This window comes from Rhizobium sp. BK619 (assembly GCF_014195245.1).
GTDB classification, from domain to species: domain Bacteria; phylum Pseudomonadota; class Alphaproteobacteria; order Rhizobiales; family Rhizobiaceae; genus Rhizobium; species Rhizobium acidisoli.
On the sequence record NZ_JACIBH010000016.1, the window covers coordinates 167,769 to 218,649 of the forward strand.

The following is a 50,881-nucleotide window of genomic DNA, read 5'->3' on the forward strand; positions in this document are numbered from 1 at the left end:
CAACGGCGTGCTGCGCGTCCTCAGGCTGGGCAGCAAATGGGATCTCGCTTTCCACCAGGCGCTGAAGCGCGACGCCAAGGGCGAGGTGATCGAATTCGACATCGATCCGCGCAACCTGGAAGAATTCAGCGAACAGGCCACCAAAGTTATCCGTGAGTTCATGGATCGCGGCATGCCATTCGCACTTGTCACCTCGCCGGAAACACGCTCCTATGTGCGCATGATCATCGAACGGCTGTTCGCCACGCTGCCGGTCCTGTCGCATGTCGAACTGGCCAAGGGCATCGAGATAAAGATTTTGGGCTCTATTTCATGATAACAGACCCGCAAGGGACCGTTCTCGCGCTGTTTCTGGTTTTCTGCCGGATCGGTGGCTGTGTGCTGGCTCTTCCGGGTTTTTCCTCGGCGCGCGTGCCCGAACAGCTGCGTGTCTTCATCGCCCTAGCGCTGTCGATCGCCGTCATGCCGCTGCTCTGGGACACGGTCTATCCGGCCGTCCACACCGGTTCCGGAACCTATATCGGCCTGATCGTCAGCGAATCGCTGATCGGCGTGATGTACGGCATGCTGGCGCGCATCTACACGCTCGGCATGCAGTTCGCCGCGACGATCATCGCCACCATGGTCGGTTATACCCAGCCGGGCTCGGCCGATATCATCGAAGACACGCCGGAGAGCAGCCTTTCCGGCTTCATCACCTTTGCCGGCATCATGATCCTCTTCATCATGGACTTCCATCATATCGTCTTTCGGGCGCTGATCGATTCCTACACGACCATGCCCTTCGGCGGCCTGATGCAGATGCGCGCGACGCTGATCTCCTTTAGCGACACGCTGGAACAGACCACCTACATCATGCTGCGTCTGTCGAGCCCGTTTTTGATCTACGGCCTGATCTTCAACGTCTCGATCGGCTTCATCAACAAGCTGGCGCCGCAGATCCCGGTCTACTTCATCTCGACGCCCTATCTGCTGATGGGCGGGCTCTTCCTCGTCTACTTCTCGATTGCGGCCCTGGTCAGCCAGTTCGGCCAGTCCTTCGGCTCGATCTATATCGGGCGATGAGGCGATGATCGACAAGAACCGCTCCCAGAAGCTCAAGCGACTGCTCTCGGTGCAACGGCATATCGAAAGGATGGCCGAGAACGATCTGGCCGAAACCAGCCGCCAGCGCGTCGAGGTCAATGCGGCGATGGATGACGTCATCCTCGCACTCGGCTCGATGGACCCGGTCCACCACGCCTTTTCGCAGAATTACGCCGACCGATTCGGCAGGCTTTCGATCAAGGATCTGCAGCTGACCGGCATGCAGGAGGTCCACGAAATGCGGCTGGCGCGTGAGCGCGCCAAGGGCGACCGGTTCGAAGAAGGCATGAAAGAAGCCCTTGAGGCCGAGCGCCGCGAGGCCGACGACAATGCCGTCTACGATGTCATCGATCAGCAATTCGCAACGCCAGCCTCCAGCAAGCTTCGAAACCCATAGTCGTTACGATCTTAAATTAGAGGATTGTAACGTGGCTATTTCGCCCCCCAGTGATCTGGTCCTGGACGTTGTCAAAGCTGCCGACCCCATGGAGGTTCAGGCGGCCCAGGAAAAATTGAAGGCAAATCGTGCGGCCTTTGCCGCAACGAGCCTCGCCGAAAACGGCAAGGGCTTCTCCAATACGGTCGACGTTCTCGACCATATCAGCCAGAAGAGCGGCCTCAACAACATCCAGAACCGCACCAAGGCTGAGGAAGTGCCGGAAAGCTACCGGAAATTCGAGGCCATGGTCCTGCAGAATTTCGTTAAGTCCATGCTGCCGAACGAAAGCGAAGACGTCTACGGCAAGGGCGCGACCGGCGATATCTGGAAAGGCATGATGGCCGAACAGCTCGGCAACACCATGGCCAAGGGTGACGGCATCGGCATCGCCAAACAGATGTACGCCGAGCAGTTGCGCCGGCAGGAAGGCAAGATCGTCAATGCCTCGACCGATAACGATGACCGCAACACTGCGCTCAGCATGATCGACGACTTCCAGCGCAAGACATTCGGCACACCGACCGCCGAAGCCAAGACCGACAGAACAGGATGATTTTAGGCCGGTTGGCCTGAAACCTGAATCCTGTTCTCAATGAAATAGTTAGAGCGTGATGTCGCGCGAAATCCGCGCAGACTTTTCGGCATGGTGCTCTAAGCGACGCATAACCGAGGGTAAAATGGAAATAGTTTCGAACGAATACAGAATCAAATCCGTTCTCGGACGCCTCGAAATGATCATCGACAATGAGAACACCCGGATCGGCAGCGATCCGCAGTTCGATCTCAAGGTCTCCAATGCGCATAAAAGCCGCTGCCTCTATGAGCTGTCGATGCTTTTCCGCGACACTGATCCGGCCGAGCTTGCCGCGGCCCATCTCGATCAGCTGCACGGCCTGAAGAAGAAGCTGGTTCTCAACGCCCGTCGAGTCGAGGCGCATCTCGAAGCGGTTCGCGCTGTCGCCGATCTGCTGAAGAACGCCGTTCAGGACGCCGATGCCGACGGGACCTATTCCCAGGAACAATTCGCCGCGCGTGGAAACTGATGATCAAGCTCGTCCTCACCGGTGTCTGGGTTTGCGCCATCACCTTGGCATCGGTCTATTTCTCGGTGTACCTGGCGACCGCGCCGGCGCCCGCGGCAACGGATTCCAAACAGAGCGCGCTTGAACTGGTGAAGGGTGAAACCATCACGGTCCCCATCATCGGCAACGGCGCGATCACCGGCTACTTCCTCGGCCGTGTTTCCTTCATGATGAACAAAGAGATGCTGAAGGGCGTGACGCTGCCGCTGGCCGAGATGACCACCGACGAGCTTTTCAGCCTGCTCGTCGGCAACAAGATGGTCGATATCGCCCACATCAAATCCTTCGATCCGAAGGCCTTCCGCGAAGAGATCAAGAAGGGCATGAACGAGCGCCTCGGCGGCGAATATGTCGCCGACGTGATGCTGGAGCAGCTCGACTATCTCTCCAAGGAAGATGTCAAGGAAAGCTCGGCCGGGGCGCCGAAGAAGGTGGGCACACCCGTCAAGATCGTCGAGACCGCACCGGCCGGCGAAGCGCCGGCGCCGGCCGCCCACTAAGCACGACAACTGTATCGACGAACAACGGCGCCGCAGGGCGCCGTTTTTCGTTGGCGCTCGTGGTTAATAAACCACTTATGCGAGCATGGAAATTCAAGGAATTTTCCTAAGGGTTGTTTGAAACCGTCCTGTTATACCAGCTGTCACAGCTTGACATGTGCCGCTTCCAAAATCGGGGCGACGCCGTCACGGCGGGACGCGACCGGTGCTTTCGAGGCCCGGTGCGGAGGTGTGGGCTTGTTTTCCGGGATGTCGGGCGCATGAAGCATCCTCGGCAGGAGGTAGGAATGAATCTGATTGCAAACTTCGCGGTGCTCGCATCGCGGCGGACGATCTTCGATCTGCCGGTCTGCGATCTCGGCTGGGACGACGCCCTCGTTTTCATCAACGAGCTGGCCTCCATCCCCGTCGGCCAGACCGTGGTTTGCTTCGTCAACGCCCACAACATGCTGACCGCGCTTCACGATGACGAATATTACCGGATCATGTCGCACAATCTGGTGCTGCCCGATGGCATCGGTCTCAACATCGCATCGCAGATCGCCCATGGTTCGCCCTTTCCCGCCAATCTGAACGGTACCGATTTTGTGCCGGCCTTCCTCACCTTCATGGAAGCCCCGCGCCGCATCGGTCTGATCGGCGGCACGCGTTCGGTCGTCGAGGCGGCGGCGGAGAATTTCCGCAGGCATACGCCCTGGCATGAATTCGTCGTCGTTTCCGACGGTTATTTCGACAAGGTCGATTCCACAGAGGTTACTGAGGAGATCGAGCGCCAGAAGCTCGATATCCTGATCGTCGGCATGGGAACGCCGCTGCAGGAAAAATGGGTCCACGATCATATCCGTGCCGATCATGCGCGCCTGGTGCTGACGGTGGGTGCTCTCTTCGACTTCGTCTCCGGCGCCGTCCCGCGCGCGCCGAGGACGGTGCGGATGATGCGGCTGGAATGGGCCTATCGCCTGCTGCAGGAACCGACGCGCCTCTGGCGCCGCTATGTCATCGGCATCCCGGTCTTCCTTTTCCATGTCCTGCGCTACCGCTTCCGCCGGCGCGAACGAATCCTCAGCCATCCGGAAGAACACAGCACCGCGCTGCAGCCGCGGTCGGAGCACAAGAAGGCAAGCTGATGCCGCGCGTCTTTCCGGGGACGCTATGCATAGTTCTTACACGCTGCGGTTAACCATTTCTTTGCCATGAATATTTAGACTGGCTTAATCATCTGCATCCGCGCGGATGAGTGAGTTCGGCCATCATGTGCATGAGATGTGGCGCAAATGTACGATATCAGGGCCAGAAGCAGCTTTCACGATCGCCCGGCCGCCCCGCCGGCGGCGGCCGCACCGGCGCGCGCCCACGACGACCGCTATGGACTGCCTGGGGGCATGCCCCGGTCGAACCGGCCCGATATCGCGCCGCCCGAAGCCGAACTGCTGCGCGCCATCGGCCGCGCGCTGGAAGAGCAGCGCGCCAAAGCGGCGCGCACGGCGCCGCTGGTCGATCGCATCGAAACCATCCTCGGCAATCACCTGCGGGCGGCCAACGACATTGGCTATCCGCTTCCTCAGGAACTGCCGCGCGGTGAAGAACCGGTTGCTCCGACCGACGCGCCGCTGATCTCATCCGAACCGCTGGCCGCGCTCGTTAAGGAACCGGCCGAGCCTCGCCCGGCAGCGCCGCGGCGGCGTGTCGGCGGCAGCGCACTTGTGATGACTGTCGCCGCTGCGACGATGATCGGAGCCGGTCTGCCGGTGCTGATGCCGGCTTCGCCGGCCCTCTACCGTGCCGAAGCAACGCTTGCGGTAAAGACCGATGCCGCAAGCCGGGCCGCCTTCACCGAGGCTGCGGCAAAAGGGCTGATGTCGGCACGGGTGGTTGCTTCGACGGTCGCCGCCCTGAAACTCGACCACGATCCAGAATTTGCCGGCCAGAGGGCCAATGCGCTCGGCGTTGCGCTCGATCTGCTCTCGGCGACCGGTGCTGCCGCCGACCCGGCCTCGCGCGCCGAGGCGACCTTGAAACATTCGGTCGAGATCCTGCCCGATGCCGCCGCCGGCACGATCCTCGTGCGGGTGACGACCGGCGACAGCGGCAAATCCATGCGCATCGCCGCAAGGCTTGCCGAAGCGGTTTCCCCGGCGAACGGAACCGGCGGCAACACCGAAAGCGACGCCGCCTTGCGCAGGGCCTATGACGAGGCGAAAGCAGAACTTGCAGCCTTCACGGCAAAGAGCGGCGAGGGCAACGTCAAGGTGGCCGTCGATCTTCGCCGCCAGATCGACCGGCTCGATGCCGATCTGAAACAGGCCGACCAAGCGATCCTGGAGGCCAAAGCGCAGGCCGACCGGTTGAAAGCCGCAAAACTCGTCGGCGTGCTCGACGGTTCTCTCCCCTCCGATATGCTCTCGCCGGCGCTGCAGGACTGGCGCGACAAATATGCGGTTGCCAGGACAGCGCTTGCGCAGCTTTCGGCCGAACTCGGCCCGCGCCATCCGCGGCTGTTGCAGCAGCAGGCCGAAACCGATGGTATCAAGGAGAATATGGGCAAGGAGCTTGCCCGTGTTGTCCAGGCCGCCAGCGCCGCCGCCAAGACCGCCGTCGATGCGCGCAAGGGCCTGAACGACCGGCGCAACACGCTGATTGCGCAAAGCCGGGATACCGGCGTCGATCTTGCCCGGCTGACCGAACTCAGCGAGAAGGCGGCCGCCGCGCGTTCGCGCCTCGACGATACGGCCTCCGCCTCGGCGGGAACGGCCGGCGACGGCCATATCACTCTGATGAAGCCGGCGCTGGCAACGGCGGTATCGGCGCCCGACGGCCTGACCGGCCGCTCGCTGGCCGGTGCTGCCGCGGGTCTCGCCGCCGGTCTTGCTGCGGCTTTCCTGCTGCGCCTGCGTAAACCCGTGGCCGCAGCCGAAGAGGAAATGCTGTTGTCCCAAGCGCTGTCCCAACCGATATCTTCGGCGCCGCCGGCACCGCAACCGGTCGCAGCCGAGGTCGACGAGATGGAGGCGCTGCGCTCCGAAATCTCCGGCCTGCGCGACCGGCTTCTTGTTCATGGCCTCGAGGCGCGGCAGCCGCTGCGCTGAACGGTCATTTCCTTGCATTTTTGATATTGCCTTGCTGCTTTCCGACAGGATAGGGCGTTAGCGGGCATTTGACGCTCGCCGACTATCCATAGATTGGCGCGAAACAGGGCGGAGAGACGCGTGACGACAGTAATCGACGGCAAGAACGTAGCTGCATCGGTCATTCAGACGGTCAAGAGTGCGACGGCAGCGCTGGAAAAGAGCAGCGGCGTCACCACCGGCCTTGCGGTCGTCATCGTCGGTGACGATCCGGCAAGTCACGCCTATGTCGGCTCCAAAGGCCGCATGGCCAAGGAATGCGGCTTCAAATCGGTCCAGCACACGCTGCCGGCCGAGACCAGCCAGGAGGAGTTGGCAGCCCTCGTCGCCACCCTCAACGCCGATCCGTCGATCCACGGTATCCTGGTGCAACTACCGCTGCCGAAGCCGCTCGACAGCGAGCCGATCATCCAGTCGATCCTGCCGGAAAAGGATGTCGACGGCTTGAGCATTGCCAATGCCGGCAAGCTTGCCATCGGCGACCTGAAGACCGGACTGGTCTCCTGCACGCCGGCCGGCGCCATGGTCTTCGTCCGCCGCACCCATGGCGAGGATCTCTCCGGCCTCAACGCCGTCGTCATCGGCCGTTCCAACCTGTTCGGTAAGCCGATGGCGCAATTGCTGCTCAATGCCAATGCGACGGTGACGATCGCGCATTCGAGAACCAAGAACCTCGCCGAGGTCTGCCGCAATGCCGATATTCTGGTCGCCGCCGTCGGCCGGCCGGAGATGGTCAAGGCCGATTGGGTCAAGCCGGGTGCGACGGTCATCGACGTCGGCATCAACCGCGTGCCAGCCCCCGAAAGAGGCGAGGGCAAGACCCGGCTCGTCGGCGACGTCGCCTTCGACGAGGTCTTTGCGGTCGCCAGCACCATCACCCCGGTTCCCGGTGGTGTCGGGCCGATGACCATCGCCATGCTGATGGCCAATACGGTCATCGCCGCCCATCGCGCCGCAGGGCAGACCCCGCCGCAGTTCTGATTAAAGCATGTCGGGCAAAAGTGTGCCGCGGTTTTCCCAGGCAAAGCGCGAAGCGCTTTTGCGGCCACCTGCGTAAAAACAAAGAGCTAAAGCGCGAGGAGCGAATCTGAAAGATCGCGACGCGCTTTAGAGCTGCTGCGGGGCAGGGCCGGTCGAGGCTCTGACGATCAACTCGGTTTTCCAGAGTTCCTGTTCGGGGAAGGGGCCTGCCTGCTTCACCGTGCCGATCAGCCGCTGGGCGATGCGAACGCCGGCGGCTCTCAGAGAAGAGCGCGTCGTCGTCAGCGGCACGGAGAAATTTTCCGGCTTCAACAGCGGCAGCACGTCGTCATGGGCGATCAGAGAGATATCCTCGCCGAGCCGCAATCCGGCCTGGTTGACCGCGCGGATCGCGCCGAGCGCCAGCACCGTGCTGGCGCAGAGGATGGCCGTCGGCCGCTCCGGCAGCTGCAGGAAGTGTTCCATCGCCAGCAGCCCTTGCTCGTCCGTCATCAGCGCATGGCTGATGCAATCCTCGTCGAGCGCCAGCCCGCGCTCGGCCAGGGCCGCTATCACGCCGTTCTTCCTGCGGATGGCGAAATCGAGATGCATCGGCCCGTTCATCAGCGCAAAGCGCGTATGGCCAAGCTGCAGCAGCAGCCGGGTTGCATCGTAGAAGGCGCCTTCATTGTCGATATCGAGATAGGGATAGTCCGGCTCCGAACCGAAGGATCGCCCGTGCACGACATAGGGCATCGAGAGCGATTTCAGCATGGGGAGCCGCGGGTCGTGGCCGCGCATATAGGCGACGAACAGCGCATCGACATTGCCGCTGATCGCCAGGCGCCTGAGTGCTGCAACCTCGTCATCCGGGTCGGCCGGCATGATGACGAAGTGGAAGTCGTGGCGTACGGCCTCTTCGCCGAGCCCGGCCAGGAATTCGCCGAAATGCACGTCGGACTGATGGCCGGGCGCGGTCGGCATGACAAGGCCGATCGAGCCGGCCTTGCCGGTCGCAAGCCGCTGCGCCGCCTTGTTCGGGCGATACCCGGTTTCCTTGACAGCTTGAAGCACGCGCTCCCGGGTCGCCTCGTTGACCTCGGGATAACCATTGAGCGCTCGGCTCACCGTCGTCTGCGACAGCCCCAGCAATTCCGATAGCTGTTTGAGATTCACCTGCTATGCTTCCTCCCGGCCCGCCCGTCGGCCGTTTCTAATAGGCCTGCCGCCTCCCAGTGGCATCCAAAGCGCTTTCAATTATGTAGCATCTGGCGCGCTTGACTCAAGAAAAATCGCTCCATATTTCCCGATAGCCGCTGCTGCAGCGCGATAATGTCCAGGTTCACAGCGGGTTTTCGTGAAATGACTTGACTCCATTCCACCGAAAGTGGAATGAGTTGGGTGTCAAAGCGCTTTGAAATTTCTTTTAAAGGGAATTCGGCGCGGTTGGGATTGTGATGGGAGGTTGATCACATGAAAAAGTCATTTTTGATGGGCGTTGCCGTGGCAGCGCTTTTTGCCGGTGCTGCATCCGCGGCCGATCTGAAATTTGCCCCGGGACAGGATTCCAAGTTCAACTGGAAGAGCTATGACGAATTCAAGGCCGCTCATGCCGATCTGAAGGGTCAGCCGCTGACGATCTTCGGGCCGTGGCGCGGCGAGGACGAGGCGTTCTTCATGAGCGTTCTTGCCTATTTCACCGAAGCGACCGGCATCGATGCCAAATACTCCTCGTCCGAAAATTACGAACAGCAGATCGTCATCGACACGCAGGCGGGCTCGCCGCCGAACATCGCCGTTCTGCCGCAGCCGGGTCTCTTCGCCGACCTCGCCAGCAAGGGCTTCCTGACGCCGCTCGGCGACGAAAACTCCAAGTGGATCAAGGACAATTACGGCGCCGGCGACAGCTGGGTCGGTTACGGCACCTATAAGGGCAAGGACGGCAAGGAAGCCTTCTATGCCTTCCCATACAAGGCCGACGTGAAGTCGCTGGTCTGGTATGTTCCGGAGAACTTCGAGGAAGCCGGCTACAAGATCCCGACGACCATGGAAGAGCTGCATGCCCTGACCGACCAGATCGTCAAGGATGGCGGCGTTCCCTGGTGCATCGGTCTCGGTTCCGGCGGCGCCACCGGCTGGCCGGCGACCGACTGGGTCGAAGACATCATGCTGCGCACCCAGCCGCCTGAGGCCTATGACAAGTGGACGACCAACGAGCTGAAGTTCACCGATCCGGCCGTTGTTGCCGCAATCGACGAGTTCGGCAAGTTCGCCAAGAACGAGAAATATGTCGACGGCGGCGTCGCGGCTGTGGCCTCGACCGATTTCCGCGACAGCCCGAAGGGCCTCTTTGCGGTTCCGCCGAAGTGCTACATGCACCATCAGGCCTCGTTCATCCCGTCCTTCTTCCCTGAGGGCACGAAGCTCGGCCAGGATGCCGACTTCTTCTACATGCCGACCTTTGCGTCGCATCCCGAACTCGGAAAGCCGGTTCTCGGCGCCGGCACGCTCGTTTCGATCACCAAGGACTCGAAGGCGGCCCGTGCCTTCATCGACTTCCTGAAGACCCCGATCGCGCATGAGGTGTGGATGGCGCAGTCGAGCTTCCTGACGCCGTATAAGGGTGTCAGCACCGAGGCCTATGCCAACCCGCAGATGAAGAAGGAAGGCGAGATCCTGACCTCGGCCACCACCTTCCGCTTCGACGGGTCCGACCTGATGCCGGGCAAGATCGGCGCCGGCGCCTTCTGGACCGGCATGGTCGATTTCGTCGGCGGCAAGTCGGCTGAAGAGGCTGCTGGCGAAATCCAGAGCGCCTGGGACGGCATCAAGTAACTTCCAAAATTATGCCGCCGGCTTGCCGGCGGCATGGCCTGCATGACTGGCCGGGTTCGCAAAGAGCCCGGCCATCGCAGGATATATTGTGATTGGGCAATACAAACAGATTGACGATGACCGGCACTGACCCGTCAGAATAACAACCGGTCGCAATAAGATCAGGGGAAGCAGGGGAGGGACGAAATGCTGTTGCAGATAGTGTCCGCTTTGGGCGTCGTGGTCGTCGCCGTTTTGGCGTGCTCGGCCTATTTCTTTTTTTCGAACAAGATCCTGGATCTCGCTTTGCCGGTCAAGGATGGCGACATCCGCGCCGCCTCGCGCAATCTCAACCGCCGTGCGCTGGTGCGGCCGTGGTTGTTCGTCGGTCCGGCGCTCTTCCTGCTCGTCGTCTATCTCGTCTATCCGGTCGTTGCGACTTTCATCCTCTCCTTCTACGACCGCGCCGGCGAGCAATTCGTCGGCGTCGCCAACTATCAATGGGCACTTGGCGACCGCGAATTCCGCCAGTCGATCTTCAACAACATCCTCTGGCTCGCCGTCGTGCCGGCCGCCTGCACCTTTTTCGGCCTCGTCATCGCCGTGATGACCGATCGCATCTGGTGGGGCAATATCGCCAAAAGCATCGTCTTCATGCCGATGGCGATTTCCTTCGTCGGCGCCTCGGTCATCTGGAAATTCATCTATGAATATCGCGGCGGCAACGACGTCCAGATCGGCCTCTTGAACGCCATCGTCCAGACGTTCGGCGGCACGCCCGAGGTGTGGATCTCCGTTCCCTTCTGGAACAATTTCTTCCTGATGGTCATCCTGATCTGGATCCAGACCGGTTTTGCCATGGTCATCCTGTCGGCTGCCCTTCGCGGCATTCCCGAGGAGACGATCGAGGCCGCCGTCATCGACGGCGCCAATGGCTGGCAGATCTTCTGGCGCATCATGGTGCCGCAAGTCTGGGGCTCGATCGCGGTCGTCTGGACGACGATCACCATCCTCGTCCTCAAGGTCTTCGATATCGTGCTGACCATGACCAACGGCCAGTGGCAGTCGATGGTGCTGGCGAACCTGATGTTCAACTGGCTGTTTCGCGGCGGCGGCGATTCCGGCCGAAGTGCTGTTATCGCCATCATCATCATGCTCGCCGTCACACCGATCATGGTCTGGAACGTGCGCCGCGCCAACCGCGAACTGAAGGGCCACTGAGATGACCGCTGTCGGAAGCTACTTCAAGATCGGCCCCGCCCGTCTCTTCGTTCACGCCGCCGTTCTGTTGATCGTCATCGTCTGGCTGATCCCGACGCTCGGCATCTTCGTCAGCGCGCTGCGCGACAAGGACCAGATCGTCGTCTCCGGCTGGTGGACGGCCTTCGTCGGCTCGACGCAGACCGTCGCCGTCCGCCTGGGCACGCCGGACCAGCAGCAGCAGGAAGGCGCAACCTATGTCATCACAGGCAACGTGCTGGAAGGCCAGACCGGCCGTTCGGTAAAAGCCTTCGGCAACCGCGTGCAGCAGCCGGCGGCCTTCGAAGCCGGTCAGACCGCCGATCTCGGCGACGGCGAAAGCCTGCAGATCAACAGCGACGGCAGCTATCGCTATATGAAGAACGCCGCCTTTTCGCCCGACGAAAGGCCGCGGCGCATCTACGCGTCTGTTTCCGCGCCGCCGGAGTTCACGCTGCAGAACTACAACACGGTTCTAAGGGGTGAAGGCATCGGCCAGTCCTTCATCAACTCGCTGACCGTGACGATCCCGGCGACGATCATCCCGATCCTGATCGCCGCCTTTGCCGCCTATGCGCTGAGCTGGATGGAGTTTCCCGGCCGCGCGCTGCTGATTGCGCTCGTCGTCGGCCTGATCGTCGTGCCGCTGCAGATGTCGCTGATCCCGCTGCTGCGCCTCTATAACGAAATCGGCAACCTGCTCGGCCAGCCGTCCAAGACCTATCCCGGCATCTGGCTCGCCCACACCGCCTTCGGCATGCCGCTCGCCATCTATCTCCTGCGGGCCTATATCGCCGGCCTGCCGAAGGAGATCATCGAATCCGCCCGCGTCGACGGCGCCACCGACTTCGAGATCTTCACTCGCATCGTATTGCCTTTGTCCTTCCCGGCACTCGCCTCCTTCGCCATCTTCCAGTTCCTGTGGGTGTGGAACGACCTGCTCGTCGCCATGGTCTTCCTCGGCACCGACAAGGACCACCTCGTTCTCACAGGCAGCCTGAACGCGCTGCTCGGTTCGCGTGGCGGCAATTGGGAGATTTTGACGGCGTCGGCCTTCGTCACCATCATCGTGCCGCTGCTCGTCTTCTTCGGGCTGCAGCGTTATCTGGTGCGTGGCCTGCTGGCGGGTTCGGTCAAGGGAGGCTGACCATTTCCAAACGTGACTTCAGACAGGATATTCCATGAACGTGGCTCCCCAATCGATCTCGACCCCCGATAAGGACTGGTGGCGCGGCGCGGTGATCTATCAGATCTACCCGCGCTCCTACCAGGATTCGAACGGTGACGGCATCGGCGACCTGAAGGGCATCACCGCCCGCCTGCCGCATGTGGCAAGCCTCGGCGTGGATGCGATCTGGATCTCGCCCTTCTTCACCTCGCCGATGCGCGATTTCGGTTACGACGTTTCCGACTACGAAAATGTCGATTCGATCTTCGGCACGCTGGTGGATTTCGACACGATGATCGCTGAGGCCCATCGCCTCGGCATCCGCGTGATGATCGACCTCGTCATCTCCCACAGCTCGGATCAGCACCCCTGGTTCGTGCAGAGCCGCTCCAGCAAGACCAACGCCAAGGCCGATTGGTATGTCTGGGCCGATGCCAAGCCGGATGGTACGCCGCCGAACAACTGGCTGTCGATCTTCGGCGGCTCGGCATGGGCGTGGGATCCGACGCGCATGCAATATTACCTGCACAACTTCCTGACCTCGCAGCCGGATATGAACCTGCATAATCCTGAGGTGCAGGACCGTCTGCTCGACGTCGTGCGCTTCTGGCTCAACCGTGGCGTCGACGGCTTCCGCCTCGACACCATCAATTTCTATTTCCACGACCCGCTGTTGCGCGACAATCCGGCACTTGCGCCTGAGCGCCGCAACGCCTCGACGGCGCCGGCGGTCAATCCCTATAATTTCCAGGAGCATGTCTACGACAAGAACCGGCCTGAAAATCTTGCCTTCCTGCAGCGCTTCCGCGCCGTTCTGGAAGAATTCCCGGCGATTGCCGCCGTCGGCGAAGTCGGCGACAGCCAGCGCGGCCTCGAAATCGTCGGCGAATATACCTCCGGCAACGACAAGATGCATATGTGTTACGCCTTCGAATTCCTCGCCCCCGATCCGCTGACCGCCGAGCGCGTCGAAGAGGTGATGCAGGATTTCGAAGCCGCAGCACCGGATGGCTGGGCCTGCTGGGCGTTCTCCAATCATGACGTCATGCGCCATGTCAGCCGCTGGGGCGGGCTGGTCGCCGATCATGACGCTTTCGCCAAGCTCTATGCCTCGCTGCTGCTGACGCTGCGCGGCTCGGTATGCCTCTATCAGGGTGAGGAGCTGGCGCTGACCGAGGCCGATCTCGCCTATCAGGATCTGCAGGATCCCTACGGCATCCAGTTCTGGCCGGAGTTCAAGGGCCGCGACGGCTGCCGCACGCCGATGGTCTGGGACAGCCAGGTCGCCCAGGGCGGCTTTTCAACAGTCAAGCCCTGGCTGCCGGTGCCGGTCGAGCATATCCTGCGCGCCGTCAGCGTCCAGCAGGGCGACGAGGCTTCGGTGCTGGAGCACTATCGCCGCTTCATCGCTTTCCGCAAACTGCACCCGGCCTTTGCCAAGGGCGAGATCGAATTCGAGGAGCCGCAGGGCGACGCCCTGGTCTTCACCCGTGAATACGGCAACGAGAAGCTGCTCTGCATCTTCAACATGAGCCCGGCCGAAACCGGGGTCACTTTGCCCGGCGGCGAATGGCAGGCGTTGACGGGGCATGGCTTTATCAGCAACAACTATGGCGACAAGATCGATATTCCGGCCTGGGGGGCGTATTTCGCCCGTCTCGCTTAAGGATCAGCAGGGGAGAGAGACATGACTGGACTGACGCTGAAGGATATCCGCAAATCCTACGGTTCCGTGGACGTTCTCCACGGCATCGACCTCGATATCAAGCAAGGCGAATTCATCGTCTTCGTCGGCCCGTCCGGCTGCGGCAAGTCCACGCTTCTGCGCATGATCGCCGGTCTCGAGGCGATCACCGGCGGCGAGATGTATATTGACGGCCATCTCGTCAATGACGTGCCGCCCTCCAAGCGCGGCATCGCCATGGTCTTCCAGTCCTATGCGCTCTATCCCCACATGACCGTCTTCGACAACATGGCTTTCGGCATGAAGATCGCCGGCGAAAGCAAGCAGGAGATCGACCGCCGCGTCAAGGCGGCGGCCGAGAGCCTGCAACTGACGAAATATCTCGACCGCCTGCCGAAGGCGCTTTCCGGCGGCCAGCGCCAGCGCGTGGCGATCGGCCGCGCCATCTGCCGCGATCCGAAGGTCTTCCTGTTCGACGAGCCGCTCTCCAACCTCGATGCCGCGCTACGCGTCGCCACCCGCATCGAGATCGCCCGCCTGAACGAACAGATGGCCGATACGACGATGATCTACGTGACCCACGACCAGGTCGAGGCGATGACGCTTGCCGACCGCATCGTCGTTCTCTCCGCCGGCAATATCGAGCAGGTCGGCGCGCCGCTGGAACTCTACGAGCGCCCGGCCAACCTCTTCGTCGCCAAATTCATCGGCTCGCCGGCGATGAACATCATCCCGGCGACGGTCGCCGCGACCGGAAACCAGACGACGGTGACGCTGACTGGCGGCATGTCGGTGACCCTCGATGTGGCGACCGACGCTTCCGAAAAGGGCAAGCAGGCAAGCTTCGGCGTTCGTCCGGAGGATCTGAGGATCGCTGATGGCGCCGACTATCTTTTCGAGGGCGAGGTCTCGATCGTCGAAGCGCTCGGCGAAGTGACACTGCTCTATATCGAAGGCCTGGTCCCGGGCGAACCGATCGTCGTCAAACTGCCCGGCATCTACGATGTGAAGAAGGGTCAGAAGATGCGTTTTGCGGCCGACAGGCAGAAGCTGCATCTGTTTGATGCAACCGGCCATAGCTACCGGAAATGAGGCGGCCATTTTTGGGGTGATGATCTGAGGAATTGTGCCTGACGGGCCAAATTCTCACTTTCTGTTAAAGATCGGCTGCTACCTTTTCCTCATCGATTTAAGAGGGGGGATAAGCAAGTGGCCGCTTCAAATCCGTCACAGCCAAAGTCTCATTTCCTGAGCAAGGAAGAATCCTTCATGTATGACCGCGAGCAGCGGTTCAAGATGGAGGACACGATGAATGCCGCGCGCATCGAATATACCGAAAAGGGCGTCATGCACGCGGCTTCGCGCCGCTGCGATATCGTCCGTATTTCGATGAGCAGCGCGACGCTCGCGATCCTCACTCAGTTCAACCTGCCGAAGCAGTTCTATCTGGATATTCCGGATGCCCGCATCACCAAGGTTGGCTGCATTCTGATGAAGGTCAACGCCAACAACACGATCGAAGTCCGCTTCCTGCGCCTGTTGACGCAAAAGGAGCTGAACAAGATCTTCGTTTACAGCACCCATCCGGCGCACCGCGACTACGTTCTCGATATCCGCGCCTGAGCGAGCGCAAGACTGATACAGAAAACCCGCGGGTGATTCGTGCGCCCGCGGGTTTTTGTTTGTGCCCGGCAGCGACGCTCAGTGGTGGAAGAGCACGCTGGCGCCCTGATCCGAAGCGCCGACGGCGCGGCGGAAGGGTGCAAAGAGTTCGCGGCCCATGCCGAATTCATTGTCGGAGAGATCGACGGTCACCGGCTCGCGCTCGGCCATATCGGCCGCATCGACGAGCAGCTCGAGCGTGCCCTTGATTGCGTCCAGGCGGATGATGTCGCCCTCGCGGATGCGGGCAATCGGGCCACCGTCGATCGCCTCAGGCGTCACGTGGATCGCGGCCGGCACCTTGCCAGAGGCCCCCGACATGCGTCCGTCGGTCAAAAGCGCCACACGGAAACCGCGGTCCTGTAGCACGCCGAGTGGCGGCGTCAGCTTGTGCAGTTCCGGCATGCCGTTCGCCTTTGGGCCCTGGAAGCGCACGACGGCGATGAAATCGCGGTTGAGCTTGCCTTCCTTGAAGGCGTCTTGCAGCTCCTGCTGGCTGTGGAAGATGATCGCCGGCGCCTCGATGATGTGACGCTCCGGCTTGACGGCGGAGATCTTGATCACCGCCTTGCCGAGATTGCCGCGCAGCATCTTCAGCCCGCCATTCGCCTGGAACGGCGTTTCGATGCTGGAGAGAACCTTGGGATCGACGCTCTTCTCCGGCGACGGCTCGCGCCGGACGGTGCCGTTTTCGCCGAGCCGGGCATCGACCGTATAGGCTTGAAGACCCTGGCCGAAGACGGTGCGCACATCGTCATGCACCAGGCCGTGCTTCAGGAGTTCCTTGATGAGGAAGCCCATGCCGCCGGCCGCCTGGAAATGGTTCACGTCGGCAAGCCCATTCGGGTAGACACGGGCAAGCAGCGGCACCACTTCCGAAAGCTCGGCAATATCCTGCCAGCTGAGTTGGATGCCTGCCGCGCGCGCCATGGCGACGAGGTGCAGCGTATGATTGGTCGAGCCGCCGGTCGCATGCAGGCCGACGACGCCGTTGACCACCGAGCGCTCGTCGATCATCTCGCCGGCCGGGGTGAATTCATTGCCGAGCGCCGTGATCGCCAGCGCCCGCTTGGCGGCTTCGCGCGTCAACGCTTCGCGCAGCGGCGTGCCGGGATTGATGAAGGAGGAGCCGGGCAGGTGGAAGCCCATGATCTCCATCAGCATCTGGTTGGAATTGGCGGTGCCGTAGAAAGTGCAGGTGCCGGGGCCGTGATAGGATTTGGACTCGGCCTCCAGGAGCTCGGCGCGACCGACCTTGCCCTCGGCGAAGAGCTGGCGCACGCGCGACTTTTCGTCGTTCGGCAGGCCTGTCGTCATCGGGCCGGCCGGCACGAAGATCGACGGCAGATGCCCGAAGGAGAGCGCGGCAATGACGAGGCCCGGTACGATCTTGTCGCAGACGCCGAGGAAGAGGGCGGCATCGAACATGTTGTGCGACAGGCCGACGCCCGCCGACATGGCGATCAGGTCGCGCGAGAACAGCGAAAGCTCCATGCCCGGCTGTCCCTGGGTGACGCCGTCGCACATTGCCGGCACGCCGCCCGCCACCTGCGCCACGCCGCCTGCCTCTGCGGCGGCCTCGCGGATGATCGCCGGATAGGTCTCGAACGGCTGGTGGGCCGAGAGCATGTCGTTATAGGCGGTGATGATGCCGAGATTGGGGATGTGGTCGCCGGCGAGCGCATCCTTATCGGCGGGGGAACAGACCGCAAAGCCGTGGGCGAGGTTAGCGCAGCCGAGCACCGAGCGCTGGACGCCCTTGGAAGCGGCGGCGCGCAGGCGCTCCAGATACCGCTCGCGGGTTGGCTTCGAGCGTTCGACAATGCGATCGGTGATCGCAGAAATGCGTGCGTGAGCGGACATGGAAGATCCCTGCCTTGTTCGTTGTCTAATCTGTTTCGGCGGCTCTGGCCTGATATTCGATCCGGATTGACGGCCGATCAGGGAGCCCAGTAGATCTCGACCGGGGAAGTGGCCCGGCGCAGAATGGCGCGGATCGGCATCTCTGCCTCGTCACCGCTGCCTTCCGCCTTGGCGAGAACGTCTTTTTTGCCTTCGCCCTCAATATGGAGAACCAGGAGTGCGGCATCCTGAAGACTGGAGAATGTAAAGGTCAGCCGCGGCTCGCCGGCCCCTTCCGCTTCCATGGGGATGACGCCGCGCGGCGTCGATGCATCGAGCGCCGTGGCAAGATTGCTGCCGCCGGGAAAGAACGAGGCGGTGTGGCCGTCGCCGCCCATGCCGAGGATGACGACGTCGAAGGGAATGCCGATTTCAGCACTCTTTTCAGTCGCGAGCCGCGCGGCTTCCTCGACGGAGGCGGCAGGCTGGTAAAGCGGCACGAAACGTGCCGACTTCGCCTTGTTCTGCAAGAGATTGGCATCGACTAGCATATGGTTCGAGCGCGCATTGTCGGCCGGCACGAAACGTTCGTCGACGAGCGTGATCGTCACCTTGTCCCAGGCGATGTCGCGCGTCGACAGCACCTGGAAGAAGGCCTTCGGGGTCGAGCCGCCGGAAACGGCGATGGACGCCGTTCCGCGGGCTGAGATCGCCGCCGAAAGCGTATCGGCGACCTTGTCGGCGAGGCTGCCGGCGAGATCTGCGGGGCTGGCGAAGGAATGCAGGGTCGATGCCATCGGTTTCGTCCTAGATATCGTCATGCCAGGTGCGGCCGTCGCGCTCGATCAGCGCGATGGCCTGGCTCGGGCCCCAGGTGCCGGCGGTATAGCCCTGCACCTGCTGGCCGGTGGTTTCCCAACCCTTCAGGATCGGATCCACCCATTTCCATGCGGCCTCGACTTCGTCGCGGCGCATGAACAGGGTCTGGTTGGATCGGATCACGTCCATCAGCAGGCGCTCGTAGGCGTCGGGATTGCGGACGTTGAAGGCCTGGGCGAAGCTCATGTCGAGCGAGACGTTGCGCAGGCGCATGCCGCCCGGGCCCGGATCCTTGATCATCAGCGACTGCTTGACGCCCTCATCCGGCTGCAGCCGGATGATCAGCTGGTTGGCGACGATGCGCCCGGCCGCCTGGTCGAAGATCGCATGCGGGATCGGCTTGAAGGTGATGACGATCTCGGACATGCGTCCGGTCAGGCGCTTGCCGGTGCGGATATAGAAGGGCACACCCGCCCAGCGCCAGTTGTTGATCTCCGCCTTGATGGCGACGAAGGTCTCGGTGTTGGAGACGCCGCCTTCGAGCTCTTCGAGATAGCCCTTGACCGGGCCGCTGCCCGAAGCGCCGGCGCGATACTGGCCGCGGACCGTCGCCTGCTCGACATTGGAGGCATTGAGCGGCTTCAGCGCGCGCAGCACTTTCAGCTTCTCGTCGCGGACGGCTTCCGAATCCATCGACGAGGGCACTTCCATCGCCGTCAGGCAGAGCAACTGCAGGATATGGTTCTGCACCATGTCGCGAAGCGCGCCCGCCGTATCGTAATAGCCGGCGCGGCCTTCGAGGCCGACCGCTTCAGCCACGGTGATCTGCACGTGATCGATGTAGTTGGCGTTCCACAGCGGCTCATAGAGCGCGTTGGCGAAGCGCAGCGCCATCAGGTTCTGCACCGTCTCCTTGCCGAGATAGTGATCGATGCGGAAGATCTGTTCTTCCTTGAAGGCGCGGCCGATCGTATCGTTGAGCTGCAGGGCCGAGGCAAGGTCGCGGCCGATCGGCTTCTCGACGACGATGCGGGTCGACTTGGTGATCAGCTTGTGGTCGTGGATCTTCTGCGAAATATCGCCGAAGATGCCGGGCGCGACGGCGAGGTAGAAGGCGCGCACGCGCTCCTTGCCTTCGTCGAGCAGCTTCTTCAGCTGGTCCCAGCCGGTGTCGGTGCGGGCGTCGACCGAGACGTAGTAGAGACGGGCGCAGAACTTCTCCACCTCGGCTTCGTCATATTCGCCCTTCTTCAGGTGCTCGTTCAACGCATCCTTGGCGAATTTGCGGTATTCCTCATGGGAAAGCGGGCTGCGCGAAGCGCCGATCACCCGGGTCGGTTCGGAGAACTGGCCCTCGATCTGGCGATGGTAGAGCGCGGGCAGAAGCTTGCGTTCGGCAAGGTCGCCGCTGCCGCCGAAGACGACGTAATCAAAAGGCTCAACGGGAATAATCTGGCTGCTCATGAGCTTGTCTCTCAATCAGGCTGGTTGGCGGCCCTTTTAATCTAATCGATTTAAAAAAGCCAGTGTGCAGTGCAATGAATCTGTCAGGCACTGGTTTTAGTGCGAATTTCCGGAAGAGGAAATCCGCAATCAGACTAAAACTTGTCGCGAAGCGCAAACCACGACAAGGCGAGGAAAAGCAGCGGTGCCCGCATCCGCGCCCCGCCGGGAAAGGCGGGAATATCGAGCGACGCGAAGAGATCGAGATCGCCGGATTTTCCAAGCACCGTTTCCGCATAGAGCTTGCCACAGTAGTTTGACAGCATGACGCCATGGCCGGAATAACCGCCGATCGAGGTGACGCCCGGCATCACCTCGCGCACGAAAAGCTGGCGCGGCATGGTGATGCCGACAGTGCCGCCCCAGGCATGGGTGATCTCGATGTCTTTCAGATCAGGATAGATCTCGGCGATCTGCCGGCGGATATGCTCCGAAATGTCCCGCGGATTGTCCGCCGTATAGGCCTCGCGCCCGCCAAACAGCAGCCGGCCTTCGAACCGGCGGAAGTAACGCACGACGAAGCGCGAATCGGCCACCGCCTCGCCCCCCGGCAGCACGTCGGGATGCCGGTCGAGCGGAGCGGTGGCGCCGATGAAGGAGCGGATCGGCATGACATGGCTTGCCGTCACCGGCTCCAGATTGCCGATATGGCCGTTGCAGGCGATCAGCGCGCGGCTGGCGGTGATCGTTCCCCTGTCGGTTTCGATCGTCACCTTGCCGCCGCCCTGGTGAATCGTCTTTGCCTTTGTCATCTCGAAGATCCCAGCACCGGCGTTGGCTGCGACCCGCGCCAGGCCGATCAGCAGCTTCAGCGGATGGATATGGCCGGTGCCGACATCGCGCACGCCGCAATAAAAACGCTTCGAGCCGAGCCGCTCCTGCGTTTCCCTCTCGTCCATGAAGCTGATGTGCGGATAGCCGTAGCGCTGCGCGGCGATTTCGGCAGTCTGGCGATAGTCGCGTTCATAGCTTGCCTTGTGCGCAACGTTGAGCTGGCCGGGCACATAATCGATCTCGATCTGGTGCTCGCGGGCGAAATCGAGGAGATGGCGCTTGGCCGCCTCGGCAATGTCGAACAGCGCCTTCGAGCGATGATAGCCGATCTTCTCCTCGAGTTCTTCCGGCCACCATCGCTGGCCGGTGCCGAGCTGGCCGCCATTGCGCCCGGACGCCCCGTCACCGAAGCGGCAGGCCTCGATCAGCACCACCGAGACGCCGGACTTGGCCAGATTATAGGCGGCCTGCAGCCCGGTATAGCCGCCGCCGATGATGGCGACATCACATGTTCTCGAGCCGTCGAGAGCGGCATAGCTCGGCCGCTCCCCGGCGGTTGCCTGATACCAGGATAGGCCCGGCGAGATCGGGCTCTGCCACGTCTCCTGCGATGCCATGACGCTGCCTCACACGTTGAGCAGAAGGAATTCCCGCTCCCAGGGGCTGATCACCTGCATGAAGGTCTCGAATTCGCCGCGCTTGACGCCGGCGTAGAGGCCGATGAACTGCGTGCCGAAAATCTCCTCGAAAGCCGGCTCGTCCTCGAGCAGCGCCACGGCTTCCAGGAGGCCGCGCGGCAGGTCGATCGAGCCCTCATTGGCCGAATCCTCGGTCGGCGCCGTCGGCTCAATCTGCTTCATGATGCCGAGCAGGCCGGCGGCGAGCGAGGCGGCAAGCGCCAGATAAGGATTGGCATCCGAGCTCGGCAGCCGGTTTTCGACGCGCCTGGCCTGCGGATCGGATACTGGCACGCGGAAGGCGGTCGTCCGGTTGTCGTAACCCCAGGCATTGTTGACCGGGCAGGACATATCGGGCTGCAGGCGCCGATAGGAATTCACATAGGGCGCCAGCATCGCCATCGCGCTCGGCACGAATTTCTGCATGCCGCCGATGAAATGGAAGAACTCCTTCGAGGCCGATCCGTCCGGATTGGAGAAGACGTTCTTGCCCGTTTCGATATTGACCACCGACTGATGGATATGCATCGCCGAACCCGGCTGGGCCTGCATCGGCTTGGCCATGAAGGTCGCATAAATGTCGTGCTTCAGCGCCGCCTCGCGGATCGTGCGTTTGAACAGGAACACCTGGTCGGCAAGTTCGATCGGATTGCCGTGGCGCAGGTTGATCTCGAGCTGCGCCGGTCCCTCTTCATGGATCAGCGTATCGATCTCGAGGCCCTGCTTCTCCGAGAAATGATAGATATCGTCGATCAACTCGTCGAATTCGTTGATCCCGGCGATCGAATAGCCCTGGCCGCCGAGGATCGAGCGGCCGGACCGGCCCTTGGGCGGGTGCAGCGGATAGTCGGGGTCGTCATTCTTGGCGACCAGGTAGAATTCGATCTCCGGCGCCACGATCGGCTTCCAGCCGCGGTCGTGATAGAGGCTCATGATCCGCTTCAGCACGTTGCGCGGCGTATAGGGCACTTCGCCGCCGTCGGAATCGACGATGTCGCAGATCACCTGTGCCGTCGGGTCGGTCTCCCAGGGCACCACCGAAAGCGTCGAAAGATCCGGCATCAGCTTCAGGTCGCTGTCGCGCGGCTCGTAGCGGAAGCTCTCGGTCTCCTCCGGATACTCGCCGGAAATCGTGTGCCGGTAGATCGCCGAAGGCAGCGCCAGCGAGGTGTTCGAGGTGAATTTCGAGCTCGGCATCATCTTGCCGCGCGGAACGCCGGCAAGGTCCGGCGTGATGCATTCGATGTCTTCGATGCCCCTGTCCCTCAGCCACCGGGCTGCTTCCTTCCAGTTCGCAACGCCGCGCAGAGACCCGGGGTCCGGGGGAGTTTTCTTCGAGGCGGGTACGTTTCTGGCAGGCTTCAGCGTCGTCTTTTTTGGGGACATGACACACCGGTTTGGTTGATCGTGGCGCCATCATAACCGGACTTTGCCAATTGGCGAGAGGTTGAGAACGTTGACTTTCGCCCTTTGATGGAAAAAGAAGGCGCTGTCTTGATCGGGGAAACAAGTTTGCAGCGCAAAAGCGACGTCATCGTCATCGGCGCCGGGGCGGCGGGCATGATGGCGGCCATCCGGGCGGGAAAACGCGGCCGCTCGGTCGTGGTCCTCGACCATGCAAGGGCGCCGGGCGAGAAGATCCGCATCTCGGGCGGCGGCCGCTGCAATTTTACCAATATCCATGCCGGGCCGAAGAACTTCCTTTCCGCCAATCCGCATTTCTGCAAGTCGGCGCTTGCCCGTTTCACGCCGGCCGATTTCATCGCCATGGTCGACCAGCACGGTATCGCCTGGCATGAAAAGACGCTCGGCCAGCTTTTCTGCGACGATAGCGCCAAAGACGTCATCCGCATGCTGCTGACGGAGATGCGCGCGGCCGGCGCGCAGTTGCATCTCGGCACCGAGATAACAGGCGTCGAAAAGGTGGAGGCGGGTTTTCGCGTCTCGACCGGTGAAGATGCTTTCGAAGCCTCGGCGCTCGTCGTTGCCACAGGCGGCAAGTCGATCCCGAAGATGGGCGCCACCGGCTTTGCCTATCGCCTGGCCGAGCAGTTCGGTCTGCCGGTGCTCGAAACCCGCCCCGGCCTCGTGCCGCTGACGCTCGATCCCGGCCTGCTCGAGGCCATCGCGCCGCTTGCCGGCATTGCCGCCCCGGCCGAAATCCGCCATGGCAGGACCGCCTTTCGCGAAGCGCTGCTGTTCACCCATCGCGGCCTCAGCGGCCCCGCCATTCTGCAGATCTCCTCCTATTGGCGCGAAGGCGACGAGATCGTCGTTTCGATCGAACCGGATATCGACATTGGAGCACATCTGAAGACGGCAAAGCAGCTGAATGGCCGCCAGTCGCCGCAGACAGCACTTAGCGACATCCTGCCGAAGCGGCTGGCCCAATTTCTCGTCGAGCGCGAAAAGATCGCCGGCAACATGGCCGACCTGCCCGACAAGGCGCTGCTGCGCCTCGCCGCGGCGGCGCAGAACTTTACGGTCAAGCCGTCCGGCTCGGAAGGTTACCGCACCGCTGAAGTGACGCTCGGCGGTATCGATACGGCAGCGCTCGATTCCCGCAGCATGGAGGCCAAGGCCGTGCCTGGGCTTTATTTCATCGGCGAATGCGTCGACGTCACCGGCTGGCTCGGCGGCTATAATTTCCAATGGGCCTGGGCCTCCGGATTTGCCGCCGGCGAATATGCGTAAATCGAATGCATGTCGCCCGGAAGTGTGCGGCGGTTCCGGGACAACGACATGCATAAAACAATGGGCTAAAGCGCGTCGCATGAATCAAATTTGGTGCGACGCGCTTTAGGTAATACCGATTCAAGACTTCTTAAGAGAGGTGCGCCATCCTGTCTCAATTGGCGATCTGCAAAGCTCTTCCTAAATAAGCTTTACCAGCAAGCCGTTTTGTTGGATTGTTGTGTCAGACAGAAGTGAGGTTTCGAGCATGACCAGAAACACACGACGCGCCCGCGCCATCGCAATTGCCGAGGCGAAGCCGAACGCCCGCATGGTCGCCCTGCGTTACCTGATGCTCGCAGCCGGCGCTACCGCCGCCAGCCTCGCACTGCTTCTTTCGCACGTCCTCTGATCCTGTCTTCAGGCTTGCAATGAAGGTCGCGGTGCAATTGCGCCGCCCCGCGGCATCACGGCCTACAAAATTGCAACTATTTCACTGCCTTGGCTTCATCCGCCGCAACCGCTTATCCGAAAATTAATATCTAATCTGACACAATTGCCCGCGATTATTTGGGCATCTCCAAAGTTGTTTGGACATGAACTGGCAATGACTGCCGCCTGGCTTCCGGGTTCCCCAATGTAAATTACGAACAGCTCGATGTGTACCCGGCTGGCGCCAGATGGCCGCCTGCGGGAGGAGTGGTGTATGAAAGGCCCGGAACGCCATGTTGATTGACAAGATTCTTTCCCGCTTCAGGATCAAGACGAAGGTCCTGATCTTCGTTCTGCCTTTCGTCGTCACCATTTCGGCGGTCGGCCTGACGGGCCTTTACGCTTCGGGACTGCTGCAGGGCCGCATGGAAATATCCAACAGCGTCTTGCAGTCGCTAAGCGGGTTCAAGGATCTTTATGGTTCGATGGACGATTTCCTGCGCATCACCAGCCAGCAGGCGCGCGACAAGCTGCTTGCGGATCTGAAGACCCAGCAGGGCGTGCTCGATGCGACGCTGAACCAGGTCGGTGACGAGGCTGCCGGCCGCGATAGCCTGGCCGAAGCGTCGCGCCGCACGAAGGATATATCCGGCGTCGTCGACAAGCTTTGGGGCCTGCACGAACAGGAACAGGCACTGCATGAGCAGATCGACGCAGCGCAAAAGAGCCTGATCAGCACCCGCTTCACGGTCTCCTATCAGGCCGAGGAATTGCAGACCGCGCTTCAGCAGGACGAGGGCGCCGCCACCATCACCCTTCGCACGGCCGACCGCCTCTTGAAGGGCGGCGACTTCCTCGGCACCGTTGCCAGCGGCTACAGCAAGCCGCAGACGCCGCAGGAGAAAATCGCCTACATCAACGAACAGATGCCTGCGATCATCAAATCCCAGCGCCTGATCGCCATTTCGGTTTCGACCAACCAGAAGAACGTCATCGACGCATTGGCGGCGACCATCGACAGCATCAAGGCGATCGCGGCGATGCCCGCTCCGACCGATGAGAACATCGCCGAACTCGGCCGTCTCGTGTCGCGCTTCCGCCAGACCTCGACCTATACGCAGCTGACCGCAACGCAGAAGATGCGCGAGGCGACACAGCGTTTCGCCGACCTCGAGGGCCGCATCGGCCAGACCAACTCCGTCCTTCAGGATACAAGGCGTCTCGAAAATTCCGTCTATGCGCTGCAGATCGTGCTTTCTGATTTCCTCGCCAATTCCAGCAAGGACAATCTCGTTCGCCTGCAGCAGCAGGCCGGCACGCTTGGCAAGGACATGCAGGTGCTGATCACCAGCGCCAAGGGCATGGGCTTTGCCGAAGGCATATCGGGCGCGATCCAGCCGGCACTCGACGCCATCTCCGGCGGCGGCTCGAAGATCGTCGACACGATCGCCGAGCGTGTCACGGCCTATGCCGCAGCCCGCCAGGAACTCGACCAGATCTGGACGAAGCTCACCGATTTCGCCGAGCTGCAGAAGCAGACGGCCGGCACCGAGCGCACCCAGGCAAACAGCATCTCCGTCATGACCACCGGTCTCGGCATTCTCCTGTCGATCCTCGGCGGCATTGCCCTGGTGCTGACGCTGCAGCGCCCGATCAGCCAGATCACCGCCGCCATGCGCCGCATCGCCGAAGGCGCGCTGGAGACCAATATCTCCGGCGAGCAGCGCCACGATGAAATCGGCGACATGGCCCGCGCGCTCGGCATCTTCAAGGAAAATGCCATCTCGAAGATCCGCATCGAGGAGCAGAGCGACGAAGAGCGCGCCGCCGCCGAACATGAGCGCCAGCGCAACGACGCCGACAAGCGCGAAATGGATCGGCAGATCGAATTCGCCGTCAACGCGCTCGCTGCCGGCCTCGAACGCATGTCGCAGGGCGATATTTCGACGACGATCGAAACGCCCTTCATCGGCCGCCTCGAACAGCTGCGCCAGGATTTCAACGGGTCGATGATGCGCCTGCAGGCGACGATGAGCCAGATCCGCGACAATGTCGAACTGATCCAGGGCAATGGCAACCAGATGGCCCAGTCGGCCGAGGATCTGTCCAAGCGCACCGAACAGCAGGCTGCCTCGCTCGAAGAGACCGCGGCCGCCGTCGATGAGATCACCGTCACCGTCCGCTCGTCGGCAGAACGCGCCAAGGATGCCGATCAGATCGTCCGCCAGGCCAAGCGCAGCGCCGATGATTCCGCCGTCGTCGTCAACAATGCGATCGATGCGATGGGCCGCATCGAGGATGCCTCGCGCCAGATCGAGCAGATCATCGGCGTCATCGATGAGATCGCCTTCCAGACCAACCTGCTGGCCCTCAACGCCGGCATCGAGGCGGCGCGCGCCGGTGAAGCCGGCAAGGGCTTTGCGGTCGTCGCCATGGAAGTCCGCGAACTTGCCCAGCGCTCCGCAGCCGCGGCGCAGGAGATCAAGGGCCTGATCAACAAGTCGACCAACGAGGTCAGTTCCGGCTCGCAATTCGTGCAGGAGACCGGCACGGTGCTTGCCAAGATCAGCGCCCAGATCGTCACGATCAGCCAGCATGTCGAGATGATCGCCCGCGCCAGCCACGACCAGTCCAACGCGCTGCAGAGCGTCAATGCGACCGTCAACCAGATGGACCAGATGACGCAACAGAACGCCGCGATGGTCGAGGAGACGACTGCCGCCAGCCGCGAACTGGCCGACGAGGCCGATTCCCTGCGCAGACTGATCCAGCAGTTCAAGATCGACGGCGAGGCGGCAGCCGGCCCGGTTTACCGCGCCGCCTGATCGCCAACCGATCTGCCTTCAATCGAACGGCCCCGGCTTTATTCCGGGGCCGTTTTATGTTTTAGAATCGCTCTGCCTGCGGCCCTGATTTACCGAAAATTTTCCTTAACGCTTTTCGTCTAATTTAACCTCGGTTTGTCTGCCGGGGGTTTTGATGCTGCGCCTTTTTTCTACGTCGATCGTCCGCCAGATCGTTGCGATCACGCTGTTTCTGCTGGCGATCAGCACGGCCGCCATCGTCGGCGTGACCTATTATAATCTCAGCCGTTATGTCATGGACGGGGCCGTCTCCGACGCCAGGGATGCCACCCGCGCCATGGCCGTCCTTTACGGCGCGGCCGATCAGGCGGCAAAGATCGAGCTGAAAGACAATGGGCTTTCCACCGTCACGGAAGACGCCATCCCCGCCCTTGCAGATCATTCGCTGGTCGATCGCACGGCGCAGTCGATCGCCGGTGTTGCCACAATCTTCCAGAAGCAGGGCGGCGACTACGTCCGCATCTCCACCAACGTCAAGAAGGAAAACGGCGACCGCGCCGTCGGCACCAAGCTGGTCGCCGAGCATCCCGCTCAGCCGGTTCTCGCCAGGGGCGAAGCCTATTACGGCCAGGCCGAGCTTTTCGGCCGCAAGTTCATGACCGGTTATTTCCCGGTCAAGAACGCATCGAGTGCCAATGTCGGCATTCTCTTCATCGGCATTCCGATGGAGGTCTATTATCAGCGCATGTATGAGCTGCAGATGCTGGTCCTTGGCGTCGGCGCCATCGTCATGCTCCTCGTCGGTGTTCTTGCCTTCTATGCAATCCGCCTGTCGGTGAAGCCTTTGCAGGCGCTGACCGCGAGCGTTCACGCGATTTCCTCAGGCGATCTCGACGGCGCGATCCCCTGTGTCGAGAAGAAGAACGAGTTCGGCGATATCGGCCGGGCCTTGGCGCTGTTCCGCGACAGCGCCCGCGCCAGGCGCGATCTGGAAACCCAGGCAGCCGAACAGCGCGCCTTGAGCGATGCCGAACGTGCCAGGAACGATGCCGACAAGCGTTCGCTCGACAGCCAGATCGACTTTGCCGTCAACCAGCTTGCCGCCGGCCTCGGACGCCTGTCGCAGGGCGATGTCTCCGAAACGATCGGCACGCCCTTCGTCGGCCGGCTGGAGCAATTGCGCGTCGATTTCAACGCTTCGCTGCTGCGGCTCCAGGACACGCTCTCCGGTATCCGCGAAAGCGCCTCGACCATCCAGCGCAACAGCGGCGCCGTCTCGGTTTCAGCAAGCGAGCTTTCGAAACGCACCGAGGCGCAGGCGGCAAGCCTCGAAGAGACCGCCGCCGCGGTGGAGGAGATTACCGTCACGGTTCGCTCTTCGGCCGAGCGCGCCCGCGAAGCCAACAGCGTCGTCGCCGCGACCAAGAAGACGGCCGACAATTCCGGCGCCGTCGTCGGCGATGCCGTCGCCGCCATGGAGCGCATCGAAGAGGCCTCGCAACGCATCGAGCAGATCATCGAGGTGATCGACGACATCGCCTTCCAGACCAACCTGCTGGCGCTCAACGCCGGCATCGAGGCGGCCCGCGCCGGCGAAGCGGGCAAGGGTTTTGCCGTCGTCGCCCAGGAGGTCCGCGAACTCGCCCAGCGTTCGGCCGATGCGGCGCGCGAGATCAAGTCGCTGATCGAGACCTCCAGCCGCGAGGTGACGGTGGGCTCCGAACTGGTTCAGAAGACCGGCAGCGTCCTTGCGGCGATCAGCCATGAGATCATCGCGATCAGCGGCCATGTCGAGACGATCGCCACCGCAAGCCGCGATCAGTCGGCAGCACTTCAGGAGGTCAACGGTTCGGTGAACGCCATGGACCAGATGACCCAGAAGAACGCCTCGATGGTGGCCGAGACGACGCAGGCAAGCCGCCTGCTTGCCGGCGAGGCCGATACGCTGATGGCGTTGATCGAGCGCTTCCGGATCATTGCCGAGCCCGCCGCTCATCTTGGGACCAGGAAGGTCGCCTGAGGCGCGCAGCTGTAGCCGCCGCCGGATTGCGCCGCAGCTTTGCGGCGTCGTCTGAGACTGAGATCAAGCGAGGTCAGCCAGGCGGCGAAATTGACGAGACCGCTGTCGCCGAACTCGGCATAGAACCGATCCTCGTCGGTCTTGCCTCTGCCCGGCCTGCAAATGTGCCGATATCCCTGGGTGGCTGCGATGGTGATCAGATCGATCATGGCGATGTCCTTTCTGTAGAAGACATCTCCTGATTTAGGCATCGAATATCTCTTCATAAACAGGGAAAATCCCGCTATGTTTTTCATTGATGAAAAACGCGAATTGGGATTCCTACCAGCTGTTCTTGCAGGTCGCCCGCCTCGGCGGCCTGACGGGGGCAAGCACGGCAAGCGGGCTCAGCCCTGCGACCGTCGGCCGGCGTATGCTCGATCTCGAACAGGAGGTCGGCCGCGCCTTGTTTTCACGCAGCCAGACCGGCTACCGCCTGACCCAGGACGGCCAGGCGCTGCTCGATCACCTTCAGGAGATGGAGGCCGCCGCCCGCAAGGTGGAGGCGTGGCGTCAATCGGGCGAGGGCGGCACGACCGTCAGGATCGCCGCCGGCACCTGGGTCGCCTGGCTGCTGACCGAGAATTTCACCGCCATCCGCATGCCGGGCGACGGCTTTGCCATTTCGCTCACCATCGGCGAGGCGCGGGCGAGCCTTGCCTATCGTGAGAGCGATATCGGCATTCGCGCCTTCGAACCGGAGGAGGCCAATCTTGCCGCCCGTCGGCTCGGCGAGGTCGCCTATGCCGTCTATATCAGACGTAACGCTGCCGAGACCGATGAGCGCTGGATTGCCGTGGCCGAGGAGGAGGCGATCTCCGCCTATCTGCGCTGGCCGCATGCCAATGCCGCCGCCGGGATCGTCGCCACCGTCAACCGGCCGCGTTCGCTGCCCGATCTGGTGCGCGCCGGCGCCGGCAAGGCAGTGCTTCCCTGTTTTGTCGGCGATCTCCATCCCGATTTGCAGCGCCTTGGCGGCGAGCTCCCGGAATTGCGCCACGCGCAATGGATCGTCATGAACGCCGAGGACCGCCGTCGCCCGGAGATCCGCACGGTCGCCGACCGCATGACCAAGCTGATCAGAAGTTATGCCGATCTCTTCGCCGGAAAACGGCCGAGCCGCGGCTGAAATAAAGATGAAGCGCCCGCGCATTTCTTAGGATACACGGGCGTTCTCCTCAATGCCGGTTGGTGACGACGACGGGGATCAGCAGATCGCCCCAGTTGCCGTCGCCGCCGTGATGGCGGGCCGAGCGCACCAGCTCGACCGAGACGCCGGCCTCGACCGCCTTCATGACCGATTGGTTCAGCCGATGCAGGTCGTTGGCGAGCATGCGGATCGTCGTCTGCTGATCCTCGCTCATGCTGGTCGCCTGCTCCTCGGCCCGTTCCCTGACGCGTGAAATGGATGCCATGATTTTCTTCTCCTCTTTCGCTCTATTCCGCAGCCGGTTTGAACTGCGCATGTTCGGTTGAATCGTGCATTGCCGTGGTCGACGACCGGCCGCCGGTGATGGCAAGCGACACCGCGTCGAAATAGCCGGTGCCGACCTCGCGCTGATGTTTGGTGGCGGTATAGCCGTTGACCTCGGCGTCGAATTCCGCCTGCTGCAGCTCCGAATAGGCCGACATCTGCCGCTGCCGGTAGCCGCGCGCCAGCTCGTACATGCCGTAATTCAGCTGGTGGAAGCCGGCGAGCGTGATGAACTGGAACTTGTAGCCCATCGCGCCGAGTTCGCGCTGGAACTTTGCGATCGTCGCCTCGTCGAGGTTTTTCTTCCAGTTGAAGGACGGCGAGCAATTATAGGCGAGCAGCTTGCCGGGATGGACCCTGTGCACGCCTTCGGCAAACCGCCGCGCCTGATCGAGGTCGGGCTTCGAGGTCTCGCACCAGATCAGATCGCAATAGGGTGCATAGGCAACGGCCCGGGCGATGCAGGGTTCGATGCCGTTCCTGACCTGATAGAAGCCTTCGACGGTGCGCCCGGCATCATAATCAACGAAGGGCTGGTCGCGTTCGTCGATATCGGATGTCAGCAGCTTTGCCGCTTCCGCGTCGGTGCGGGCAATCACCAGCGTCGCAACGCCCATGACGTCGGCGGCAAGCCGGGCGGCGTTGAGATTGCGGATATGGGCGGCCGTCGGGATCAATACCTTGCCGCCGAGATGGCCGCATTTCTTTTCCGAGGCAAGCTGATCCTCGAAGTGGACGCCGGCCGCACCCGCCTCGATATAGGCCTTCATGATCTCGAAGGCGTTGAGCGGCCCGCCGAAGCCGGCTTCCGCATCGGCGACGATTGGCGCGAACCAGCTGTCGACGGAAAGCCCCTGACCCTCCGAGGTCTCGATCTGATCGGCGCGCTGCAGCGTGCGATTGATGCGCTTGGCAAGCTCCGGCCCGGCATTGGCGGGGTAGAGCGACTGATCGGGATACATCGCCGATGCCGTATTGGCGTCGGCCGCCACCTGCCAGCCGGAGAGATAGATCGCCTTCAGTCCGGCGCGCACCATCTGCATCGCCTGGTTGCCGGAAAGCGCGCCGAGCGCATTGACGAAATCCTCCTGGCGCAGCAGCCGCCACAACCGGTCCGCCCCCATTTCGGCGAGCGTATGGGTCAGCGCCACCGAGCCCCTCAGCCGCCGCACGTCATCGGCCGAATAGGGCCTGTCGATGCCGTCGAAGCGGCCTGTCGGTGCATTGGGAACAAGTTTGTAAAAATCGGTCATGCTGATCTCCTCACTAAAAATCGATATCGCGGGTGTTGATGACAAGATTGACAATATCGCCCGGCATGGCCAGGAAAACCTTTGATTTCCGGCTAGGAAAGAGGTTAAGATGACGAGGATTGACAGAGCGGCGCTGTGAATTTGTAAAATTTTGTAAATGCTGACGCCGCAGGCCTGTCAAAGGGTGTGACAATGGCGGAACGGAAAATATTCGCAGGCCCGAAATTGCGGCGCATCCGCAATGCGCTGGCGCTGACCCAGACCGCCATGGCCGAGGCGCTGGAAATATCGCCCTCCTATCTGAACCTGATCGAGCGCAACCAGCGGCCGCTGACGGTGCAGCTGCTGTTGAAGCTCGCGGCCGTCTACAGGGTCGATCTGGAGGAGTTGCGCGGGCAGACCGGCGGCAGTCTCGGCCAGCTGAAGGAGGTCTTTGCCGATCCACTGCTATTGGGCGAGCTGCCCGGCGACCAGGAACTGGTCGAGGTGGCAGAAGCCGCACCCAATGCGGCAAGCGGCATGATCAAGCTTTACCGCGCCTATCGCGAGCAGGCGGCAAGGCTGTCCGATCTGACGGCGCTGATGGCCGCTGAAGGCCATGCACCTGTCGCCGCCGGCCGTTTGCCGCTCGACGAGGTGCGCGAGACGCTGGAACGCCGCTCGGCCTATTTCGGGCGGATCGAGACGGCGGCGGAAGCCCTTGCCGCAACGCTTCCCGGCGGCCTCGATCTTGCTGCCGGGCTGAAGGATTGGCTGCGCGCAGAGCGCGGCATCGCGGTGCGGGTCCTGCCGGTGCACGTCATGCCGGATCTGCGCCGCCGTTTCGATCGCCATTCGATGCGCCTTTTCATCTCGGAGCGCCTGTCGCAGGCCGACCGCGCCCATGAAATCGCCGTTGAGGCGGCGACCCTTGCCTTGTTGCCGGCCATCGACGCCGAACTCGACGATCTCCAGCTCTCCTCAGCCGAGGCGCGCCGCATCGCCCGCTTCGAGCTTGCCCGCATCGCCGCCCTGGCGCTTGCCATGCCCTATGAGGCCTTCCTGTCCGCGGCGAAGACGACACGCTACGATATCGACATTCTGCGCGCCCGCTTCGGCGTCTCCTTCGGCCATGCCGCCGCACGCCTGACGATGCTGCAGCGCCCGGGTGCCGCCGCCATTCCCTTCTTCCTGATCGAGATCGATGCCGCGGGCCACCGGCTGCGCCGGGCAGGCGCCCAGGGTTTTCCACAGGCCCGCTTCGGCGGCGGCTGTCCGAAGCTCAATCTCCACGCAGCCTTCCTGCAGCCGGGCCAGATCCTGGCCGAGACCGTGGTCATGCCCGATGGTGCCTCCTTCCTGACGGTTGCCCGCACGCTCGAGGGGCCGAGCGTCGAATTCGGGGAAAGGCTGAGGCGCACCGCAATCCTGATCGGTTGCGACGCTGCCCTCGGCGAGGCACTGATCTATGGCCAGGCGACGGCGCTCGAGCCGGTGGCGATCGGCCCCGCCTGTCGCCTTTGCGAGCGGCGCGGCTGTCTTTCCCGGGCCGAGCCGCCGGTGACGCGGCCGCTCGGGCTCGACGAGATGGTGGCGGGGCTCAGCGCCTTCGATTTCCAGTGATTGTGAAATCATTGAAGGCGCAGGATTTTGCGCTTGTGGGCTGTGAAATTCCTTCTTAGTCTGCTGGCAAAACCAGAGGGAAAAGACGTCCGGGGGTGCGGGCTCTTTGAACAAACAGGAGAAGTCATGAGGTCAATCATTGCAAGTGTGACGGCCGCCGCCGTTGCCGCGCTGCTTACCGCCGCGCCGGCCTTTGCGCAGGAGCGCGTGGTCAACGTCTACAACTGGTCGGATTATATCGACGACAGCATTCTTGCCGACTTCACCAAGGAAACCGGCATCAAAGTCGTCTACGACACCTTCGATTCCAACGAGACCGTGGAAACCAAGCTGCTGGCCGGCGGCACCGGTTATGACGTCGTTGTTCCCACAGCCGACTTCCTGCAGCGCCAGATCCAGGCCGGCGTCTTCCAGAAGCTCGACAAGTCGAAACTGCCGAACCTTTCCAACATGTGGGATGTGATCCAGCAGCGCACCGCCGAATACGACCCGGGCAACGAACACGCGGTCGATTACATGTGGGGCACCGACGGCATCGGCTACAATGTCAAGAAGGTCGCAGAAATCCTCGGTCCCGATGCCAAGCCCGGCCTCGAAGTGATCTTCGATCCGAAGGTCGCGGCAAAGTTCAAGGATTGCGGCATCTATGTTCTCGACACGCCGAAGGACGTCATCACCACGGCGTTCCGTTATCTCGGCCTCGACCCGAACTCCACCAAGGCCGAGGATTTTAAGAAGGCCGAAGAGCTGCTGACGGCCGCCCGCCCCTATGTCCGCAAGTTCCATTCGTCCGAATATATCAATGCGCTTGCCAACGGCGACATCTGCATCGCCTTCGGCTATTCCGGCGACATGCTGCAGGCGCGCGACCGTGCGGCCGAAGCCAAGAACGGCGTCGAGGTCAATTATTCGGTTCCCCCGCAGGGCGCCCAGATGTGGTTCGACATGATGGCCATCCCCGCCGATGCGCCCCACGTCGCTGAAGCCCATGAGTTTCTCAACTACATGATGAAGCCCGAGGTCATCGCCAAGGCGAGCGATCACACCTTCTATGCCAACGGCAACAAGGCCTCGCAGCAGTTCGTCAGCAAGGACATTCTGGAAGACCCGGCCGTCTATCCCACAGAGGCGGTGATGAAGAACCTCTTCACAGTCAAGCCGTGGGATCCGAAAACGCAGCGCCTGGGGACGCGCCTCTGGACGAAGGTCGTCACCGGCCAGTAATTTAAGCCTTGGGCCCGGACGGAAACGTCCGGGCCTTTCAATTACCGGCCCGGGTGGAGGCCGGAAAAAACCTTGTATTCGGGGAATAATATGAAGTCTCTCGGCAATATCCGCCGCGCTTTTGCGCCCTGGACCGATCCCTCTGCAAAACCCTTCATTGCTTTCAAGAATGTCACCAAGCGCTTCGGCGATTTTACCGCCGTCGACGATCTGTCGCTGAATATCTATCACCGCGAGTTCTTCGCGCTGCTCGGCGCTTCGGGCTGCGGCAAGTCCACGCTGCTGCGCATGCTCGCCGGCTTCGAGCAGCCGACTTCCGGCGAAATCGTGCTCGACGGCACCGATATGGCCGGCACGCCGCCCTACAAACGGCCGGTCAACATGATGTTCCAGTCCTATGCGCTTTTCCCGCACATGACGGTTGAGAAGAATATCGCTTTCGGCCTGAAGCAGGACGGTATGGCGAAGGATGAAATGACCGACCGCGTTTCGCAGATGCTGAAGCTCGTCAAGCTCGAGCAGTTCGCCTCGCGCAAGCCGAACCAGCTTTCCGGCGGCCAGCGCCAGCGTGTGGCGCTCGCCCGCTCGCTCGCCAAGCGCCCGAAGGTGCTGCTGCTCGACGAACCGCTCGGCGCGCTCGATAAGAAGCTGCGCGAGGAAACCCAGTTCGAGCTGATGGATCTGCAGCAGAGCCTCGGCCTCACCTTCGTCGTCGTCACCCACGACCAGGAAGAGGCGATGACCATGGCCGACCGCATCGCCGTCATGAGCCACGGCAAGGTCGTGCAGGTTGCCACACCGGCGGAGATCTACGAGGCGCCGAATTCCCGTTTCGTTGCGGATTTCATCGGCGACGTCAATATCTTCGACGGCAAGGTCGCCTCATCGGGCAACGGCACGATCGAGATATCGGTCGACAGCGGCTTCAGCGTGCGCGTCGCCACCTCCGAGACACCGCCGGCCGGCAGCGCCGTCGGCTTCGCCATCCGGCCGGAAAAGATGCGGGTCTTGCGACAGGCGCCCGCCAATGCTTCGGTCAACGCCGCCAAGGGGGAACTCTGGGATATCGCCTATCTCGGCGACATGACCGTCTTCCATGTGAAATTGCAGAGCGGCAAGATCGTCAAGGCCTCGTCCCTCAATGCGCAGCGCTCTGTCGACGACCCCTTCACCTACGACCAGGAAGTCTGGATCTCGTTCGACGAGAACGCCGGCGTTCTCTTGAAGGGTTGAGATCATGGGCAAGCTCACCTCCGGCCTCTACAACCGGCTCGTCATCACCATCCCTTATGCCTGGCTGCTGCTCTTCTTCCTGGCGCCGTTCTTCATCGTCTTCCGCATTTCGCTGTCGACGACGGCAATCGCGATGCCGCCTTACGAGCCGGTCTTCTCGCTTGCCGACGGCTGGGCCGGGCTCTGGAGCAAGATCGGGGAGCTGTCTTTCGACAATTATGCCTACCTCACCGACGACGCGCTCTATTTCAATGCCTATATATCGAGCGTGGTGATTGCCGGGATCTCCACTTTCCTCACATTGCTGATTGCTTATCCGATCGCCTATGGCATGGCGCAGGCGCCGCGCACCATCCGGCCGACGCTGGTGATGCTGGTCATCCTGCCGTTCTGGACGAGCTTCCTGATCCGCGTTTATTCCTGGATCGCGATCCTGAAGCCGGAAGGGCTTCTCAACCAGCTTCTCCAGTCGCTGCACATCATCGACAGCCCGCTGATCATCCTCAACACCACCACCGCCGTTTATATCGGCATCGTCTATTCCTATCTGCCGTTCATGGTGCTGCCGCTTTATTCGGCGCTGGAAAAGATGGATGGTACGCTGATCGAGGCTGCGCAGGATCTCGGTTGCACCCCGATCAGGGCCTTCTGGCGCGTCACCTTTCCGCTGTCGATCCCCGGTGTGGTGGCCGGCTGCATGTTGGTCTTCATTCCCGCTGTCGGTGAATTCGTCATTCCCGACCTGCTCGGCGGTTCGCAGACGCTGATGATCGGCAAGACGCTCTGGAACGAGTTCAACGCCAACCGCGACTGGCCGGTCTCCTCGGCGGTGGCAACGATCCTGCTGATGATCCTGGTGATCCCGATCGTCTTCTTCCAGAACGCCCAGGCCAAGGCCGAAGAGCGGGGGAAATAAGCCATGCTGAAATGGACCCGCTTCAACATCGTCTCCGTCACGCTCGGCTTTGCCTTCCTCTACCTGCCGATCGTGCTTCTGGTGATCTTCTCCTTCAACGAATCGAAGCTCGTCACCGTCTGGGGCGGCTTCTCAACCAAATGGTATGTCTCGCTGCTCTCAAACCAGGGCCTGCTCGACGCCGCCTGGGTGACGATCCGTGTCGGCCTGCTGTCGGCAACGCTCGCCACCATCCTCGGCACGATGGCGGCGCTGACGCTGGTGCGCTACACCCGCTTTCGCGGACGCATGCTGTTTTCCGGCATGATCTACGCGCCGCTGGTCATGCCCGACGTCATCACCGGCCTGTCGCTGCTGCTGCTCTTCGTCGCGATCGGCTTCGACCGCGGTTTCTGGACGATTACGCTGGCGCATACGACGCTGACCATGTGCTTCGTCGCCGTCGTCGTGCAGTCGCGCCTCTTAAGCTTCGATCGTTCGATCGAGGAAGCGGCGCAGGATCTCGGCGCGCCGCCGGTGCGCACCTTTTTCGAGATCACCCTACCGATCATCGCGCCGGCCGTGGTCTCAGGCTGGATCCTGGCCTTCACCCTGTCGCTCGACGATCTGGTGATCGCGAGCTTCACCTCGGGGCCGGGCGCCACCACGCTGCCGATGCGGATCTACAGCCAGGTGCGCCTCGGCGTGACGCCGGAGATCAACGCGGTCTGCACCATCCTGATCGGCATCGTTGCGGTCGGCGTGATCTGCGCCTCGATCGTCACCAAGCGCCGCGAAATCCAGCGCCAGCGGGACGAGCGTGCGGCCGCCGCCGGCGCCTGATCCTACTGCGCGTGCGGCGTGGTGCCGAAGAGCGGTACCGGCGAGATCACCGGGTTCGGCCATGAGCCGCCGATAAAGAACGGCAAGAGCGGCAGATCCGCCGCCTTGGCCGGATCGGTCGCTTCGAGCGATCCGGACAGCGCCAGCCCGTTCGACTGATAGGTGATGACGCCGGAAAGCGTCAGGGTCTCCGCCGTGCCGGCAATTTGGGCATCATGCATCTCGGCGGAACCGTTGGCGAAATCGGCCTGCACGTTCAACTGGTTGAAAGCGAAAGCGCCGCCTGCCGCAGCACTCAGCGGAAAGAACGGCTTTTCGGCTGCCTCAGTCCTCAACGCCGCGGCGTCGATGCCGGGGATAATGCCTTCCCTTGTCCAGAAGTGCAGCTTGCCGGTGACGTCGGCAAGACCGGTCGTCCAGATCGCCTTCGGTGATTGCAGGTCGAGATCGAGCGATCCGGTCGCCAGCGGCAGCGGTCCCTTCAGTTGCAGGCGCTCGGCAAGGGCTGCGAAATCGGCATCGCGGATCGACAGCTGCAGCTTGCCGCCGCCGTCGAAGTCGCGCTGGGTCGCTTCCAGATGCGCGGTCATCTCGCCGCCCTCGAACCGGCTGTCGCCGATGTCGAATTTCGCTTCGCCGCCGGCAACGATCATGCTGGCGCCGACATCGGAGAGCTCGAAGAGACCCATCTGCGCGCGCCGCGCCGAAAGCCTGACATCGACATCGAGCAGCCGCAGCGGCCCGTTTATGCCGGCGGAGATTTCCTCCGCCTCGCCGGCGGCGAGTCTCAGCGCGAAGGCGTCGAGAAACGGCTTGAGGTTCATCTGGTCGAAGGCGAGCGTGCCGCCGATCTTCGGCCGTTTGCCCGGTTGGGTGAAAAGATCCATCACCCCGGTGGCGCTCGCTTCGTTCAGCGACAGGCTGAGATTGTTGAAGCGCAGTCCGTTGCCCGACGACATGATGTCGGATTCCAGCGAGGCGCTCTTCAGCGTGGCGATGCCGGGGATGGATTTGCCCGACCATGTAAGAAGCGCCGGCATATCGGGAATGCTGGCGGTGATATTGCCGGAAAGCGCCAAAAGGCTGGCGATGTTGGCAATTCCCTGGAAGTGCGCCGTCAACAGGTTCGATGTCAGCGACGTCCGCGTCTCGGCATTCCGGCCGGCAAAGACAAGCAGCGGCTGGCGCGAGGCGAAATCGACCTTCAGGTCCTCGCCGTTGATGCGGGCGATGACAACAGCCGAGATCGCGCCGGATAGCCTCGGCCAGGCGATATCCGCGGTGACGCTGTCGAAACGATAGGTCTTGGCGGACTTGACGTCGGTCACCGCAAGCGTGCCGTCTTCGACCGTCACCGCGCCGATCTCGGCGTCGAGATCGGGATCGAGGACCTCGGCGCCGTTTTCGGTGCGCACGCCGCTGATTGCGCGGGCAAGCAGCCCGGCATAACTCCAGTCGATCAGGCCATTTTCGTCGCGCGTCAGCGCCAGGTTGGGGCGCACCAGGTGGAATTCGTGGAAGCTGGTGCGGCCTCTCAGTGCGTCGATGAGGCTGAAATCGGCCGACAGGCTGTCGATGCTGCCGAGCAGCTTGTCGCCGCTTTCACGCGGCTGGCGGATGGTGATCTGGTTCAGCGTGATGCGCGGCGTCGGCCAGAATTCGAGAACCGGACTACCCTTGATTTCGGCATGGTAGCCCGTCCATTTCGACAGCGCGTCCTCGATGCCCGAGCGCACGAAACCGGTGGTGATGAGATAGGGTGCGGCAACCCTCAGCGCCACGAACAGCGCCAGCGCGATCAGCAGGAACACCGTCGACAGACGGGCGAAGGCCGGAAGCCAGCGCGAAACGGGTCCGATCTTCCTGCGCCACCTGCGATGTCTTGACGTGCTCATGATCTCCGCCGGCAATTCCGCCGGTTATCCCGTTAAGCGCTGATTTCGCCGGATATAGGAAATATCGGGCATATGCAAATCCCCTACAGCAGCGCGCCTCTTTTCAGACGCGGCGAAGCATGCTGCAGCCCTTCGAAGCGACGCATCGACCTTCTGAATGCATAGGCTGGGATCGCGTCGGTTCCGCACTTTATAATGCAATGCAGCATGATATAAAGGCGGAATTGGGAGGAGGATTGAATGCAGGATAACAGACCACTTTGGGTGCCCTCGGCAGAAGCCGTTGCAAGAAGCCCGATCCACGCCTTCATGGCGCGCTGCAATGCCGATTTCGGGCTTTCGCTTTCGGGCTTTGAAGATCTGCATGCCTGGTCGGTGGCCGAGCGGGAGAATTTCTGGTCGACCGTCTGGGATTTCTGCGGCGTGAAGGGAGAGCGCGGCGCAGAGGTGCTCATTAATGGCGACCGCATGCTGGAGGCTCGCTTCTTTCCGAATGCGACGCTGAACTTCGCCGAGAACCTGTTGTCGGGGCGCGGCGAGGGCGATGCCATCATCTTTCGCGGCGAAGACAAGGTCGAGGATCGCTGGTCGTGGGACCGGCTGCGGGCGCTGGTCTCGAAGCTGCAGCAGGCTTTCAAGGCGCAGGGCATTGGTGAGGGTGATCGTATTGCCGCGATGATGCCGAACATGCCGGAGACCGTCGCCGCCATGCTGGCGGCCGCCTCGATCGGCGCCATCTGGTCGTCCTGCTCCCCCGATTTCGGCGAGCAGGGCGTGCTCGACCGCTTCGGCCAGATCGGCCCGAAGCTGTTCATCGCCTGCGATGCCTATTGGTATTCCGGCAAGCTGCAGGATGTCGGCGCCAAGGTTGCCGCGGTGGCGAAAAGCTTGGGCGTGCCGACGATCGTCGTCCACTATGCCGGCGATGCCGAGGCGGTCGCGCGGCAAACGCCTGGCGCTTCGACGCTGGAAGCCTTCGTCGCGCCCTATCAGGCCAAAGAGGTCGAGTTCACACCGCTTGCCTTTCCCCATCCGCTCTACATTCTCTTTTCCTCCGGCACCACGGGCGTGCCGAAATGCATCGTCCATTCGGCCGGCGGCACGCTGTTGCAGCATCTCAAGGAGCAGCGGCTGCATTGCGGCCTGGAGGCCGGCGAGAAGCTGTTCTACTTCACCACCTGTGGCTGGATGATGTGGAACTGGCTGGTCAGCGGCCTTGCCAGCGGCGCCACGCTCTGCCTGTTCGACGGCTCGCCTTTCGCGCCTGACGGCAACGTGCTGTTCGACTATGCCGCGGCCGAGAATTTCGCCATCTTCGGCACTTCGGCGAAATATATCGACGCGGTGCGCAAAAGCGGGCTGACGCCGCGCAAGAGCCACGATCTTTCCAGCCTGCGGCTGATGACCTCGACCGGCTCGCCGCTATCGCCCGAGGGCTTCACCTTCGTCTACGAGGGCATCAAGCAAGATGTGCAGCTTGCCTCGATCTCCGGCGGCACCGATATCGTCTCCTGCTTCGTGCTCGGCAATCCGCTGCAGCCGGTCTGGCGTGGCGAGATTCAGGGGGCCGGCCTCGGCCTTGCGGTCGATGTCTGGAACGATGACGGTAAGCCGGTGCGCGGCGAAAAGGGTGAGCTTGTCTGCACCAAGGCCTTTCCCTCGATGCCGGTGATGTTCTGGAACGATCCCGACGGCGCCAAATATCGCGCCGCCTATTTCGACCGGTTCGACAATGTCTGGTGCCATGGCGATTTTGCCGAATGGACCGAGCATGGCGGTCTGATCATCCACGGCCGTTCGGATGCGACGCTCAATCCCGGCGGCGTGCGCATCGGCACGGCCGAGATTTATAATCAGGTGGAGCAAATGGAGGAGGTGGCCGAGGCGCTGTGCATCGGCCAGGAGTGGGACGACGACGTGCGCGTCATCCTCTTCGTTCGCCTTGCCCCCGGCGTGACGCTGACCGAGGATCTGATCAAGGCGATCAAGACGCGGATCCGCACCGGCGCCTCGCCGCGGCACGTGCCGGCCAAGATCATCGCGGTCGCCGATATCCCCCGCACCAAATCCGGCAAGATCGTCGAGCTTGCGGTGCGCGAGGTCGTTCACAACAGGCCGGTGAAAAACCAGGAAGCGCTCGCCAATCCCGAGGCGTTGCGGCTCTTTGCCGGGCTGGAGGAACTCAAGGATTGAGAGCGGACCGGAAGCTACAAGCTTTTATCACTTATCGATGCACTGTCATGGAAACCTTTCGTTAAGAAAGGTTTGTCAAATCTAAAAGCCAACTTGGGGGCCGTGTATGAACGAGGCGGCCTGGAGCCCAAAAGCGCCGCGCGTCTTAGACGCGCAATCATGCAGCAGGGCTTTCGATACATGATGGTGATCGACTGAGCTCTTGTTGAACAGCACCAAATTCAAGGCAGCCTCGGCTGCCTTTTCTTTATGGCTCAGCCGGCCAACACCCGCTGCGATGGAAAGGTGATCTCGACGAGCGTGCCCTCGTTCGGCGCCGAATTGATCGAGAACACCGCGCGATTGGCATCGACCATCGCCTTGGTCAGTGGCAGGCCGAGCCCGGTACCGTCGCCGCGATGGCGCGATTGGGTCGAGGAGACCTGCCGGAACGGCTTCATCGCCTGGTCGAGTTCGCTGCGCGTCATGCCGATGCCGGTATCGCGGACCCTCAGCACGACGCTGCCATTCGCCTCATAGGAGGTGGAAACGACGATCTGCCCGCCGGATGGGGTGAAACGGATGGCGTTCGACAGGATGTTGAGCGCGATCTGCTTGATCGAGCGCAGATCCGCCACGACCTCGGGCACCGCATGCGACAGCGCCGTGCGGATGATGACGCGCTGGCCGTTCGCCTGCGGCTGCACCAGGGCGACTGCTTCGGAGACCGCCTCGTTGAGGCCGACGGCGGCAAAATCGAGATCCATCTCGCCCGCCTCGATCTTCGAAATATCGAGCAGGTCGTTGACGATATCGAGCACGTGCCGGCCGGAGCGGCCGATGTCGTTGGCATATTCGATATAACGCGGATGGCCGATCGGCCCGAAGCGTTCGCCGGCCATCATGTCGGAAAAGCCGATGATGGCGTTGAGCGGCGTGCGGATCTCGTGGCTGACGCGGGCGAGGAAATCGGTCTTGTGGGCATTGGCGGTTTCGGCAGCACCCTTGGCGTTGCGCAGTTCGTCTTCGGTGCGCTTCCACTGGGTGATATCGCGGATGACGGCGCAATAGCCGTTGGAGGAGGTGAGCTGGCCCATCGTCATGAACAGCGGCACGAAACCGCCGGCGGCTTCGCGGCCGATCACTTCGCGCCCGTCGTTCAACACACTGGCAACGCCATGGCCGGACAGGCCGTGGAGATAGTCGAGCACAGCCTTCTGGCTCTCATGGGCAAACAGCATGACGAAGGGTTTGCCGCGCGTCTCCTGCTCGTCGTAATTGAAAAGCGCGCTCGCCGACCGGTTCATCGAGCGGATATCGCCCTCCGTGCCGATAACGACGACGCCGTCGGTCGCCGTTTCCAGGATCGAGCGCAATTCCTCCACTTCGACCTGCAGCTTGGCGACCTTCTCGACCATCCGCTCGGGCCGCGCTTCCGTCCGGCCCTCGGAACGGCCTGCATCGCTGCGGCCCTCTTCCTTGCCTTCCACTGGCATCAGCGCCAGCATCAGCGCGTTGGCGTCTTCCCAGCGCACCGATTGCAGCCGCGCCGTCACCGGCACCAGGCTGTCGTCGGCCTTGACCAGCATCATGGTGCCGGAGCCTGCGGCCTTTTCCTCGAGTTCGCGGCGCTGCAGCAGGGCTTCAATGCCGCCGACCTCGCGCAATGCGTCGAGCGAGGTGTAGCCGGTCAGCCGCATGAATTCCGGATTGGCATGGAGCAGCGCATCGCCGACATGGATAAGTACCGCGACCGGCAACTGGTCGACCGTTCCCAGCGAAAGCCCGTCCGTCATCTTGACGCGCGGCGGGATGAAGCTTGTCAGAACCTCGATCTGGCTGACCGTCTCCTCCAGCCCTTCCGTCGCTTCGTCCTCATCTATGTCGTCAGGCGCCTCGACACTGGCATCGTCCTCGCGAGCGTCGTCGTCGCCCTGGGCGTCGGCAGCATTCTCGAAAATCGCTTCCTGCGGCGCGATCTCCTCGAGCGACGGCGCTTCCGCCGTGTCGGCAATGGGTGTTTCGGCCTTGAGGTCTTCGGCCCCGGAAGCCTCTTCAAAGCTCGCCGTTTCCGTGGCGGCGGGGTCACTCCGTCCCGGTCCAGCAGGTTCGTCCTTGCTGGCGCCGAAAGCCTCGAGACGCTTGGCGATCTCGCGGAAATTGGCCTGTTCGGCGGCCGTCAATGCGGCGCCGCTGTTATGGAGCTGAACGATCTTGTCGGAGAAACGCCGGTTGGGCGTTTCCGAAATGCGAAGCGCCGGCGGCTCGTTCGACATTTCCGCTGCGGGATCGACGGCGGAGATATCGCCGGCCTCGGCGCTATCGTCTGCTTTTTCCGAAGCGCTTGGGTGGAAAGGCGGTTCGTCGAACGCCTGCTCGCCGGACTCGTACTCGATCGACGCCTGCTCGGCGGCAATCTGCTCAGGCGATGGTTCCGTCTCCGGCTGCGGCTCGCTTGCCGCAAGCGCCTTGTCCTCGACCTCATCCGTCAGGGCGGGTTCGCTCGGGGCTTCTTCCTGCGCTGCCGGCACCTCGAGTGCCGCCTCGGCAACGGTCTCGGTCACCGGGCCGAGGCTTGCCGCATCATGGCCGACCCCATCCGGGCCGAGCGTCAGGCCGAGCGCCAGCGGATCTTCCTGCGCATCAGAAAGCCGGACGACGCCGAAGCCGCGGAAACCGTCGAAGTCGCGGTTGCGGGTATAGGTCGGCAGCGCCGCCAGATCGACGGGAACGACGAGGCTTGTGCCTTCGACCGGCCAGAGAATGGTTTTACCAGACCATGTGTCGCGGCGGGCGAGCGCTTCGGCAAGCTTGCCGTCGGGATCGAGATTGAAGAGGGCGGCGACATCGCCGAAGGCAGAGCCGATAATCTCGGAGGCATGCGGACCGACGGCCTCGGCAAATTCGTGGCTGACCTCGTTGAACCGGCCCTCGGCATCGATCTTCCAGACGAAGCGCGTGGCGCGGCTGTTCGGCCTGAAGACGAAGCCGGGCGCAGCCACAAGCTCAGGAGCAGGGGAGGCGTCGGCGACCATAGGCGGTGCGACGACGGGCTCTTCGTGAACGGCTTCCGGCGCCGCGTCGACAGGCGTTTCGCCGGTTTCGACAGGCGGTTCCGCCGTCGTCGCCGTTTCCACCGTCTGCGTGACGGAGGCAAGGTCGTCCTCGATGATCGCGGCAGGCTCGTGGGCCTCATCCGCGCTGCTGTCGATCACGCCTGCGTCGCTTTCCGGCTCGGCATCTTCGGGGAGACCGGCTTCGTCGGCCATCTCGTCTGCTGTTGCCGCTGTGCGTTCCGCCGGCTGGTCGTTTTCGCCGGTAATGTCCTCGAGCGTTTCCTCGATCCCCGAGACGGCCTCGATGATCTCGGTAAATCCTGCGGCGTCAACGGGCTCGTCGCGGAAGTCTTCGGCCGGCGGCACGCTGTCTTCCTGCACGGGCGTATCAATCAAGTCGAGCGCGGGGGTATCGATCGGATCTGACGCGGCTGCGTCGATCGGGTCGAGATGGCCGATCGCGGTCTCCACGGCAAAGAGCAGGTTGAGCGCCGGCTCGTCGCTGAGCTTGCCGACGGCAGCCGGAAGATTGCCTCTGCCGGTGGCAACGGGTCGCTTCACCAGCCGGTCGGGATGCGCGCCGGCAAGGTTGATCAAGGTCTTTGCCGTCTGCGCGGAAATCCCGAGCGAGGCAAAGCCCGGCGAGGCGGCGATAACGTCGCCATCGGCGCCGATCACGGCCATATGGGTGTCGGGGTCATCGAGCCCCTGCAGCATCTGGGCCGCCGAAGCGCCTGACGTCAGCGGCTTTGCCGAGACCGGCACCGAAAACAGCATGGCCTTTTCGCCTGACGAGAGCCGGATCAGTTCGGCCGCCGCCTGCACCTGCACACGCTGAAAGCCCTTGGCGACGCGGATCATCAGGCTTCTGTGGTCACCGATATCGGCAAGCTGGCGCGCCGCCGTTTCCAACTGGCGGAAGGTGATGTCGGTGCGGTCGACACCCTGATCGAGCAGATCATAGACGGCTGCATGGCCGAAAAGTTCGGCACCCGCGCCGTTTGCCCAGAGCAGGCGGGCAAGGTCGGCCGAAAACAGCACCATCGCTTCGCCGCGTGAAAAACGTTCCCGCACCCGTGCATGCACGGCGATATCGATGAACGGATATTGGACTGCGGGCATGATCGAACCTTGTCGCTGTCGGCCTTCTTAAATTAACGGCTTATTAATAACTGCGGGGCGCATGCGGGTCCAGAAGAGCAGGGGGTTTTCGGCCGGCAAGGTTAACGTCTTGTGCATCGCACAATAATTGTTGCAATGCACAATGAAATGTCTTATATAAGCATCATCCCAACTATTGCAGGCAGCGACTGCCTCAGCCCAAAGGATGCGACCCATGGCTACCATAAAGACCGACGACGTTTTTTCAATCGCTTCTTTCGACCCGTCCAAGTTCGCGGAATCCTTCCGTGATTTCGCCGAAAAAGGCGCTCAGCAGTCCAAAGACGCCTATGCCAAGCTGAAGACCGCTGGCGAAGAAGCCGGCAAGACCCTCGAAGCCACCGTCCAGACGGCACAGGCCGGCAGCGTCGAACTCGGCCTGAAGGCGATCGACATTCTGCGCGTCAATTCCGAGAACTCGCTCTCGCACTTCGAAGCGCTGCTCGGCGTCAAGTCCCCCGCCGAATTCTTCGAGCTGCAGACCTCGTTCATCCGCAAGCAGGCTGAGCTGACCGTCGAGCAGGCGAAGTCGATCCAGGAAACCACCAAGCAGGTTGCCGAAAAGCTCGCAAAGCCCTCCAAGGACGCCGCCGAAAAGGCCATGGCTTCCTTCAAGGTTGCCTGATCGATCTTAATTGATCGGAGACAATAGGCTGGACCTCGCGTCCAGCCTTTTTGTATATTGACGAGGAATGGGGCTTGAATTCATCGCCAAGTCCCCGTATGTGACCCCCATCGCGCCAGACGCGATTTATGCGGTTGTAGCTCAGTTGGTTAGAGCGCAGGTTTGTGGCACCTGAGGTCGGAGGTTCGAGACCCCCCAACCGTACCATCTTCCCACAGCAACGTCCTGTCAGACAAATCGTTTTGTGCTAACCTCGTTTCGACCGGAAATCGCCCGTACAGCCTTTAACTGTATCCTTACGATCATGCGCCTAGGTCGGAGTGTTTTGCCAAAACCGCGAACGCGCTGCCCTGAACGGAACCTATGCTTCCGACGGCGAATTTGCTGTTTATTTGCCACATTAAATAGAACATTTCTTAGGCGCAACCCAGCGGTATGGCGTCGTACCGCTGGGTGAGCTACATGGACGGCTCGCAGCAGCAGTGAGATCTCAATTCCGACAATCCACCATTCGATCCGGAGCGAGCGCCCACGCAAGCAAAGTTGCGGAAGATGATAACCTCGCCTTCCCGATACCGCCAAACCTGAGACTTTACTAAATTTCAGCAGATGCCTGTAACGTCAATTTAAATGCCGTCATGCCAGCAATTGCGGAGGTTCGGACGGAGGATCATGGAATATGTCTTCTGGGCTTTTGATAGAGGTTGCGGGGGAAGCTCTGCATAAGCGTAGTTACTAAGATCAAAAACTTCCTGAAGCGGAAAATTTTTTTAGTTGAAGTTTCCTCCTTCACATGGAGCGGAGGGAAACTGTCATTAGGCACGGCCGAATAGAATATAGTCAAACGGGGATTTTATGACGAACCTTATTACCTTGACGAAGGACGTCAGCTCGACTGGGGATCAAAAAGTTGACGGGCTGTTCAGCGGTGCTGCCTGGGACGGAACGATAACCTACGCATTTCCCACGACCTCATCATCTTATGCCTATAGCGGCGAGAAAGATTACAATTTCTCTTCGATTTCCTCACAACAGCAGTCTTTAGCCCTGTTCTTTATGGAGCAGTCCTATGGAAACACGGCAAATGACGGCTTCTCCGTCGAGGGGTTCACGAACGCCAACTTTGAGGCCGGAAGCGCAGGCACCGCAACAGTGCGGTTCGCGCAATCGTCTTTGCCTGAGACGGCATGGGCCTATACGCCAGTTATCGGCGGCCTCGGCGGCGATATCTGGTTCGGCACGGAATACGCTGGCACCGAAGATGATCTTCGCTTCCCGAGGTTCGGCAACTATGCGGGCCAAACCGTGGCGCACGAGCTGGGTCATGCTCTCGGACTGAAACATGCCCAGGAAGGGTATGCTCACAATATGACAGTCGTCCCGAGCGCTTACGATTCGCTCGAATATACGATCATGACCTATCGCACATATGTTGGAGACGATGGGAATGGCTACACATATGAGCATGACGGTGCACCACAAACCTTCATGATGCTCGACATCGCCGCCCTGCAGGAAATGTATGGTGCGGACTATACGACGAACAGTGGCGATACCGTCTATAAGTGGAATCCCAACCAGGGCATCACCTATGTCAACGGCGTTGCGGCCATCACGCCCGCTGCCAACAGGATCTTCGCAACAATCTGGGACGGAGGCGGTACCGACACCTATGATCTGAGCGCTTATACGACCGGCCTCAAGATCGACTTGCATGCAGGGGGGTACTCGGTCTTTTCCCAGGGTCAGTTGGCCGATCTGGGCGGAGGTCCGAATAATGGCTATGCCCGCGGCAACATTTTCAACGCCCTTCTTTATCACGACAACATCGCGTCGTTGATTGAGAACGTTCAGGCCGGCTCCGGCAACGATACGATTATCGGCAACGAGGCGGACAATACCCTCTGGGGCAATGCCGGAAACGATACCCTAACTGGCGACTCTGGCAATGACACACTCGATGGCGGTGCCGGAATCGACAAGATGTCAGGCGGGGTGGGTAACGACGTCTACATCGTCGACAATTCCACCGATGCTGTAATTGAGAATATTGATGAGGGGACGGACACGGTCCGGACGACGGGTTCTTATACACTCAGCACCAACGTCGAAAACCTAATCTACATTGGCACCTTTGGGTTCTCCGGTACTGGCAATGCGGCGGCGAATGTGATCACTGGTGGGACAGGTAATGATTGGCTGGATGGGAAGGCCGGCGCCGACACGCTGATCGGCGGTGTGGGCAACGATACCTATATTGTCGATGATCTCGGCGATGTCGTGGTCGAGGTGGCGGACAGCGGCACTGACACGATCCGGACCGATCTTGCAGTTTATTCACTGGCGGAGAATCCCAACGTCGAGAACCTAATTTTCGCGGGTAGCGGCAATTTTACCGGTAGCGGCAATAGCCTCGACAATATAATCACTGGCGGGTCAGGCGACGACACCCTCTCTGGTGCGGCAGGCAACGATACCCTGACTGGTGGCTGGGGAGCTGACTCGCTTGCCGGCGGGACCGGCAACGACATTTATGTCGTTTACGGTGACGGCGACACCGTTATTGAAAACGCCGACGAGGGCATCGATACGGTGCAGACGTATCTGGCGAGCTTCACACTGAGCGCTAACGTCGAGAACCTCACTAGCGTCGGCTGGACTGCCTTTGCCGGCACTGGCAACAACCTCAACAACACGATCACCGGCGGCGCGCTGATCGATATTCTGTCGGGCGGTGCCGGTGATGACACGCTGGACGGCGGGGCTGGCGCCGACAGGCTGATCGGCGGGACGGGCAACGACACTTACATTGTCGACAGCGCTGCCGACGTCGTCACCGAAAACGCCAATGGGGGGATCGATACCGTTCGCACGACATTGGCAAGCTATATCCTTGGTAGCGATGTCGAGAACCTCACCTTTACCGGCACAGCAGCCTTTACCGGCACAGGCAGTAGCCTCGCCAACACCATCAAAGGCGGGGCAGGTGCCGATACCCTGGACGGAAAGGCCGGTGCCGATACGCTAATCGGCGGAGCGGGCGACGACGCCTATTTTGTGGATAACGTTGCCGACGTCGTCACTGAAAGACCGAATGAAGGTGCCGATCTAACCAAGACCACGCTTTCTTCCTATGCTTTGACCAATAATGTTGAAAAGCTGACCTTCATCGGCACCGGCGATTTCGCTGGAACTGGAAATGGTCTCGCGAACACGATCATTGGCGGCGTCGGCAAGGACACGCTTGACGGTGGCGCCGGCAACGACACGCTGGACGGCGGCGCCGGCGACGACATCTATATCGTCGACAGTGCGAGCGACGTGATCAAGGACAGCGCCGGCACCGACGAAATCCGCACGGCGCTTGCAGCCTACTCGATCGCCGCATTGGCCAATGTCGAGAACCTGACCTACGCCGGGTCCGCCAACTTCACCGGCACCGGCAATGCGTTCGCCAATATCATCACCGGCGACACCGGCAATGACACGCTGAATGGCGGGGCAGGTGCGGACAGCTTGATCGGTGGGTTGGGCGACGACACCTATATCGTCGACAATGTCGGCGACCTCGTCACCGAAGCCGCCGATGAGGGCACCGACACGGTTCGCACGACACTGGCGAACTATACGCTTGGCAGCAATGTCGAGAACCTCACCTATACCGGCACGGCAGCCTTTACCGGGACCGGCAATAGCCTTGCCAATACGATCAAGGGCGGGGCAGTTGCCGACACCCTGGACGGAGGCGCCGGAGCCGACATACTGATCGGCGCAGCCGGCAACGACACCTATATTGTCGATAATGTTGGCGACGTGGTCACTGAAGCCGCCAATCAAGGCACCGATCTGATCAAGACGGCGCTTTCAAGCTATACGCTCGACAACAATGTCGAGAGCCTGCTCTATACGGGATCGGCCAGCTTCACCGGCACCGGCAATGCGCTCTCCAACACGATCACCGGCGGCGCCGGTAACGACACGCTTGACGGTGGCGCCGGCAACGATACGCTTGACGGCGGCGCCGGCGACGACATCTATATCGTCGACAGTGCGAGCGACGTGATCAAGGACAGCGCCGGCACCGACGAAATCCGCACGGCGCTTGC

39 protein-coding genes and 1 tRNA gene (1 of these 40 running past the window's edge) are annotated in these 50,881 nt (G+C 61.8%); 29 read left to right on the forward strand and 11 right to left on the reverse strand.

Features of this window, described 5'->3' with window-relative positions:
- The 9 genes from flhA to folD form a co-directional block, all read left to right on the forward strand.
- Nucleotides 1-316 carry the end of a flagellar biosynthesis protein FlhA gene (flhA, locus tag FHX14_RS28155; RefSeq protein WP_184380144.1) on the forward strand. It extends 1,772 nt beyond the left edge of the window, so the window shows 316 of its 2,088 coding nt (coding positions 1,773-2,088); its start codon lies beyond the left edge, outside the window; its stop codon occupies nucleotides 314-316.
- Complete coding sequence (locus tag FHX14_RS28160) at nucleotides 313-1,065, forward strand: flagellar biosynthetic protein FliR (protein ID WP_003588515.1); 753 nt, start codon at nucleotides 313-315, stop codon at nucleotides 1,063-1,065. The genes flhA and FHX14_RS28160 overlap by 4 nt, the downstream gene beginning before the upstream one ends.
- A gap of 4 nt (nucleotides 1,066-1,069) precedes the next feature.
- Nucleotides 1,070-1,483, forward strand: a complete 414-nt coding sequence (locus tag FHX14_RS28165; protein WP_003588513.1) for a hypothetical protein — start codon at nucleotides 1,070-1,072, stop codon at nucleotides 1,481-1,483.
- Nucleotides 1,484-1,514: 31 nt separating this feature from the next.
- The gene (locus FHX14_RS28170) at nucleotides 1,515-2,078 is read left to right on the forward strand and encodes a rod-binding protein (RefSeq protein WP_003588512.1); all 564 of its coding nucleotides are present in this window, start codon (nucleotides 1,515-1,517) and stop codon (nucleotides 2,076-2,078) included.
- A gap of 124 nt (nucleotides 2,079-2,202) precedes the next feature.
- Nucleotides 2,203-2,568, forward strand: coding sequence for a hypothetical protein (locus tag FHX14_RS28175; RefSeq protein WP_003570277.1), 366 nt, complete (start codon nucleotides 2,203-2,205; stop codon nucleotides 2,566-2,568).
- Nucleotides 2,568-3,107, forward strand: coding sequence for a hypothetical protein (locus FHX14_RS28180; RefSeq protein ID WP_003588510.1), 540 nt, complete (start codon nucleotides 2,568-2,570; stop codon nucleotides 3,105-3,107). The genes FHX14_RS28175 and FHX14_RS28180 overlap by 1 nt, the downstream gene beginning before the upstream one ends.
- A gap of 287 nt (nucleotides 3,108-3,394) precedes the next feature.
- Entirely contained in the window at nucleotides 3,395-4,234 is an 840-nt protein-coding gene (locus FHX14_RS28185; RefSeq protein WP_003588508.1) for a WecB/TagA/CpsF family glycosyltransferase, read from the forward strand.
- A gap of 147 nt (nucleotides 4,235-4,381) precedes the next feature.
- Nucleotides 4,382-6,193 (forward strand): succinoglycan biosynthesis protein exop, encoded by a 1,812-nt coding sequence (locus tag FHX14_RS28190; protein WP_184380146.1) that lies wholly within the window; start codon nucleotides 4,382-4,384, stop codon nucleotides 6,191-6,193.
- A 120-nt stretch (nucleotides 6,194-6,313) separates the two neighbouring features.
- Entirely contained in the window at nucleotides 6,314-7,213 is a 900-nt protein-coding gene (gene folD / locus FHX14_RS28195; RefSeq protein ID WP_003588504.1) for a bifunctional methylenetetrahydrofolate dehydrogenase/methenyltetrahydrofolate cyclohydrolase FolD, read from the forward strand.
- Between the two features lie 126 nt (nucleotides 7,214-7,339).
- On the opposite strand, the gene FHX14_RS28200 is transcribed toward folD, so the two are convergent.
- The gene (locus tag FHX14_RS28200; RefSeq protein ID WP_003588502.1) at nucleotides 7,340-8,368 is read right to left on the reverse strand and encodes a substrate-binding domain-containing protein; all 1,029 of its coding nucleotides are present in this window, start codon (nucleotides 8,366-8,368) and stop codon (nucleotides 7,340-7,342) included.
- Between the two features lie 297 nt (nucleotides 8,369-8,665).
- Here FHX14_RS28200 and FHX14_RS28205 point away from each other — a divergent pair, with 297 nt between their 5' ends.
- From FHX14_RS28205 to FHX14_RS28230, 6 genes are all read left to right on the forward strand, one after another.
- Entirely contained in the window at nucleotides 8,666-10,027 is a 1,362-nt protein-coding gene (locus tag FHX14_RS28205; protein ID WP_003588500.1) for an ABC transporter substrate-binding protein, read from the forward strand.
- Nucleotides 10,028-10,213: 186 nt separating this feature from the next.
- On the forward strand, nucleotides 10,214-11,227 hold the full coding sequence (locus FHX14_RS28210) for a sugar ABC transporter permease (protein WP_003588498.1): 1,014 nt from the start codon (nucleotides 10,214-10,216) through the stop codon (nucleotides 11,225-11,227).
- Between the two features lies 1 nt (nucleotide 11,228).
- Complete coding sequence (locus tag FHX14_RS28215; protein WP_003588495.1) at nucleotides 11,229-12,392, forward strand: carbohydrate ABC transporter permease; 1,164 nt, start codon at nucleotides 11,229-11,231, stop codon at nucleotides 12,390-12,392.
- A 34-nt stretch (nucleotides 12,393-12,426) separates the two neighbouring features.
- Nucleotides 12,427-14,079 carry an alpha-glucosidase gene (locus FHX14_RS28220; RefSeq protein ID WP_003588493.1) on the forward strand — a complete coding sequence of 551 codons (1,653 nt, stop codon included), beginning with the start codon at nucleotides 12,427-12,429 and terminating at the stop codon, nucleotides 14,077-14,079.
- A gap of 21 nt (nucleotides 14,080-14,100) precedes the next feature.
- Entirely contained in the window at nucleotides 14,101-15,189 is a 1,089-nt protein-coding gene (gene ugpC / locus FHX14_RS28225) for a sn-glycerol-3-phosphate ABC transporter ATP-binding protein UgpC (RefSeq protein ID WP_003588491.1), read from the forward strand.
- Nucleotides 15,190-15,366: 177 nt separating this feature from the next.
- The gene (locus FHX14_RS28230) at nucleotides 15,367-15,720 is read left to right on the forward strand and encodes a hypothetical protein (RefSeq protein ID WP_003588490.1); all 354 of its coding nucleotides are present in this window, start codon (nucleotides 15,367-15,369) and stop codon (nucleotides 15,718-15,720) included.
- A gap of 78 nt (nucleotides 15,721-15,798) precedes the next feature.
- Here the strand turns inward: FHX14_RS28230 and edd are convergent, their stop codons facing one another.
- The 5 genes from edd to FHX14_RS28255 form a co-directional block, all read right to left on the reverse strand.
- Nucleotides 15,799-17,622, reverse strand: coding sequence for a phosphogluconate dehydratase (edd, locus tag FHX14_RS28235; RefSeq protein WP_003588488.1), 1,824 nt, complete (start codon nucleotides 17,620-17,622; stop codon nucleotides 15,799-15,801).
- 77 nt (nucleotides 17,623-17,699) lie between these two features.
- Nucleotides 17,700-18,398 carry a 6-phosphogluconolactonase gene (pgl, locus tag FHX14_RS28240; protein WP_003588487.1) on the reverse strand — a complete coding sequence of 233 codons (699 nt, stop codon included), beginning with the start codon at nucleotides 18,396-18,398 and terminating at the stop codon, nucleotides 17,700-17,702.
- Between the two features lie 10 nt (nucleotides 18,399-18,408).
- Complete coding sequence (gene zwf / locus FHX14_RS28245; protein WP_003570253.1) at nucleotides 18,409-19,884, reverse strand: glucose-6-phosphate dehydrogenase; 1,476 nt, start codon at nucleotides 19,882-19,884, stop codon at nucleotides 18,409-18,411.
- Nucleotides 19,885-20,018: 134 nt separating this feature from the next.
- Nucleotides 20,019-21,314, reverse strand: a complete 1,296-nt coding sequence (locus FHX14_RS28250) for an FAD-binding oxidoreductase (RefSeq protein WP_003588484.1) — start codon at nucleotides 21,312-21,314, stop codon at nucleotides 20,019-20,021.
- Between the two features lie 9 nt (nucleotides 21,315-21,323).
- A complete protein-coding gene (locus tag FHX14_RS28255; RefSeq protein WP_003588481.1) occupies nucleotides 21,324-22,760 on the reverse strand; it encodes a glutamine synthetase family protein in 1,437 nt (478 codons plus the stop codon).
- Between the two features lie 87 nt (nucleotides 22,761-22,847).
- On the opposite strand from FHX14_RS28255, the gene FHX14_RS28260 reads away from it, so the two are divergent.
- The 4 genes from FHX14_RS28260 (at nucleotide 22,848) to FHX14_RS28275 (ending at nucleotide 29,303) form a co-directional block, all read left to right on the forward strand.
- On the forward strand, nucleotides 22,848-24,068 hold the full coding sequence (locus FHX14_RS28260) for an NAD(P)/FAD-dependent oxidoreductase (protein ID WP_184380148.1): 1,221 nt from the start codon (nucleotides 22,848-22,850) through the stop codon (nucleotides 24,066-24,068).
- Nucleotides 24,069-24,315: 247 nt separating this feature from the next.
- On the forward strand, nucleotides 24,316-24,459 hold the full coding sequence (locus tag FHX14_RS28265) for a hypothetical protein (protein WP_003588478.1): 144 nt from the start codon (nucleotides 24,316-24,318) through the stop codon (nucleotides 24,457-24,459).
- A gap of 313 nt (nucleotides 24,460-24,772) precedes the next feature.
- A complete protein-coding gene (locus FHX14_RS28270) occupies nucleotides 24,773-27,304 on the forward strand; it encodes a HAMP domain-containing methyl-accepting chemotaxis protein (RefSeq protein WP_184380150.1) in 2,532 nt (843 codons plus the stop codon).
- 154 nt (nucleotides 27,305-27,458) lie between these two features.
- Nucleotides 27,459-29,303, forward strand: a complete 1,845-nt coding sequence (locus FHX14_RS28275; RefSeq protein ID WP_184380152.1) for a methyl-accepting chemotaxis protein — start codon at nucleotides 27,459-27,461, stop codon at nucleotides 29,301-29,303.
- Here FHX14_RS28275 and FHX14_RS28280 read toward each other — a convergent pair.
- The gene (locus FHX14_RS28280; RefSeq protein ID WP_184380173.1) at nucleotides 29,276-29,512 is read right to left on the reverse strand and encodes a hypothetical protein; all 237 of its coding nucleotides are present in this window, start codon (nucleotides 29,510-29,512) and stop codon (nucleotides 29,276-29,278) included. The two genes, FHX14_RS28275 and FHX14_RS28280, sit on opposite strands and share 28 nt — an antisense overlap.
- Nucleotides 29,513-29,601: 89 nt before the next feature.
- Between FHX14_RS28280 and FHX14_RS28285 the strand changes: the two genes are divergently transcribed.
- Nucleotides 29,602-30,471 carry a LysR family transcriptional regulator gene (locus tag FHX14_RS28285; protein ID WP_184380154.1) on the forward strand — a complete coding sequence of 290 codons (870 nt, stop codon included), beginning with the start codon at nucleotides 29,602-29,604 and terminating at the stop codon, nucleotides 30,469-30,471.
- 49 nt (nucleotides 30,472-30,520) lie between these two features.
- Here the strand turns inward: FHX14_RS28285 and FHX14_RS28290 are convergent, their stop codons facing one another.
- Together FHX14_RS28290 and aceA are read right to left on the reverse strand one after the other, a co-directional pair.
- Nucleotides 30,521-30,757 carry a hypothetical protein gene (locus tag FHX14_RS28290; RefSeq protein WP_003570242.1) on the reverse strand — a complete coding sequence of 79 codons (237 nt, stop codon included), beginning with the start codon at nucleotides 30,755-30,757 and terminating at the stop codon, nucleotides 30,521-30,523.
- 22 nt (nucleotides 30,758-30,779) lie between these two features.
- Nucleotides 30,780-32,069, reverse strand: coding sequence for an isocitrate lyase (gene aceA, locus FHX14_RS28295; RefSeq protein ID WP_012556636.1), 1,290 nt, complete (start codon nucleotides 32,067-32,069; stop codon nucleotides 30,780-30,782).
- Between the two features lie 192 nt (nucleotides 32,070-32,261).
- Here aceA and FHX14_RS28300 point away from each other — a divergent pair, with 192 nt between their 5' ends.
- The 5 genes from FHX14_RS28300 to FHX14_RS28320 all read left to right on the forward strand — a co-directional run bounded on the left by FHX14_RS28300 (nucleotide 32,262) and on the right by FHX14_RS28320 (nucleotide 37,866).
- On the forward strand, nucleotides 32,262-33,671 hold the full coding sequence (locus FHX14_RS28300) for an XRE family transcriptional regulator (protein WP_184380156.1): 1,410 nt from the start codon (nucleotides 32,262-32,264) through the stop codon (nucleotides 33,669-33,671).
- A 126-nt stretch (nucleotides 33,672-33,797) separates the two neighbouring features.
- Complete coding sequence (locus FHX14_RS28305) at nucleotides 33,798-34,895, forward strand: polyamine ABC transporter substrate-binding protein (RefSeq protein WP_003588472.1); 1,098 nt, start codon at nucleotides 33,798-33,800, stop codon at nucleotides 34,893-34,895.
- Nucleotides 34,896-34,985: 90 nt separating this feature from the next.
- The gene (locus tag FHX14_RS28310; protein WP_184380157.1) at nucleotides 34,986-36,128 is read left to right on the forward strand and encodes an ABC transporter ATP-binding protein; all 1,143 of its coding nucleotides are present in this window, start codon (nucleotides 34,986-34,988) and stop codon (nucleotides 36,126-36,128) included.
- Between the two features lie 4 nt (nucleotides 36,129-36,132).
- Nucleotides 36,133-37,044 (forward strand): ABC transporter permease subunit, encoded by a 912-nt coding sequence (locus FHX14_RS28315; RefSeq protein ID WP_003588470.1) that lies wholly within the window; start codon nucleotides 36,133-36,135, stop codon nucleotides 37,042-37,044.
- Between the two features lie 3 nt (nucleotides 37,045-37,047).
- On the forward strand, nucleotides 37,048-37,866 hold the full coding sequence (locus tag FHX14_RS28320) for an ABC transporter permease subunit (protein WP_003588469.1): 819 nt from the start codon (nucleotides 37,048-37,050) through the stop codon (nucleotides 37,864-37,866).
- Between the two features lie 2 nt (nucleotides 37,867-37,868).
- Here FHX14_RS28320 and FHX14_RS28325 read toward each other — a convergent pair whose 3' ends face one another.
- A complete protein-coding gene (locus tag FHX14_RS28325; protein ID WP_184380159.1) occupies nucleotides 37,869-39,761 on the reverse strand; it encodes an AsmA-like C-terminal region-containing protein in 1,893 nt (630 codons plus the stop codon).
- A gap of 240 nt (nucleotides 39,762-40,001) precedes the next feature.
- Here FHX14_RS28325 and FHX14_RS28330 point away from each other — a divergent pair, with 240 nt between their 5' ends.
- A complete protein-coding gene (locus tag FHX14_RS28330) occupies nucleotides 40,002-41,954 on the forward strand; it encodes an acetoacetate--CoA ligase (RefSeq protein ID WP_184380161.1) in 1,953 nt (650 codons plus the stop codon).
- A gap of 254 nt (nucleotides 41,955-42,208) precedes the next feature.
- Here FHX14_RS28330 and FHX14_RS28335 read toward each other — a convergent pair whose 3' ends face one another.
- Nucleotides 42,209-46,111 carry a PAS domain-containing sensor histidine kinase gene (locus FHX14_RS28335; RefSeq protein WP_184380163.1) on the reverse strand — a complete coding sequence of 1,301 codons (3,903 nt, stop codon included), beginning with the start codon at nucleotides 46,109-46,111 and terminating at the stop codon, nucleotides 42,209-42,211.
- 214 nt (nucleotides 46,112-46,325) lie between these two features.
- Here FHX14_RS28335 and FHX14_RS28340 point away from each other — a divergent pair, with 214 nt between their 5' ends.
- From FHX14_RS28340 to FHX14_RS28350, 3 genes are all read left to right on the forward strand, one after another.
- Nucleotides 46,326-46,775 carry a phasin gene (locus FHX14_RS28340; RefSeq protein WP_003588432.1) on the forward strand — a complete coding sequence of 150 codons (450 nt, stop codon included), beginning with the start codon at nucleotides 46,326-46,328 and terminating at the stop codon, nucleotides 46,773-46,775.
- Nucleotides 46,776-46,905: 130 nt separating this feature from the next.
- Nucleotides 46,906-46,982 (forward strand) — tRNA-His (locus FHX14_RS28345).
- A 648-nt stretch (nucleotides 46,983-47,630) separates the two neighbouring features.
- Nucleotides 47,631-50,881 (forward strand): M10 family metallopeptidase (locus FHX14_RS28350; RefSeq protein WP_184380165.1); only part of this gene is annotated, 3,251 nt, incomplete at its 3' end.

Coding starts and splice junctions, on each gene's coding strand:
- FHX14_RS28160 (WP_003588515.1), top strand. CDS start 313: ATGATAACAGACCCGCAAGGGACCGTTCTCGCGCTGTTTCTGGTTTTC.
- FHX14_RS28165 (WP_003588513.1), top strand. CDS start 1,070: ATGATCGACAAGAACCGCTCCCAGAAGCTCAAGCGACTGCTCTCGGTG.
- FHX14_RS28175 (WP_003570277.1), top strand. CDS start 2,203: ATGGAAATAGTTTCGAACGAATACAGAATCAAATCCGTTCTCGGACGC.
- FHX14_RS28180 (WP_003588510.1), top strand. CDS start 2,568: ATGATCAAGCTCGTCCTCACCGGTGTCTGGGTTTGCGCCATCACCTTG.
- FHX14_RS28185 (WP_003588508.1), top strand. CDS start 3,395: ATGAATCTGATTGCAAACTTCGCGGTGCTCGCATCGCGGCGGACGATC.
- FHX14_RS28190 (WP_184380146.1), top strand. CDS start 4,382: ATGTACGATATCAGGGCCAGAAGCAGCTTTCACGATCGCCCGGCCGCC.
- FHX14_RS28205 (WP_003588500.1), top strand. CDS start 8,666: ATGAAAAAGTCATTTTTGATGGGCGTTGCCGTGGCAGCGCTTTTTGCC.
- FHX14_RS28210 (WP_003588498.1), top strand. CDS start 10,214: ATGCTGTTGCAGATAGTGTCCGCTTTGGGCGTCGTGGTCGTCGCCGTT.
- FHX14_RS28215 (WP_003588495.1), top strand. CDS start 11,229: ATGACCGCTGTCGGAAGCTACTTCAAGATCGGCCCCGCCCGTCTCTTC.
- FHX14_RS28220 (WP_003588493.1), top strand. CDS start 12,427: ATGAACGTGGCTCCCCAATCGATCTCGACCCCCGATAAGGACTGGTGG.
- ugpC (WP_003588491.1), top strand. CDS start 14,101: ATGACTGGACTGACGCTGAAGGATATCCGCAAATCCTACGGTTCCGTG.
- FHX14_RS28230 (WP_003588490.1), top strand. CDS start 15,367: ATGTATGACCGCGAGCAGCGGTTCAAGATGGAGGACACGATGAATGCC.
- edd (WP_003588488.1), bottom strand. CDS start 17,622: ATGTCCGCTCACGCACGCATTTCTGCGATCACCGATCGCATTGTCGAA.
- pgl (WP_003588487.1), bottom strand. CDS start 18,398: ATGGCATCGACCCTGCATTCCTTCGCCAGCCCCGCAGATCTCGCCGGC.
- zwf (WP_003570253.1), bottom strand. CDS start 19,884: ATGAGCAGCCAGATTATTCCCGTTGAGCCTTTTGATTACGTCGTCTTC.
- FHX14_RS28250 (WP_003588484.1), bottom strand. CDS start 21,314: ATGGCATCGCAGGAGACGTGGCAGAGCCCGATCTCGCCGGGCCTATCC.
- FHX14_RS28255 (WP_003588481.1), bottom strand. CDS start 22,760: ATGTCCCCAAAAAAGACGACGCTGAAGCCTGCCAGAAACGTACCCGCC.
- FHX14_RS28260 (WP_184380148.1), top strand. CDS start 22,848: ATGGAAAAAGAAGGCGCTGTCTTGATCGGGGAAACAAGTTTGCAGCGC.
- FHX14_RS28265 (WP_003588478.1), top strand. CDS start 24,316: ATGACCAGAAACACACGACGCGCCCGCGCCATCGCAATTGCCGAGGCG.
- FHX14_RS28270 (WP_184380150.1), top strand. CDS start 24,773: ATGTTGATTGACAAGATTCTTTCCCGCTTCAGGATCAAGACGAAGGTC.
- FHX14_RS28275 (WP_184380152.1), top strand. CDS start 27,459: ATGCTGCGCCTTTTTTCTACGTCGATCGTCCGCCAGATCGTTGCGATC.
- FHX14_RS28280 (WP_184380173.1), bottom strand. CDS start 29,512: ATGATCGATCTGATCACCATCGCAGCCACCCAGGGATATCGGCACATT.
- FHX14_RS28285 (WP_184380154.1), top strand. CDS start 29,602: ATGAAAAACGCGAATTGGGATTCCTACCAGCTGTTCTTGCAGGTCGCC.
- FHX14_RS28290 (WP_003570242.1), bottom strand. CDS start 30,757: ATGGCATCCATTTCACGCGTCAGGGAACGGGCCGAGGAGCAGGCGACC.
- aceA (WP_012556636.1), bottom strand. CDS start 32,069: ATGACCGATTTTTACAAACTTGTTCCCAATGCACCGACAGGCCGCTTC.
- FHX14_RS28300 (WP_184380156.1), top strand. CDS start 32,262: ATGGCGGAACGGAAAATATTCGCAGGCCCGAAATTGCGGCGCATCCGC.
- FHX14_RS28305 (WP_003588472.1), top strand. CDS start 33,798: ATGAGGTCAATCATTGCAAGTGTGACGGCCGCCGCCGTTGCCGCGCTG.
- FHX14_RS28310 (WP_184380157.1), top strand. CDS start 34,986: ATGAAGTCTCTCGGCAATATCCGCCGCGCTTTTGCGCCCTGGACCGAT.
- FHX14_RS28315 (WP_003588470.1), top strand. CDS start 36,133: ATGGGCAAGCTCACCTCCGGCCTCTACAACCGGCTCGTCATCACCATC.
- FHX14_RS28320 (WP_003588469.1), top strand. CDS start 37,048: ATGCTGAAATGGACCCGCTTCAACATCGTCTCCGTCACGCTCGGCTTT.
- FHX14_RS28325 (WP_184380159.1), bottom strand. CDS start 39,761: ATGAGCACGTCAAGACATCGCAGGTGGCGCAGGAAGATCGGACCCGTT.
- FHX14_RS28330 (WP_184380161.1), top strand. CDS start 40,002: ATGCAGGATAACAGACCACTTTGGGTGCCCTCGGCAGAAGCCGTTGCA.
- FHX14_RS28335 (WP_184380163.1), bottom strand. CDS start 46,111: ATGCCCGCAGTCCAATATCCGTTCATCGATATCGCCGTGCATGCACGG.
- FHX14_RS28340 (WP_003588432.1), top strand. CDS start 46,326: ATGGCTACCATAAAGACCGACGACGTTTTTTCAATCGCTTCTTTCGAC.